Origin of the sequence: Actinocrinis puniceicyclus (assembly GCF_018283645.1) — a bacterium.
Taxonomy (GTDB): Bacteria; Actinomycetota; Actinomycetes; order Streptomycetales; family Catenulisporaceae; genus Actinocrinis; species Actinocrinis puniceicyclus.
On sequence record NZ_JAGSXH010000042.1, the window covers coordinates 1 to 47627 of the forward strand.

At 69.8% G+C, this 47627-nt stretch carries 40 protein-coding genes and 2 pseudogenes; 15 read left to right on the top strand and 27 right to left on the bottom strand.

Annotated features, from left to right (window positions below; genetic code table 11):
• Positions 1-850, bottom strand: an 850-nt coding sequence (locus KGA66_RS31000) for a carbohydrate binding domain-containing protein (protein ID WP_211468430.1), incomplete at its 3' end; no start/stop codon positions are given.
• A gap of 601 nt (positions 851-1451) precedes the next feature.
• Between KGA66_RS31000 and KGA66_RS13685 the strand changes: the two genes are divergently transcribed.
• The gene (locus KGA66_RS13685) at positions 1452-2177 is read left to right on the top strand and encodes a hypothetical protein (protein WP_211468432.1); all 726 of its coding nucleotides are present in this window, start codon (positions 1452-1454) and stop codon (positions 2175-2177) included.
• Positions 2178-2195: 18 nt separating this feature from the next.
• Here KGA66_RS13685 and KGA66_RS13690 read toward each other — a convergent pair whose 3' ends face one another.
• Positions 2196-4634 carry a hypothetical protein gene (locus KGA66_RS13690; protein WP_211468434.1) on the bottom strand — a complete coding sequence of 813 codons (2439 nt, stop codon included), beginning with the start codon at positions 4632-4634 and terminating at the stop codon, positions 2196-2198.
• A gap of 289 nt (positions 4635-4923) precedes the next feature.
• On the opposite strand from KGA66_RS13690, the gene KGA66_RS13695 reads away from it, so the two are divergent.
• Positions 4924-5589: an alpha/beta hydrolase family protein gene (locus KGA66_RS13695; protein ID WP_211468436.1), complete on the top strand. Its 666-nt coding sequence runs from the start codon at positions 4924-4926 to the stop codon at positions 5587-5589.
• A gap of 40 nt (positions 5590-5629) precedes the next feature.
• Here KGA66_RS13695 and KGA66_RS13700 read toward each other — a convergent pair whose 3' ends face one another.
• From KGA66_RS13700 to KGA66_RS13715, 4 genes are all read right to left on the bottom strand, one after another.
• Complete coding sequence (locus KGA66_RS13700) at positions 5630-6439, bottom strand: MerR family transcriptional regulator (protein ID WP_211468438.1); 810 nt, start codon at positions 6437-6439, stop codon at positions 5630-5632.
• Between the two features lie 79 nt (positions 6440-6518).
• The gene (locus tag KGA66_RS13705) at positions 6519-7322 is read right to left on the bottom strand and encodes an ABC transporter permease (RefSeq protein ID WP_211468440.1); all 804 of its coding nucleotides are present in this window, start codon (positions 7320-7322) and stop codon (positions 6519-6521) included.
• Positions 7319-8374, bottom strand: coding sequence for an ATP-binding cassette domain-containing protein (locus KGA66_RS13710; protein ID WP_211468442.1), 1056 nt, complete (start codon positions 8372-8374; stop codon positions 7319-7321). The genes KGA66_RS13705 and KGA66_RS13710 overlap by 4 nt, the downstream gene beginning before the upstream one ends.
• A 155-nt stretch (positions 8375-8529) precedes the next feature.
• Complete coding sequence (locus KGA66_RS13715) at positions 8530-9117, bottom strand: TetR/AcrR family transcriptional regulator (protein WP_211468444.1); 588 nt, start codon at positions 9115-9117, stop codon at positions 8530-8532.
• A gap of 205 nt (positions 9118-9322) precedes the next feature.
• Between KGA66_RS13715 and KGA66_RS13720 the strand changes: the two genes are divergently transcribed.
• Positions 9323-10750: an MFS transporter gene (locus KGA66_RS13720; protein ID WP_211468446.1), complete on the top strand. Its 1428-nt coding sequence runs from the start codon at positions 9323-9325 to the stop codon at positions 10748-10750.
• 356 nt (positions 10751-11106) lie between these two features.
• On the top strand, positions 11107-12999 hold the full coding sequence (locus KGA66_RS13725; protein ID WP_211468448.1) for a hypothetical protein: 1893 nt from the start codon (positions 11107-11109) through the stop codon (positions 12997-12999).
• Positions 13000-13129: 130 nt separating this feature from the next.
• Here the strand turns inward: KGA66_RS13725 and KGA66_RS13730 are convergent, their stop codons facing one another.
• Positions 13130-15091, bottom strand: coding sequence for a pectate lyase-like domain-containing protein (locus KGA66_RS13730; RefSeq protein ID WP_211468450.1), 1962 nt, complete (start codon positions 15089-15091; stop codon positions 13130-13132).
• A 261-nt stretch (positions 15092-15352) separates the two neighbouring features.
• Here KGA66_RS13730 and gad point away from each other — a divergent pair, with 261 nt between their 5' ends.
• On the top strand, positions 15353-16765 hold the full coding sequence (gad, locus tag KGA66_RS13735) for a glutamate decarboxylase (RefSeq protein ID WP_312886904.1): 1413 nt from the start codon (positions 15353-15355) through the stop codon (positions 16763-16765).
• Here the strand turns inward: gad and KGA66_RS13740 are convergent.
• From KGA66_RS13740 to lanKC, 4 genes are all read right to left on the bottom strand, one after another.
• Complete coding sequence (locus tag KGA66_RS13740) at positions 16759-18597, bottom strand: ATP-binding cassette domain-containing protein (protein WP_211468452.1); 1839 nt, start codon at positions 18595-18597, stop codon at positions 16759-16761. The genes gad and KGA66_RS13740 overlap by 7 nt on opposite strands.
• The gene (locus tag KGA66_RS13745; RefSeq protein ID WP_211468454.1) at positions 18594-20357 is read right to left on the bottom strand and encodes an ABC transporter transmembrane domain-containing protein; all 1764 of its coding nucleotides are present in this window, start codon (positions 20355-20357) and stop codon (positions 18594-18596) included. The genes KGA66_RS13740 and KGA66_RS13745 overlap by 4 nt, the downstream gene beginning before the upstream one ends.
• Before the next feature lie 188 nt (positions 20358-20545).
• On the bottom strand, positions 20546-20662 hold the full coding sequence (locus KGA66_RS13750) for a SapB/AmfS family lanthipeptide (RefSeq protein ID WP_211468456.1): 117 nt from the start codon (positions 20660-20662) through the stop codon (positions 20546-20548).
• A gap of 85 nt (positions 20663-20747) precedes the next feature.
• The gene (lanKC, locus tag KGA66_RS13755) at positions 20748-23420 is read right to left on the bottom strand and encodes a class III lanthionine synthetase LanKC (protein WP_211468458.1); all 2673 of its coding nucleotides are present in this window, start codon (positions 23418-23420) and stop codon (positions 20748-20750) included.
• 449 nt (positions 23421-23869) lie between these two features.
• Between lanKC and KGA66_RS13760 the strand changes: the two genes are divergently transcribed.
• Positions 23870-24202: a helix-turn-helix domain-containing protein gene (locus tag KGA66_RS13760; protein WP_211468460.1), complete on the top strand. Its 333-nt coding sequence runs from the start codon at positions 23870-23872 to the stop codon at positions 24200-24202.
• 315 nt (positions 24203-24517) lie between these two features.
• Here KGA66_RS13760 and KGA66_RS13765 read toward each other — a convergent pair whose 3' ends face one another.
• Complete coding sequence (locus tag KGA66_RS13765; protein ID WP_211468462.1) at positions 24518-25060, bottom strand: hypothetical protein; 543 nt, start codon at positions 25058-25060, stop codon at positions 24518-24520.
• A 46-nt stretch (positions 25061-25106) separates the two neighbouring features.
• Between KGA66_RS13765 and KGA66_RS13770 the strand changes: the two genes are divergently transcribed.
• Both KGA66_RS13770 and KGA66_RS13775 read left to right on the top strand, forming a co-directional pair.
• The gene (locus KGA66_RS13770) at positions 25107-25790 is read left to right on the top strand and encodes a response regulator transcription factor (protein WP_211468464.1); all 684 of its coding nucleotides are present in this window, start codon (positions 25107-25109) and stop codon (positions 25788-25790) included.
• 58 nt (positions 25791-25848) lie between these two features.
• Positions 25849-27195 carry a sensor histidine kinase gene (locus KGA66_RS13775; RefSeq protein WP_211468466.1) on the top strand — a complete coding sequence of 449 codons (1347 nt, stop codon included), beginning with the start codon at positions 25849-25851 and terminating at the stop codon, positions 27193-27195.
• Here KGA66_RS13775 and KGA66_RS13780 read toward each other — a convergent pair.
• Positions 27134-28327, bottom strand: coding sequence for a class I SAM-dependent methyltransferase (locus KGA66_RS13780; RefSeq protein ID WP_211468468.1), 1194 nt, complete (start codon positions 28325-28327; stop codon positions 27134-27136). The genes KGA66_RS13775 and KGA66_RS13780 overlap by 62 nt on opposite strands.
• Before the next feature lie 72 nt (positions 28328-28399).
• Between KGA66_RS13780 and KGA66_RS13785 the strand changes: the two genes are divergently transcribed.
• Positions 28400-30004 carry a DUF2079 domain-containing protein gene (locus KGA66_RS13785; RefSeq protein WP_211468470.1) on the top strand — a complete coding sequence of 535 codons (1605 nt, stop codon included), beginning with the start codon at positions 28400-28402 and terminating at the stop codon, positions 30002-30004.
• 119 nt (positions 30005-30123) lie between these two features.
• On the opposite strand, the pseudogene KGA66_RS13790 reads toward KGA66_RS13785, so the two are convergent.
• The 4 genes and pseudogenes from KGA66_RS13790 to KGA66_RS13805 all read right to left on the bottom strand — a co-directional run.
• Positions 30124-30379, bottom strand: a pseudogene (locus tag KGA66_RS13790) (IS982 family transposase); the annotation flags it as partial.
• Positions 30380-30817: 438 nt separating this feature from the next.
• Positions 30818-32320, bottom strand: coding sequence for a CHAP domain-containing protein (locus KGA66_RS13795; RefSeq protein WP_211468474.1), 1503 nt, complete (start codon positions 32318-32320; stop codon positions 30818-30820).
• 101 nt (positions 32321-32421) lie between these two features.
• The gene (locus KGA66_RS13800; protein ID WP_211468476.1) at positions 32422-33189 is read right to left on the bottom strand and encodes a hypothetical protein; all 768 of its coding nucleotides are present in this window, start codon (positions 33187-33189) and stop codon (positions 32422-32424) included.
• 296 nt (positions 33190-33485) lie between these two features.
• The gene (locus KGA66_RS13805) at positions 33486-33635 is read right to left on the bottom strand and encodes a hypothetical protein (protein ID WP_211468478.1); all 150 of its coding nucleotides are present in this window, start codon (positions 33633-33635) and stop codon (positions 33486-33488) included.
• A 330-nt stretch (positions 33636-33965) separates the two neighbouring features.
• Between KGA66_RS13805 and KGA66_RS13810 the strand changes: the two genes are divergently transcribed.
• The 4 genes and pseudogenes from KGA66_RS13810 (at position 33966) to KGA66_RS13820 (ending at position 37890) form a co-directional block, all read left to right on the top strand.
• A complete protein-coding gene (locus tag KGA66_RS13810) occupies positions 33966-34922 on the top strand; it encodes a helix-turn-helix domain-containing protein (RefSeq protein WP_211468480.1) in 957 nt (318 codons plus the stop codon).
• A 378-nt stretch (positions 34923-35300) separates the two neighbouring features.
• Positions 35301-37139, top strand: coding sequence for a hypothetical protein (locus KGA66_RS13815; protein WP_211468482.1), 1839 nt, complete (start codon positions 35301-35303; stop codon positions 37137-37139).
• An 89-nt stretch (positions 37140-37228) separates the two neighbouring features.
• Positions 37229-37363: pseudogene (locus KGA66_RS32470) on the top strand (IS982 family transposase); the annotation flags it as partial.
• A 101-nt stretch (positions 37364-37464) separates the two neighbouring features.
• Positions 37465-37890: an OsmC family protein gene (locus KGA66_RS13820; protein ID WP_211468485.1), complete on the top strand. Its 426-nt coding sequence runs from the start codon at positions 37465-37467 to the stop codon at positions 37888-37890.
• Between the two features lie 91 nt (positions 37891-37981).
• Here the strand turns inward: KGA66_RS13820 and KGA66_RS13825 are convergent, their stop codons facing one another.
• Positions 37982-38452, bottom strand: a complete 471-nt coding sequence (locus KGA66_RS13825) for a hypothetical protein (protein WP_211468487.1) — start codon at positions 38450-38452, stop codon at positions 37982-37984.
• A gap of 423 nt (positions 38453-38875) precedes the next feature.
• Between KGA66_RS13825 and KGA66_RS13830 the strand changes: the two genes are divergently transcribed.
• Entirely contained in the window at positions 38876-39286 is a 411-nt protein-coding gene (locus KGA66_RS13830) for an FMN-binding protein (RefSeq protein ID WP_211468489.1), read from the top strand.
• A gap of 79 nt (positions 39287-39365) precedes the next feature.
• Here KGA66_RS13830 and KGA66_RS13835 read toward each other — a convergent pair whose 3' ends face one another.
• The 4 genes from KGA66_RS13835 to tsaB are packed head-to-tail and all read right to left on the bottom strand — an operon-like array spanning position 39366 to position 41865.
• Positions 39366-39608 (bottom strand): hypothetical protein, encoded by a 243-nt coding sequence (locus KGA66_RS13835; RefSeq protein WP_211468491.1) that lies wholly within the window; start codon positions 39606-39608, stop codon positions 39366-39368.
• 15 nt (positions 39609-39623) lie between these two features.
• On the bottom strand, positions 39624-40679 hold the full coding sequence (gene tsaD, locus KGA66_RS13840) for a tRNA (adenosine(37)-N6)-threonylcarbamoyltransferase complex transferase subunit TsaD (RefSeq protein WP_211468493.1): 1056 nt from the start codon (positions 40677-40679) through the stop codon (positions 39624-39626).
• Positions 40680-40684: 5 nt separating this feature from the next.
• On the bottom strand, positions 40685-41197 hold the full coding sequence (rimI, locus tag KGA66_RS13845; protein ID WP_438822040.1) for a ribosomal protein S18-alanine N-acetyltransferase: 513 nt from the start codon (positions 41195-41197) through the stop codon (positions 40685-40687).
• A 5-nt stretch (positions 41198-41202) separates the two neighbouring features.
• Complete coding sequence (tsaB, locus tag KGA66_RS13850) at positions 41203-41865, bottom strand: tRNA (adenosine(37)-N6)-threonylcarbamoyltransferase complex dimerization subunit type 1 TsaB (RefSeq protein WP_211468495.1); 663 nt, start codon at positions 41863-41865, stop codon at positions 41203-41205.
• Positions 41866-41975: 110 nt separating this feature from the next.
• Between tsaB and KGA66_RS13855 the strand changes: the two genes are divergently transcribed.
• Complete coding sequence (locus KGA66_RS13855; protein WP_211468497.1) at positions 41976-42653, top strand: L,D-transpeptidase; 678 nt, start codon at positions 41976-41978, stop codon at positions 42651-42653.
• Between the two features lie 14 nt (positions 42654-42667).
• Here the strand turns inward: KGA66_RS13855 and tsaE are convergent, their stop codons facing one another.
• The 5 genes from tsaE to KGA66_RS13880 form a co-directional block, all read right to left on the bottom strand.
• Entirely contained in the window at positions 42668-43147 is a 480-nt protein-coding gene (gene tsaE / locus KGA66_RS13860; protein ID WP_438822041.1) for a tRNA (adenosine(37)-N6)-threonylcarbamoyltransferase complex ATPase subunit type 1 TsaE, read from the bottom strand.
• Between the two features lie 79 nt (positions 43148-43226).
• On the bottom strand, positions 43227-44420 hold the full coding sequence (locus KGA66_RS13865; RefSeq protein ID WP_312886906.1) for an alpha/beta fold hydrolase: 1194 nt from the start codon (positions 44418-44420) through the stop codon (positions 43227-43229).
• Between the two features lie 95 nt (positions 44421-44515).
• Entirely contained in the window at positions 44516-45670 is a 1155-nt protein-coding gene (gene alr, locus KGA66_RS13870) for an alanine racemase (RefSeq protein WP_211468501.1), read from the bottom strand.
• Positions 45670-47106, bottom strand: a complete 1437-nt coding sequence (locus KGA66_RS13875) for an NAD(P)H-hydrate dehydratase (protein WP_211468503.1) — start codon at positions 47104-47106, stop codon at positions 45670-45672. The genes alr and KGA66_RS13875 overlap by 1 nt, the downstream gene beginning before the upstream one ends.
• Positions 47107-47147: 41 nt before the next feature.
• Positions 47148-47498, bottom strand: coding sequence for a holo-ACP synthase (locus KGA66_RS13880; protein ID WP_211468505.1), 351 nt, complete (start codon positions 47496-47498; stop codon positions 47148-47150).
• Positions 47499-47627: the final 129 nt, after the last annotated feature.

Sequence of the window (47627 nt, forward strand, 5' to 3'; positions counted from 1 at the left end):
GGCTGGGGCTGGGCGAACGACTGATGCTCGGGCTGCTGGACGGCGAAGCGCTGGAGCCGCCGCCGCATGAGCCGTCGTCGGTCCACACGTTCTGTGCGTTGTTGCCGGGGATGTCGCCCTGGGTCCACCACTTGGCGGTCCAGGTGTGCCCGTTGTAGGACACGACGGCGCCGCCGTTGTACGCGGTCGTGGAAACCCAGGCCGCGGTCGTGCACGAGCCCGTGCCACCCGACCCGCCGGTGGGTGTGGCGCTCGGAGAGGGGGTCGGCGAGGACGTGGTGGGGCTGGTGCTCGGCGACGGGCTGCCGGAGCCGCCCGGGCCGCTGAGCGAGAAGTCGTCGGCCTCGTAGGCGGGTTGGCCGTACCAGCCGTGCACCCAGATCGTCACGCTGGTCGTGTTCGCACCGGTGTTGAAGCTGGTGGTCAGCTGCTGGTAGCCGCCGCCGCCCGGTGTCCACGTGCTGGTGTCGCTGGTGCCGGTGCCGGTGTCGCCGATGTAGACGTATGAGCCGTCCACCCATGCCGAGAGCGTGTACGCCGAGTTCGGCTGGACGCTCACCGTCTGCGAGCACTGAGCGTCGTCGCTGCCGCTCGGGGTGGCCTTGAGCGCATCAGAGCCCGAGTGCACGGGGCTGGTGGCGACGGAGCCGCTGTCGCTCGTGCAGGACCAGGGCGCGAGGGCGCCGGATTCGAAGCCGGGGTTCTGGATCAGGTTGACGGCGGCGGCTTGCGCGCCGGAGGTCACCGCGACGACGCCGACGGTGGCCAGTACGACGCTGAACGCCGCGCCGGCCGCGGCCAGCGCCCGTCGGCGCGGCTGCCGGAAGCTGGGACGGAGTATGCGTGCCATGACTGCCTTTCCGGTACGAGGCGGCACCGGCGGCGCGCGTGCACGCGACGCGGCGCAGCCGCGGAATGGGTTGAGCGGGCGTACCGGGCGCCGAACCGGTGCGCGCGCTGCGTAGCGGAAGAACGTGTGAAAGAAACGTGGAGCGAGTGCGGTGCTGGTGCGGTGCTGGTGGTGCTGACTGAGCAGTGCCGTACTGAACTGAGGCCGATACCGATACTGATACCGATACTGATACTGATTCTGATACTGATACTGATTCTGATACTGATACTGATGCCAGATTGGACTAGACCAGTCTGTCGGTCAATGGTCCAGACTGCCGCGCGCTCGGCGGGCGGCAGCCGGGCAGCGCACGCCCAGCCGACGCAGCCTACTAACGCAGCAGGTCAGCGCGGCAACACCGTCGTCAGCAGCCGGCATGGAGTTGAGCCGGGATTCAGGTTGCCTTAGGGTGCGCCGCGCCCGACGCCGAAGCTGCACGGACGGGCTCGGCCCGCCGCCCCTTCGGGCAAGCGGAGCGCTCACACGGCGTGTTCTGCGCGGTCGCGTCGTACCGTGCCGGAGTCAAGGCTCGGTCGGGCAGGACACGGAAAGGTGCACAGTGCGCACGGCGACTCGAAACACGGCAGCCCGGTTCACGACGTTCGCGACGTTCGCGGCGGTCCTCGGCGGCTGTCTCGCGGCGGCGGGCTGCGCGACCGGCAGTGGCACGCCCGTCGCCGCGACCAAGGTGTCGGTCACGGCGACACCGCCCGCGGCCGAAGCGGCGAGCGGCCCGGCCGGCGGGAATCAGCCTTCTACGTCCGCTTCCACCACCGCGGCCCCGTTCCCGGTCGCGTGCACCTCGGTCAGCTCGCAGGGCACCTTCGTCTCGCCGGGACCTGGGCAGGTGAGCCTCGGTCAGATCAGCAGGGCGGTCGGCTTCACGGTCGAGACCGCGATGCCGGACACGCAGTCGGCGCTCGGTTTCCACGGCTACGAGAACTGCCGTTACCAGTTCAGCACGCCAAGCGGCGGCGGCCAGCTCGACGTCTGGGTGGTGATCGGCACCGACCCGACGACGACGGCGAACGAGCCGGCGGCCCGGGAGTTCGCCGACACCAAGACGCAGGCGATGCCGCGCTCTCAGCGCGGTTGCACCGGAGACTGCGCGTGGACCGTGTCCCCGACGCCCGGTCTCGGCGACTCGGCGCTCACGCTGACCCAGTCGGGCGATTCCGTGGTGGTCGCGCTCAAGGGGAACGTGTACGTGGAGGTCGGGCCGGGTGACTTCAAGGTGGAACGGGAGCTGTCCCTCGCGAGAGTGCTACTCGCGAACCTGCATTAGGACAAGGGACGCTCAGCCTCAGGACGCCGGGCCGGCTCCCCAGGTGCCGGGATCGGTCCTCCGCCCGACCCTGTAAATGTCCTGCGAGAGCTTCCGGCTGACGTCCGACCATCGCCACGGCAATTCCGAATTGGGCATCTTCGCCCATTGCCTGTCGAGATAAAGCCGGAAGTACTCGCTTCGCGCGAGGCGATCGGCAAGAGTATGGGCGTCGGAAATTACCGTTCGGTATCCCTCGTCAATGATCGACGTATCGGTGACCACGGCGTCTACGTAGGCGAAATAGGACATCAGAATTCGAACCGTATAAGCACCCACCGTCGTAATACGGTAATAGGCACGGACCTGATCTCCAGAGTATCGGGGAGATACCTCGCAGAGCCGATGCTCGGATGCATGCCCAAGCGCGGTGGCAATCTGTTCTGCGTTAAAACCAAGCTGTTGAGCGAACGTGTAAAGCTCGCTAGTGGCAACGTACCCCTCCTCACTGCCGCGTTCGCCAAGCGCCTGAAGCTGGCTTAGCACCAGCGCAAGTAAGAAGTGTTCGCGTCCATCCGGCTGCGTGATCCGGAATACGTTCGCAATCGGAGATGAGTCGGGGTCATAGTAGACAGAATCACCGTAAAGTAACGCACGCAAGAACTCGTGAAGCGGAATCTTGTAGCTTCCGGATGTCTCCTGGATGGTGACGATCTTCCGCGTGTCAATGTGCCCGCTCCCAATGAAGTCCGCCACGAACTTCAGCGCCAGACGCATGTTCCCACCGGCAAGGTTCTCGATTAGCGCTAACAACTCCTGGTTTTCCCGGAAGTTACTCGCAAGGACGCCCAGGAACGCGACTAGACTTTCGCTGTCAACCGTAATTCCAGTCGGATAGGAGCCCAGGCGTTGCGTTTCATTCAACTGCTTGAGAGCGAAGTCGACGCGGCGTTGTAGCACAACATCCGCTCTCGGAGGTGAGATCGTAAAAACGCGCGCCTGATAGCCAGAAAGGGCTCCTTTACGGCTAGACTGATAGAAGGTCTCCGGCCGCAGCGTGACAAATACAGTCGCCGGCCATGTCTGAGCAAGTTCGTTGGCAATGAGGAAGACTTGCTCCTGATCCTCGCTACTCCGCTGATCGATGTTGTCCAAAAAGACAATCAGCTGCCTACGCTGATTCGAGCGCAAATGTTCCAGGCTCGCACGAAGGTGTTCCGCCCCGCTGTCCACCTTGTCTTGCAGAAAGCGGATTCGTGCCATTTCGTACGCGACGATATCGACGTTCTTCAGCTTACCGGCCACGGACTTCTCAAACCGATTTAACGCTCCGTGATAGACGGCTTCAACGAACGAGGCGTCCTCGATGTCAATATCGTACTGGGAATACAGCTGCCGCTTTGACTCGTCTATCACGAAGGCGGAAAGCTGACCGAGCGTAGTTGACGCTCCGAAGTCGATGTACAAACTCAGAGCATTTGCAAAGATGTCGGCGGCATCGACGTGAACGAGACGCTGAATAAACGTCGTCTTTCCGACACCGACATCACCCAACAGCACAATCGGTCGTCGTGATGCGGCGGCCGCGAGCATATCCTGAGTTAAGGCTGGACTGAGCCCCTTCTTCCCCACCAGCGTCGCCAGCTGCGGTCCATCCTCGGCGCCCAGAAGCGCATATCGCGTCTGCAGAATCTGCTTACTGATCTCTGCGTACTGCGACAGTGCTCCACTTGAAGCATAGCAATCGCGCAAAAAATCGTCGCGAAGTTCCTCCAACCTGGCGACATCCTCCAGGAAAAGCTCGCCGAGGATATCCAAACCCGCCTGCAGGTCATTCCTGCGTTTTACGCCGGGATAGTTGGTGAGGTGCCGTGCTAGCGGCTCGGGCGGAGGCGCCTCGGTCAGGCGTAGGGTTCGGTATATTGTGCGCTCATCGATTCCGACCGGAGAAGCATTATCCCAAAGCAGTCGATAATCTGACCGCATATCCGTGAGGCTGGGAAATACCAGCGCCTTCCCCTTCATCGGAGGTACTTGATCATTCCGAGCCCCGATGAACAGCACAAACTGATTGCCATTTGTCACGCCGACCGGCGCAACGCCCCGACGAAAGGCATATTCGGCTACTTGCTCCATCGCCTCCCGTAGGGGCTTTCCAGCGGATCCGCTGGTCAAACTCTCAATGGAATGTACACCCAGCTTTGTCCCGGCGGGGAGGTCGAAATAGACGCCTTCACGCTTGGCCTCAACGATGAACTGAATCGCCGGAGTGCCAATCGCATAATCAATGCGCCCGCTTCCGGCGGGTTCCTCGGCGGTAATGGCTGCCCTGGGCCATCTGAGCACCCGCGTCAGGAGCGCGTCAATCAAGTGCAGCCTAGTGGTCGCCTCGTTACGCGATTGCTCGGAAGCATTGGCCTCAGCCCATTCGATCAGGTCGTCGAGCGCAGCCAGACCTTGATCATAGTCATGGGGCACTGTCGCCCGACCTCCTGCCACGATCGCGAGTGCATGCTGTCAGCGTACCGAGCGTCCCGCCGCGTCTTGCAATCCAGAACGCACACGGTCCCACCACCCGATCAAGAACCTCTGCTGATGGCTGAACTGCTCCACACAAGCAAGATCGCCTGAGGCGGCTCAACCGTTTCGGCACGAAGTCACCGCGTGACGCGGGCCACGAGATCCGCGGAGAATTGTTGAGACCGAGCCAGCCTTGTCGACGCCCGGTTGAGCGGCCGAAGCCGCGGCGTACATTACGCTCGGGATCATGAAAGTACTGGTCTCCACGCCGGTCGGCGAGGCGCGCGTGACCCGGTTTCCCGCGGCGGGCCGCCGCCGCGCGCTGGTCATCCTCGGGCACGGCGCCGGCGGCGGTGTCGAAGCCGCCGATCTACAGGCGCTGGCCGGCGCGCTTCCCGCGCGGGGCGTCGAGGTTCTGCTGGTAGAGCAGCCGTGGCGAGTAGCGGGCAAGCGGATCGCACCCGCGCCCAAGACGCTCGACATCGCGTGGCGTGCGGTGCTCGAACACGTGAATGACGACGACGACCCCAGGGTCCCGCTCATCGTCGGCGGCCGCAGCGCGGGCGCACGTGTCGCCTGCCGAACCGGGTCGGACACCGGGGCGTGCGGGGTGATCGCGCTCGCCTTCCCGCTGCACCCGCCCGGAAAGCCGGAGAAGTCACGGGCCGGCGAACTGTCGGCCACCGGGCTGCCGACCCTGATCGTGCAGGGCGGGCGCGATCCCTTCGGCGCACCCGCGCAGTTCCCGGCGCTGCCCGCGACCCATCGGCTGGTCGGGCTGCCCGCGGGCAACCACGAGTTCGCCGTGCGCAGGAGCGAGCCGCCGGTGCTCGCCACGATCGTGGACATCGTCGCCGGATGGGTCGGCGACCTGGTCGGCACGCCCGGCGCGCCACACGACGACGCCTCCTGACCGACCCGAAGGCAGTCGCGCGCAGGCGGTTGCCGGAACGCTAAGCGGTGAAAGGCCAGGAGTGCGACGGCGTTTCGGTGATCCTCGCACGCAGCCTTTCCGCCCCGAGCCGGTTGAGCCGTCGCCAGGCCGGCGAAGCGTCGGTCATCTGCATCATGAGGTTCCCTTCGAGCGCCGCGGGATCGTTGAACGACTGCGCCACGGTGGCGTCCAGGCCCTCCAACTCCAGCTCGGCGCCGCGCTCGCGCTCCATGTAGTCCAGCAGCTCGTCGGCCAGTTGCTCCAGCCGCGGATCGTCCGGCTCCCAGTCGAAGGCCTCGTCGTAGGCGAGACACAGCCGGCGGAACTGCGGGTCCTCGACATATCCGCGTTTGTGCTCGATGAGCAGCGGCACCAGTTCGGGCATGCGCGCGGTGAGCATGATCCAGCCGTCCCGCTCCGTGCGCACGGTCCGCTCGCTGACGCCCATCGCGCGCAGCTCGTCCAGGAACGCCACGACGCCTCCAGGTAGGAACAGCCGTTCACCGCCGGCCAGTTCGGCGATGCGCCGCCGGTGCCGCTTGAGCTCGCGGACGCGTTCCGCCAAGGCCGCGTCGATCTGTGTCACGGCCTCGGCGAACTGCTCCGCTTCGGCGTCCAGCAGCTCCTGCACCCGCGCCAGCGGCACGCCGGCATCAGCCAAGGTCTTGATGCGGAACAAGTCGATGACAGCTTGCGCGTCGTAACTGCGGTAGCCGGAGGCGTCGCGTTCGGGCTCGGGCAGCAGCCCGCACCGGTGATAGTGGCGCACCGCGCGCACCGTCACCCCGACGTAGCCGGCGAGCTGGCTGATGGTGAGCGTTGAGGTCATCGTCATCCCCCGGCTTGCGTAGGGCCGTCTCGTCTTCGGTCTCGGTTTCTGTTCCGGTCCGGTTCAGGTTCCGGTTCGGTCAGCGTAGGCGGCCGCGTCGGAACACCGTGCGCGCCCACCAGTATCCGAGCGCGAGGATCCCCAGGCACCACGCGAGCGCGATCCACGCGTTGTCACCGATCGCCGTGCCGGTCAACAGGCCGCGCAACGTCTCGTTGACCGGAGTGAACGGCTGGTACTCGGCGAACCAGCGCACCCCGGCCGGCATCGACGCGGCGGGCACGAACGCGCTGCCGAGGAACGGCAGGAACTGGATCAGCATCGGGGTGTTGCTGGAGGACTCCGGGGTCTTGGACACCAGCCCGATCGCCACCGCCAGCCAGGTGAGCGCGAAGCTGAGGAGTTCCAGCAGGCCGATCGCGGCCAGCCAGGCGAGCGGGCCGCCGGTCGGCCGCCAGCCCATCGCCACCGCGACGCCGATCACAAGCGCCGTGGCGACGCTCGTCTGGATCACGCTGGCGAGGACATGCCCGGTGAGCAGCGCGGCGCGGGAGATCGCCATGGTGCGGAACCGATTGATGATGCCCTCGGTCAGGTCCACGCACACGGCCACCGAGGTCGCCATGCAGCCGGAGGAGACCGCCATCAGGATGATTCCCGGTGCGACGTAGTCGATATAGCCGCCGGTGTGCGTCGCGCCCGCGGCGTGCCCGTCGTTCAACCCCGCACCGAGCGTGCGGCCGAGGATTCCGACGAACAGCAGCAGGAGGATGACCGGCACACCGAGCGAAGCCGCGAGCATCGCGGGATAGCGCAGGACATGCCGCAGCGTGCGCCGCAGCATCGTCGCCGAGTCGGCCACGGCGTATGTCAAGCTGCTCATGATGTGGTCTTCCTCTCCGGCTGCGCGGTGCGGTTCTGTTCGTCCGGGGCCGATGCCTCGTGCCCGCGCCCGGTCAGCGCGAGGAACACGTCGTCGAGGTCCGGCAGGTGCACGGAGAGTTCTTCGGCCTCCACGCCGGCGGCGTCCAGGCGGTCCAGCACCTTCCGCAGGGCGCTTACGGCGCCGTCGCTGGGGACCTGAGCCGTGAACGACTCGTCGTCCCGGGCCGAGAACTCCAGGAAGCCGGCCGCGAGATCGAGCGACCGCGCGTCCGCGAAACGAAGCCTGATATGTCCGCCGGGCACCAGCCGCTTGAGCTCGGCCGGGCTGCCCTGCGCGACGATGCGGCCCCGGTCGAGCACCGCGACGTGGTCGGCGAGCCGGTCCGCCTCCTCCAGGTACTGCGTGGTCAGAAAGACGGTCACGCCGCCCGCCACCAGCCGGCGGATCAGCGCCCACAGCTCGCGGCGGCTGCGCGGGTCCAGCCCGGTCGTCGGCTCGTCGAGGAAGATCACCCGCGGCTCGCCGACCAGCGTCATCGCCAGATCCAGCCGCCGGCGCATCCCGCCCGAGTAGGCCATGACCCGCTGATCGGCCGCGTCGGCCAGCTCGAAGCGGCGCAGCAGTTGCTCGGCCCGGCGCCGGCCCTCGACCTTGCCGAGCCGGTGCAGGTCCGCCATCAGGATCAGGTTCTCCCGCCCGGTCAGCAGGTTGTCCACCGCGGAGAACTGGCCGGTCACCCCGATCGCCGCGCGCACCGCGTCCGGCTCGGCGGCCACGTCGTGGCCGGCGACCTGCGCTCGCCCGGCGTCCGCCGCGATCAGCGTGGAGAGGATGTGCACGGTCGTGGTCTTGCCGGCGCCGTTCGGGCCGAGCAGCGCGAAGACGGTCCCCGCGGCGACGGACAGGTCGATCCCGTCGAGGACCGGCTTCTCGCCGAAGGACTTGCGCAGTGCCCGGGTCACCAGCGCGGGGGCCGGCCCCGGCTCGACGATCCCGGCCTGCGGGGACGCGCTCTCGCGCGCCGGTTGTCGTGCGCTCTGATGTGCCATGCCCCCATCGTGGAAGGTTGACCCTACGTCAAGGTCAAGCCAGTGGCGCCCCACTGTGGCGCGAGCCGGCCGCCCGTTGCGTAACCCGGACGCGCGCCATATACGCACACGAATAGACCTGCTTCAGGCCACTGATGGGAACACGGGGCTCCCGGCTAACGCGCGCGCAGACCGTCCAACGCGACGCCGAGAACGCGGTCCATCTGGCGCTCGTCCGAGAACTTGACCATGGTGATCCCGCTGACCAAGCGCAGCACGTCCTCAAACCCGACGTCGGGGCGCACGGCGCCGGCCTCCTGCGCGCGGGCCAGCAGCGGCTCGCCCTCCGCGAACAGCGCCTGGCGGCAGTTGCCGAACACCGCGGTCGGCTGACCGATGGACGCGGTCAACTGCTCGGCGAGCGCGTGCTTCGTACCGACGTAACCGACGTACCGGTGCAGCCATTGCACAAGAGCGTCCCACGGTGACAGCGTCGCGGACAGCTCGCGCGCGCTGCGGCACAGCTCCTCGACCTGCCCGACGTAGATGGCCTCAAGCAGCGCCGGCCTGCTCGGGAAGTGCCGGTAGAGCGTGCCGATGCCCACGTCCGCGCGCCGGGCGATCGCCTCCAGGGTCACCGCGGAGTCCTCGGCGAATGCCTCCCCCGCGATCGCGAGCAGCTTCTCGTAATTGCGCCGCGCATCCGCGCGCTGCGGCCGGCGCCCGGCCACGCTCGTCACAGTCACGGCATCCGCGCTCGTCATGAACCCTTTCCCCTTTCCGGCTTGCTAAGTGGAGGCATCCTCCATATAGTTCTGGAGGGCGCCTCCACTTTATCACTCGTCGAGCTCCCGTCGAAAGGCTCGCCGCATCATGCCATCCTCCCTGTTAACCCGTGCGCCGGCCCGGCATTCCGCGGCCCAGGCGTCAAGCCGCCAGACCACGCGGACGACGCCGTCCCCGCTGGTCATGGCGATCATCCTGACCAGCCAGCTGATGATCGTGCTGGACGCGTCGGTCATCATCACCTCGCTTCCCAAGATCCACGACGCCTTCGGGTTCTCCCCGACCGGTCTGTCGTGGGTGCAGAACGCCTACACGCTCGCCTTCGGCGGATTGCTGCTGTTCGGCGCCCGCGTGGGCGACATCCTCGGACGGCGGCGTGTCTACCTCGCCGGCATCGCCCTGTTCACCCTCGCCTCGCTGCTCGGCGGCCTGGCTCCGAACGGCGCCTGGCTGCTGACCACGCGCGCGGTCCAGGGCATGGCGGCGGCGATCGCCGCGCCCTCCACCCTCGCGCTGCTGATGATGAGCTTCCGCGAGCCGCGCGAACGGCTGCGCGCGATCTCCCTCTACGCCGCCGCATCAAGCGGAGGCGCCAGCGTCGGCCTCGTGCTCGGCGGCCTGCTCACCGACCTGGCCTCATGGCGCTGGGGCCTGTTCATCAACGTCCCGATCGGGATCGCGCTGGTGCTGCTGGCGCCGCGCTACCTGCCGGAGACCGACCGCAACCCGGGCCGCTTCGACCTGGTCGGCGCCCTGAGCTCCACGCTCGGAATGACCGCGCTGGTCTACGGCTTCGTGCGGGCCGGCTCCGACGGCTGGTCCGACCGCGCCACCGTGGCCTCCTTCGCCGCGGCGGTGACGCTGCTGGCCGGGTTCGTCCTGTCCGAGGCGCGGGCCGAGCAGCCGATCATGCCGCTGCGGCTGTTCGCCAGCCGCGAGCGCTCCGGGGCGTATGTCGCCCGGCTGTTCACCGTCGGCGGGATGTTCGCCTACTTCTTCTTCCAGACCCAGTTCCTGCAGGAAGTGCTCGGTTTCAGCGCGCTGAAGGCCGGGTTCGCCTTCCTGCCGATGACCGCGGTGCTGTTCGCCACCTCACGGCTCGTGCCCCGCTTCGCCGGGAACGTCGGCAACGGCAGGCTGCTGGTCACCGGACTGCTGATCGCGCTGGCCGCCATGGCGTGGACCTGCCGGCTGTCCGCGGACACGCAGTACTTCCCGCGGATCGCGCTGCCGATGGTGCTGCTCGGCCTCGGCATGGGCATCGCGTTCATCCCGCTGACCTCCTCAGGCATCGCCGGGGTGGACCAGAAGGACAGCGGCGCGGCCTCCGGACTGGTCAACGCCTTCCACCAGGTCGGCGGCTCGCTCGGGCTCGCCGTGCTGGTCACGGTCTTCGGCACCGCCGCGCGCGACGCGGCACGGCACCCGGCCGCCGGCGTCCCGGCCGCGCTGGCCGCCAGGCAGAACCTGGCGCACGCGATCTCGGCCGCTCTGACCGGCTCGGTGGCCTTCCTAACGGTCGCCGTCCTGATCGTCCTGACCACGGCGCCCGGCGTGGTGCGCCGCAGGGTGCGCCGTACCGAAGCCGTCGCGCTGCCCAGCCTGGACTGATGCACCCGCCCGCGCTGAAGAACGGCACGACCCCCCGACCTCGCCGATTCCCCGATGCGCAAGATCCGCAAGATCCGCAAGAGTCGCCGAACGGCCGAGGACCGGGCAAAGGCTCGAACCCGGTCGAGCGCCCGACACCCGTGACACCGCCGCGACCGCGGCGGTGTCACGCTGTAGATCGGGACGCAACCACCGCATTCACGCCGCCTCGCCCATAACACGAGAAGGGGAAAACCGCCATAGCGCGCAACCGGCTGACCCGCTGCCCGCGTATCATCAGCGACGGCCGTTGACCGTCTGCTTAAGCCATCGCGACCGGCCCTTGTTCGGGAGGACCCTGCATGCTCATTCCACGCATGACGTCACGGCGTGCGGGGGTCCTGGAAGAGACGGGCGACGGGCCGCGACGCGGTGAGCAGACCGCCGGACCGGACCACGAGCAGGACGACGGTCAGGACCGCGGCGAGGACCGGGAACACGACCGGGGCGAGGGCCAGGCGCAGCCCGCGTACAGGCCTGCTGCGGACCCGGATGCGGCGACGAGCACCTCTCGTCCGCTGTGGCTCGACGTGCGCATACCGCACGCCGCGAAGATCATGCTCGCGCTGTGCGTAGCCGTCTTCGGCGCCCTCCTGTATGGGACGAGGCGACTGGACTTCTACTACGACGAGTGGTCGTTCCTCGATGCCGCGAACCGTTGGACCCTGCGCTCGTACTTCGTGCCGCACAACGAGCACTGGTCCACGGTGCCGATGCTCGTCTACAAGGTCCTGCTACTCGTCAACGGCGCGCACAGCTATGTGCCGTTCATGGGGGCGCTGCTGCTGTTCCACGCGTCCGCCGCCTTTCTGCTCTTCGCCCTCGTGCGCCGGCGCTGCGGCGACCTGCTCGGGCTGATGGCCGGGACGGTCCTGCTGTGCCTGGGCCGCGGCTACGACGACATCATCTGGGCGTTCCAGATCGGCTTCCTCGGCTCCATAGTGTTCGGACTGCTGGCGCTGAACCTCCTCGGTGCTCGCCCGGTCGCGGGCCGGCGGCGCGCGGCGGCCGGTTCCACCGCGCTGCTGCTGGCCCTGATGTCCTCCGGGATCGGCCTGTTCTTCCTCGCGGCGGCGGCGCTCGACCTGCTGCTGGACCGCAACCGCCGCAGGCTGCTGTGGACTTTGATCACCCCGTCGGTGGCGTACGTCTGGTGGTACCTCGCCTTCGGCCGGCAGGGCACCGCCGGGGATCACTCGATCTTCACCTTCAAGACGCTGGAGGGGCTGCTCGGCTACACCCCGGCCGGCATCGGTTCGGCGGCGGCCGGGGTCTTCGCGCTCTCCCCGCTGTGGGCGCCGATCGCGTTCGCCGCGCTGACCGCGACCACCGCACTGCTGGTGTATCGCAAACGGCTGAACTGCGGGCTGGCCATTCCCGCCGCCGCCGGCATAGTGCTTCAGTTCACCCTGACCGGCCTGGTGCGCGCCCAGTACGGCGACTCGCAGGCGACGGCGTCGCGGTATGTCTACATAGGCGCGGTGTTCGTGCTGCTCATTCTCACCGAGGCGCTGCGCGACGCGCTCTGGCGCGGCCTGTGGCGCACGGTCGCGCCGATCACGGCGGCAGCGGTCGTGCTCGCCGGGGCGTCGGTGCTGGTGCACCAGGAGCGCATCCGCGCCAAGATGCTCTCGAAGCAGAAGTACGAACTGGAGATCACCTGGCTGTTCCGCGCGGCTCCCGGCCTGAGCCCGAACGTGGTGCTGGACCGCGGTCTGCTGCCGGTGGTCACCCCGGCGCTCTACTACCAGACGCGCGCCCTGTACGGCAGCCCGCTGCCGGAACTGACCGTATCCAAGCTCGGCAGCCTGCCGCAGAACGTGGTCAACAGCGAAATGCGGCTGCTGATGCCGCTGACGGTGACGGTGACGCAGTTCGCGAATCCGCCGGCGGCTGCCGGCCGGGCCGCCGTGCCCGGCTGCACGACCACGATCGCGTCCGGCGGTTCCCTTGACGTGAGCGCGCTCGGCGGCTCGGACGCCGCGGTCCGGCCGATCGGACCGCATGCGTCCAGCCGTCTCACGCTCGGCACCTGGTACGTCGGCGACGCTCCGGACGGCGCTCTTCAACAATGGAACGCCTCCGCGGGCCACGGCCTGCTCATCCGGCTCCCGGACACCGGACTGCACCTGCGCTGGCATCTGAGGGTCGCCGTCGCCGCCGGAAGTCCGGTGATGTTCTGCCCCGGCGGCGCCACACCGGCCACCTGACCGAACCCGCCGCACCCGGCGACCCGGCCCCGAACCACCGCCGGGTCCCCCGACCGGCGCGCCCCCGGCTCACCGCGCGATGCGGCGGGCCGGGGGCGCTGTCCTGTCGGTCAACGACTCACGGTCACGGTCACGGGTAACCGACCACGTCGCTCGGGCCGCCGAAGGAGGAGTCGACCGCGGCGCCGGTACCGTTGATCACCGACTGGATGCCGCCCGAGCCGCTGAGGAACACGGTCAGGATGTCGTGGAACTGCACCCCGGGCGTATCAGGCGCCTGGAACGCCATCGCGTTCTCGATGTCGACGCCCTGGTCGAAGTACGAGTAGCTGCCCATCCCGTAGCCCTGGAAGCCGGTGACCCGGTTCGCGACGTGGAAGGCGGGGTAGCCCTTCTGCGTCGCGCTCGCCATCCAGGACGCCTGATCCGGCACCTCGTACGGGTTCTCGTTCTGGAAGAAGATCACGGTGCCGCGCTGGCCGTTCCACACCGTCTCGTCCTTCTGGAAGTGCTCGACCGCCAGGCCGTACGCCGTCACGCCGTCGCCGTTGACGACCAGCCCCGTGTCGCCCCGGTCACCGGTCCACGTACCGGCGCCCGCGCCGTGGTCCGCGCGCCAGATCCACACGTCGTCGATGATCGAGTCGTTGCTGTTGTCGATGAACGCGTCGGTCACCGATCCGGCGGTGGCGCCGCCGACCCGGAAGAAGACGTCGTCCACGGTCACCGGGTTCGCCGCGTGTCCGAGCGGGAAGCCCTTCCAGCCGATCGTCAGCAGCGCGCGGGACTTGACCGGTCCGGCGTCGAACAGGAGACCGGAGAGGTTGACTCCCCCGACGTCGGCCACGTCCATCGCGACCTGGCCGCGGGTCGGCACCAGGGTCGGGAATCCGAGCCCGATGATCTTCGTGTTCGGCCGCAGCACGTGGATGGTCCGCGGGAACTGATAAACGCCCGGGGTGAACAGCAGGTTGTCGCCGAGCGCGAGCGCGGTGTTGATCTGCGCGACCGTGCTCTTCCCGTCGACGACGTAGAAGGAGTTCAGCGGCAGCGAAGTGCCGGCGGTCTGGGACGCGGCGGACCACGTCGGGCCGCTGGAATTCTGCTGCGGCGCGGGCACGAACACGCGATAACGACCAGATGAGTCAAGGTACAGATATGGCGCCTCCTGGGTGACCGGACAGGTGGCCAGCGTCGTGTAGGGCGCGGGGCCGCCGGACAGGCCGGAGTTCGACGCGAAGCTCTGCGCGGGCGCGCCGGGATCGCCGCAGAACACCTGGTTCCACACCCCGTTGGTCCAGCCGTCCAGCGCGGTGTCGCGGGCGATGTACTGCTGCTGCGATCCGTTGATCACGGTGCCGCCGGTGAACTGCGAGTCCGCGATGAAGCCGCCGCTGGCGTAGTCCGGCGAGCCGTCGCAGTAGTCCATCAGGCTCACGTTGCCGTTGACGCGCACCCGGCGCAGCGGCGCGGCCTGGGAGACCGCCCAGAACTCGGTGTTGCCCTTGCAGCCGGACTGTCCGGCCACGTTGATGGTCAGGTTCGAGACCGAGCGCCAGAAGTTGTCCAGGGCGACGCAGTTGTTCGGCGCGAAACACTGGTTGTAGACGTCGACCGAGCCGTTGATCACGGTGTCGCCCGGGTTCAGGCCGAGCCCCGCGACGGCGGTGTAGAAGCCGACCTGGAAGACCAGCGGATCGGCCGCCGAGCCGTAACTGCCGGGAGCGAACAGGACCGCGTAGCGCTCGCTGCCGAACTGATTGGGCACCTGCTGGTTGGCCAGGCCGTCCAGGGTGGTCTGGATCCGGCTCTGCGGCATGTCGGGGGTGAACACGACCACGTTCGGACCGAGGCTGCCGCCGGTCTTCGGCAGACCGGGGAACCCGGCTGGCCGCGGCGCCGCCTGCTGCGCGGATAGGGACTGCGTGGATAGGGACTGCGTGGATATGGACAGCGTGCCGGTGGCCGGGGCCGCGGCGCTGGCGCTGGTCGCGCCGCTCGCGGCGAGGCCCAGCGCGGCCACGGCCACGGCCAGCGCGCGGGCGGGCCGGCCCGGCCGCACCGGGCCCGCCTGCCTTCGAGGTCTGATCATTCAACAGCTCCGTAAACGATTCCGGTGACGAGCGTACGGACGGTACCGCGGTCAGATGTGTGCTTGGACCCCCCGAAGTCCCGGAGATGGCGCCGGGCGGCGGGGGCCGCCGGAGAGCGCTCTCCATCGCGACAGTGAACACTTGCGTTACAGCCGTGTCAAGGGATGTGCCTGCCCGCGGGCGCGTAGCGGCCGCACTGGCGTGGGTGGCGTGGCGTGGCGCGGCTCGCGGCAACACCGAGCCGGTGGGATGGTGGAGCGGTGGGATTGCATGAGGGACACCGAAGCGACCGCCGCCTGGCCGTCAATCCACTGCTGACCGACGCCGATCCGCTCGGCGCGCTCGAGACCGCGCCGCCCGTGCACCGACTGCCCGACGGCCCGATGCCGCCGCCGATGGCATACCGGTTGGTGCACGATGAGCTGTTGCTCGACGGAAACGCCCGGCTCAACCTGGCCACCTTCGTGACGACCTGGATGGAGCCGCAGGCCACTGCGCTGATGGCCGAGTGCGCCGAGAAGAACATGATCGACAAGGACGAGTATCCACAGACCGCGGAACTGGAGCGCCGCTGCGTCGCCATCCTGGCGGACCTGTGGAACGCCCCCGACCCGCGGACCGCGGTCGGCTGCTCGACCACGGGGTCGAGCGAGGCGTGCATGCTCGGCGGGCTCGCGCTCAAGCGGCGCTGGATGCGCGAGCCCCGCAACGCCGGCCGGTACGCCGCCGGGGCGCGGCCGAACCTGGTCATGGGCATCAACGTGCAGGTCTGCTGGGAGAAGTTCTGCAACTTCTGGGAGATCGAGCCGCGCATGGTGCCGATGGAGGGCGAGCGCTACCACCTCGACGGCGAGCGCGCGGCCGCGCTGTGCGACGAGAACACCATCGGCGTGGTCGCGATCCTCGGCTCGACCATGGACGGCAGCTACGAGCCGGTACCGGAGATCTGCGCGGCGCTCGACGCGCTGCAGGAACGTACCGGCCTTGACATCCCGGTGCACGTGGACGGCGCCTCCGGCGCGATGGTCGCACCCTTCCTCGATCCGGATCTGCGCTGGGACTTCCGGCAGCCGCGGGTCGCCTCGATCAACACCTCCGGGCACAAGTACGGCCTCGTATACCCCGGCGTCGGCTGGGCGCTGTGGCGGGACAAGGACGCGCTGCCCGAGGAGCTGGTGTTCAAGGTGAACTACCTCGGCGGGCAGATGCCGACCTTCGCGCTGAACTTCTCCCGCCCCGGCGCCGAGGTCGTGGCGCAGTACTACAACTTTCTGCGGCTGGGCCACGACGGCTACCGCGCGGTGCAGCAGGCGGCCCGCCACGTGGCCGGGCACCTGGCCGACCGGATCGAGGCGACCGGCTCGTTCCGGTTGCTGACCCGCGGCGACGAACTGCCGGTGTTCGCGTTCACGACCCGCGACGAGGTGAAGAACTTCGACGTCTTCGACGTCTCGCGCCGGCTGCGTGAACGCGGCTGGCAGCTGCCCGCGTACACGTTCCCGGCGAACCGCGAGGACCTGGCGGTGCTGCGGGTGGTCTGCCGCAACGGATTCTCGATGGATCTGGCAGACCTGTTACTCAACGACCTGGACCGGTTGCTGGTCGAGTTGCGCCGGCAGCCCGGTCCGATGGGCGAGCACGGTGTGGAGAACCGCAGCGCCTTCCATCACTGAGCCGGGGCCGAGGCGACGACGGCCGGGGTCGGCGCGCGGACCCCGGCACCGTGCCAGAGCCCGACCATCTCGGCGTATTGCGCCGAGCGTGCGGCCAGGTCCTCGTGCGTGCCGAGATCGGTGCGCTCGCCGTCGAGCAGCAGTACCCGGTCCGCGCGCCGCGCCGAGCCGATGCGATGCACGACCAGGACCAGCGCGCCCGGACGCTCGCGGAACGCGGCCTCAGCGCGGAGTTCCGCGCCTTGGTCCAGGTGGCAGGTGGCCTCGTCGAGCAGGAGGAGCGGCGCGCGGGAGAGGTATCCGCGCACGAGCGCGATCAGTTGCCGCCCCCCGGGGGACAGCCGCGCGGGTACGAGGTGCGCGTCCAGGCCGCCGAGCGAGTCGAGCAGCGGCGCCGCGCCGATCCGCTCGGCCGCGGCGCCGATCTGAGCGTCAGTCGCATCAGGACGCAGATAGACGAGGTTCTCGCGCACCGTGCCCGCGAAGACGTATGCCTCCTGCGGAAGCAGGGTTCGAAGGCTTGGCAGCCGCGGTGCGGGGATCGCGGCCAGCGGTTCACCGAGCACGGTGACGTGGCCGGCGTCCGGACTGAGCAACCCGGCCAGCAGGTTGACCAGCGTCGACTTGCCGGCGCCGCTCGGCCCGACGATGGCGAGGCGTTCCCCGGCGGCGATGCTCAGGTCCAGCTCGGCGACAACCGGATCGGCCTGCGGTCCGTAGCGGAACCAGAGCCCTGATGCAGCGAGCACGGGCCGCCGCGACGTCGCGATGCGCGGTGCGGTGGTGCCGTTACCGTCCCCGGCGTCCACGTCCGGCTGCACCGGGCCGTCCTGCGCGAGTCCGCCCTCCGCGAGCCGGCGGACCGCTACGGACAAGCGCAGCGCGGAAGCACCGACACCCTGGACCAGAGTGCGCAGCGCGGGCTCCAGGTTCACCGTCACGTATGTCAGCGCCCCGACCAGCGCCCCAACGGTCAGACCGCGCCGCAGCAACGACTGCGCGGCCAGCAGGATCAGCAGCAGCGGCACGTTTCCGCCGAACACGACGATCGCACGCCGCGCGGCGCCGAACCCGGCCAGGGCGCGGCTGAGCCGGTACTGCTCGTCCACGGCCGCACCAACGCTCGCCGCGACGCGCGGCTCGGCGCCCGCCGCCGTGATATCCCGCAGCGCCTCGACGCAGGCTCCGGTCAGCTGCGCGGCCCGCTCCTCGGCCAGGAACGCAGCACGCTGACGCCCGATCATCGGCTTGAGCAGCACGGCGAACCCCAGCAGCGCCAACAGCAGCGGCCCCAGGACCACAGCGGCGAGCGCCGGTGCGAGCGAGGCCACGCCCAGGCACACCGCGACCGCGGTCGCCGCGAACTGCCGCACCACCAGCAGTTGGCCGGCGACCACGTCCCGAACGGTCTCCACCTGCCGGGTCAACCGGGCCACCGGCGCCGCGCCGCGCGGGCCGCTGTCCGCAGTCCCGTCGCAGGCACGCGTTAAAGCCGCGCGCACCAGCGCGGTCACCAGCGCGTCGCGCAGCGGCTCGACCACGTCGCCGAGCCGCGGATACACCGCCCGCGTGCCCAACGCGCCCAGGGCGGTCGCGCCGCCGAGCGCCAGCAGCCAGAGCAGGCCCACCGCCGAGCGTCCGCGCAGGAACCCCTCGTCCAGCGCGGCGGCGACGAAGCGGCCGGACACCAGTGCGGGCGCCGACTCCAGCACCGACCAGGCCAGCAGCGCCGCCAGCGCCCGGCGTCTGCGCAGGACCTCGGCCGCGACGAACCGGGCGCCGCGGGTCGCGCCCGGCCCCGCCGGTGCGCTCGGCGCGGGATCGCGCTTCACGCGCGGACCTGCGTCTGCGCGTCCTCGTCCGCGCCGAGCAGCGCGCGGTATTCGGGCTCTGACCAGAGCTCCCGGTGCGGGCCGAGCGCCCGCAGCCTGCCGCCCTCCATCCAGGCCACCAGGTCGGCGCGGGCCGCGGCGGCGGCCCGATGCGCGACCACGATCCGCGTGCGGCCCGCCGTCGCGCAGCCCATGGCCGCGCTGACCCGCGACTCGGTGACGGTGTCCAGCGCCGCGGTCGCATCATCGAGCACGATCACACGCAGCGTCTCGCCCGTGCTCGCCAGCGCCCGCGCCAGACCCAGCCGCTGGATCTCCCCGCCCGAGAACGGCGCCTGTTCCAGCGGCGTCTCGTACCCCTCCGGCAGTTTCCTGATGAACCCGTCCGCGCACGCCGCCCGCGCCGCGGCTTCAACCCGCTGCGGATGCCCGCCGAGGGCGATGCTGTCGCGCACGCTCTCGCCGACCGGCGCCGGCCGCTCGAAGGCGTACGTGACCGCGCCGCGCAGCGCCGCGCGGGAGAACTGCGGCAGCGGCACGCCGTCGAGCAGCACGGTGCCCGCGTCCGGGTCGAGCAGCCGGCCGGCGAGCGCGGCCAGCACGCTCTTTCCCGACCCGGCCGCGCCGACCACCGCCAACTCGGTCCCGCCGCGCACGACCAGATCAAGCCCCTCAATCACCGGTCCGTGTTCGCCGTGCACGGCCACCTGCCGGAACACCAGCTCCCCCGGCCCTTGCGGCGGCAGGTCACGGCTGCCGTAGCCCGGCCGCGGCAGCTCGTCCGCCTCGGCCAGGCGCAGCGCCGCGCCCCGGGCTCGCGAGAGGGCCAGCGCCGCCTGCGTCGAGGAGAAGAAGCCGAGACCGAGCGCCGCGTAACTCGCCGCCGCGAGCACCTGTCCCGCGGCGAGCCGCCCCTGCACCAGGCCCAACCCGGCGACGGCCAGCACCGAGCTCTGCGTTATCGCGAAAAGCAGCATGCTGCGCCAGCCCGCGACCCGCTGGCTGCGCCAGAGGCGGTGGCCGACCTCGGACAGCCGCGGGACCGGCGCGAGCACCCGCGCCGCTTCGATCTCGCGGGTGCCCGATGCCCGGATGGTGCGGATCCCGGACAGGGCGTCGAGCAGGCGGGCCGCGATCTCGCTCTGCGTGTGCTGATACGCCGCGGCCAGATCAGCGGTCTGCCGTACGAAGGCCCGCAGAATCAGGACCCCGACGGGAACGGTCACGGCGAAGGCCGGCACGAGCCGCCAGTCGATCAGGCCGAGCGCGACGATGCCGCCGGCCGACATCACCAGGTCGGCGGCGGCGGTCACCAGGGCGGTCGGCGCGTTGGCGGCGTCCGGGGCGGAACCGACCAGTCGGCCGACCAGGTCGCCGGGGGCGAAGCGGCGGGTGGCCGCGGGCCCGGCCGCCAGGATCCGGTCCAGCAGGCGGTGGCGCAGCGAGGCCGTCGCCGCCGCGGCGCAGTACGGCCGGCCGAACTCGGCGAGCAGGTCCGCCGCCAGCAGCGCCGCGAGCAGGACGGCGAAGCGCGCGATCGGACCCGTGGCGCCGGCCGAGGACCCGGCCACCGGGCCGGCGGCCGTCGTGACGGCGTCGATCGCGCGCGCAAGAGCGGTGGGTAGCAACACCACCAGGACCGATCCGGCCAGCGTGCCGGCCGCGGTGATCAGGGTCCAGACACGGTGGCTTCGCGCGACCTCCAGCAACAACCGGTCGGCACGCCGCCGATCCGCCGCGGTAGCCGCGTTCGCCTCCATATCCGCCCCTCGGCTGCTTTCGTCCTTCGGCTGCTTTCGTCCTTCGCCCGGGCCGGGCCGTCCGCCGCTCGGGAATGCGTCCCGGCGTTCCCCGCGCTCGTGGCGCGGGGAACGCCGGAGTTCTCTCTGCTATGCCCGGTGGCTACGCTTCGAGCCGGGCCGGGCCGAGCCCGCTAGCTCGCGGACCGTCAGACGCAGAGGATCACGCTGGTGGTGCTGATGCAGCTGAGCAGGCTCACCGTGGACGCACCGCCGTGGTTCTCGGTCACCGGAGCCTCCATGCCCTGCAGGTCGAGGATCGCCATGATCTTCCGCCTTTCTGGTTGGGTTGTGCTTGCGTCCCACGGCCTGCCGGCCGCGAGTCTTCGTGGGCACCGCAGCCCGGGGCGCTCAACGCGCCGCCGCGGTCTGCGGTGCCTTCCCCGTGGGTGTTGTCGCCGTCGAGCCGCCGCGCCCGAAGAACGGCAGGGCGTCGCCGGCCGCGAGCGCGGCGTTGAGGGCGAGCAGGATTCCGGCGCCTCCGGATGCCAGATCCATCGAGAGGCGCAGCAGTTGGTCGCCGGGGAACGCCAGGTGTCCCCGGTAGGACATCGCGTGCCATGTCAGACGCCGGATGTGCCGCTCGATCACCGCGTCGAGATCGAGCCCGCCCGCGTCCGCCGCGGCGTCGCGCAGCCGGGTCAGATACGTGATCATGCCCGCGCGGCCGTTGAACAGGCCGGACTGGATCACGAACTCCACGTCGCAGGCCCTTGCGATACCGGGTTCGAACGCGGCGAGCGGCGAATCCGGGCGGTGGGCCAGGTATTCGCGCAGCACCAGGCCGATGCCGGCGCTGCCGACCGCCACGTACGGCAGGACTCTGGTTCCATCGGCCAGCTGGACGGTGCCGTCCGCCATGTTCCGGCAGGCGTCCAGGTCTCGGCGCAGCGCGTCTTCCGCCAGGTCGAGCAGCCCGGTGTCGCCGGTCTCCTCGTACAGCCGCACCGCGAGCAACGCCGCGCCGGACGCGCCGTGGACCAGTCCCTCGCGCGCCTCGCCCAGGCGCTCGGCGCGCCTCTCCCCGGCCGCCGCGAGATGCGCGGCCAACCGGTCCGCGGCGAGCAGCGCCGAGTCCCGCCAGGCGCTGTGCCCGGTCACCCTCGCGAAGTGCAGGTCGACCAGGCCGATCCCGGCCAGCCCCTCGGTCAGGTCCGCCACCGCGTCGCCGATCCCGGACGCGGTCATCTTGGCCTCGGCGAGCCGGTCCAGCAGGTTCAGCGCCGCGTCGCGCCGGCCGAGCACGTCCAACGCGTAGGCGGTGCCGTGCGTTCCGGTCAGCGCACCGGGGGTGACCGGGTCGCGCCGGCTCGCCTCGACAAGCCAGTCCACGTGCGCGGGATCCACCTGAGCGCCGCCGGCGTGCAGCGCGTAGAGCACGCCGGCCGCGCCGTAGGCAAGGCCATGGCCGTGTCCGCCGCGGGCGAACTGCTCGATGTCGCCGGGGAAGAGCCGATCGGTCCGCTCTGGCGTGGCGGCGGCCGCGATCGCCGCGCTGAGCGAGGAACGCAGCGACGGCCAGTCGTGCGGCCCGTCCGGGTCGAGCAGCGTCGCGACGTGAGGATCGGCCGTCACGGTCGGCGGGCCCGACCGGTCCGGCCCGGCCTCCGGCACCGCCGCGTGCAGGTAGCCGGTGTCGAAATAGCCGTCGGGCAGCGGGAAGTAGCGTTGGATCGAGGCCATGAGCTGCCCGGCCTTCTGCCGGTCCAGGTGCAGCATCGCGACCACGGGCAGCAGCATCCACAGGCGCAGGCTGGCCAGCGCGTAGCGGTCCACGTCGAACCCGCGCAGGCTGCGCGGCGCCGCGAACCCGCCGGCGCCCAGGCGGGGCGGCGTGTAGTCGTCGACCGGGGAGGCCAGTTCGAAGTCGAGGAAGACCACGCCGCCGTCGGGACGGAGCATCACATTGTTCGGATGCAGGTCGCCGAACACGACGCCGCGCTCGTGGACCTCTGCCAGCGCCCGCGCGACCCGGTCCGCGGTGCGCACCGCCCAGGCCGCGTAATCGGCCAGCTTTTCAGGGCTCTGCCCAGGATGTACGAGCGGGAAGTCGCGCACGAAGGCCGAGTTGAGCGTCTCGCCCTCGACGAAGGTCTCGACGAGGAAATGGTGCTCCCACGCGGTCGCGTATTCCACCACCCGCGGCACACAGCCGAGCCCGCGCAGCCGGTCGAGGATCTCGCGCTCGTGGCCCAGCCTCGCGATCGCGTCCACGCCACCCTGATCAAGACCCGAATACGGGCGTCCCTCCTTGAGCACGACCTTCCCGCCGCCGGCCACCGCCGCGTCGTTCGGCCGGGCCAGGTAGATCCCGCCGCCGTTGGAGAAGTGCAGCACCCGCTCGATCTGGTACGGCAGCTCGAAACGCTGCGCGTCGCGCGCGGCCAGCTGCGGTTCCAGGAATGCGGGCAGTTTCACCCATTCCGGCAGCGAGAAGACCGGTCCGCGCCGATCGGTCACCAGGCCGCCGTCCGGGCGCCGCAGCGCCAGTTCCCGCGCCCCGCCCTCGCCGACATGGTAGAACTCTGCGAACGCGCCGTAACGCGTGTAGAGCGGGCCGGCGTTCCAGCGCAGATCGCTCAGGACATAGGGACCGGGTTCGCCGCCGACCAGCGCGTCGAGTTCGCTCAGCGTGCGCTCGAGTTCGGTCTCGTCCACCGGGTAGAGCGTCAGCAGTTTCCCGCTGGCGCCACGCGGCGCGTACTTGCTGTTCTGCATCAGCAGCGCCGCGGGGCCGCGCAGGAATTTGAACGCCACCCGCCGACCGATGCAGTACTCGTATACCGTGTCCACGATCCGCTCGGCGTTGTCCGGCGTGGCGGAGACATGGATCTTCCAGCCCTGCACCGGCAGGCGGGCACCGTCGGGCTGACAGACGCACCACAGCCCGTGCCACGCCCGGGTCCAGCCGGCCGGCACCGCGGCGGCGGTGGCCGGGAAGTCGGCGACCGCGCGCTGCCAGCGTTCCGGTGTGTCGTAGAACACCGGATCCGCGAAACAGAACGGCTCGTAGCGTACGTCCATTGCGAGGCGAACCTCCACGGTCCTCGTCCCCACCCGGGTCCTCGTCCCCGACCCGATGCGCGCCGAGCGGCCCGCACAGGCTTCAGTCCAGCACGCCGCTCTCGCGATCGCCGCGCTCCCGACCAAACGCCGTCCAACCTCCGACCGGACGCCGACCAACGGCGCCCCGCGGCCGCCCCGGCGGCGCCACATAAAGAAACTCAACACGACCGGGCCACCCATACGAGTGAATTTGCAGCGCCGGTGTCACCCGATCGCACTACCGCGCGTCGGCTGCTTCGGCGCAGATTAACGGCGCATTACGCAGCGCATCGGCGTGACGCTCAGTGATCGAAGTTCGCAATGCGCACCGACCGCGCTCTTCAACTAACAATCAGAGTTCTTTTACATTCGAAGGCGTGACTCGTGACGCCAGTACGGACTGTCTTCGTCGTGAGGAGGTGCCGGCAGTGAGTTCGTCAGCCGACGACTCGGGCAGCCGGGAGGGGGCCGCGGCGCATCGGCTCGGGGCGGCGCTGCGCCTGCGCAGGCTGGAGATGGGCCTTTCCCAGCGGCAACTGGCCCGCTTGATCGGCCTGTCAGCGCACAGCAATCTGGGTGACTACGAACGCGGTCAACGCATTCCGCCCGGAGACATCGTTGTCGCCTGCGAACAATTGCTGTCGGTCGAACCCGACTACCTGCAAGCGCTGCGCCGCGAGGCGCTCAGCGAGCGGGCCCGGCGGCTGTGCAGTATTTATGACACCGCGGCGCGGCCCGCGATCCGGCGTAGTCCCGACTGACGAAAGAGCCACCGTTGCCGGAATGCGCGGCGCCCGGCCTCAAAAGGCGCGCATGGCCCATCCGAACGCGCCGGCCGCCCGAACCACCGAGGAGCGGGTCGCACCGGCGTAGGCCGCCACCCCCGGTGGGCACCGGCTGACAGCCCTCGATCATTAACCTCGCCCTAAGACGGATTCAGGGCGGCGGCGCGCATCCGCGGAAGGGTACGGACGAGCGGCGTGCGGTGGTGAGATGGGCCGCGGCGCGAAGGCCGCGCAGCCGCCGACGCACCACTGCGGCATTGCCGCGGCGTCATCCGGCTTCTCGAACGCGGCTCAGCTCGGACTCGGGCTCGGGCCGACGATCTGGACCTGGGGGGTGTATCCGTTCCACGTGGCGAAGACCGAATACGTCGTCGAACCCTGGCTGAAGTCGACGCGCAGCCAGCCGGCCGCCGACCAGTTCTGCACCGAGTATCCGGCGGCCGGGGTCGCCGAGACCAGCGTGACGTGGTGGGCCGAGATCGCGAGCACCACGGCGCCCCCGGCCGTCTCGTACCGGGACAGCGAACTGCTCGGCGACGGCGTCGGCGAGGACGCCGTGGGCGAGAGGGCCGGCGCGCTCCCGTGCGCGCGCGAAGGCGCGGCGCCCACCGCCGCCCGCGCCGAACCCGTGGCGGGCCCGGCGTCCGGGGACGGCAGCGGCGACGGGCCGGTGCGGCCCTGCGCTCCGGCCGCGAGCACCGCCGGCGGGGTCTCTGCCGCGGGTAGCAGCACCGAGTCCACGCCGAGCCAGGCCACCGCGGACGCGATCGCGGTCGCCCCGGCCCAGGCCGCCACCGCGAGCGGTGCCCGCCGCGCGGCGGCCGCCCTGTTCACGCCCACTGGTTCCCTCTCACCCGGCCATGGAATACGGTGCCACGCTATGGCGAACGTGCTCCTGGTCGAAGACGATCCAGACGTCCGGTCCGCGGTCATCCGCCAGCTCACCGCGTTCGGGCACGCGGTGCGCAGCGCCGGGACCGCGCTCGCCGCGCTGCGCGAGGCCAGCCGAGACCCGGGCGACATCATCGTGCTCGATCTCGGGCTGCCGGACCTGGACGGCTCCGAGACGCTGAAGATGCTACGCGCCGTCACCCGGGTTCCGGTGATCATCGCCACCGCCCGCGACGACGAGGCCGAGATCATCAGGCTGCTGAACGCCGGCGCGGACGACTATCTGGTAAAACCGTTCTCCGGCGGCCACCTCGCCGCCCGCATCGCCGCTCTGCTGCGCCGCTCCGGTGCCGGGCAGGCCCCGGCCGCGCTGCGGGTCGGCGGGCTCGAGGTCGACCCGCGCCGGCGCGAGGCCCGGCTCGACGGCCGCGCGCTGGACCTCGCCCGCCGCGAGTTCGACCTGCTCGCCTATCTCGCGGCCCGGCCCGGCGAGGTGGTGACCCGCCGCGAACTGCTCACCGAGGTCTGGCAGCTGCCCTACGGCGACGATCAGACCATTGACGTTCACCTTTCCTGGCTGCGGCGCAAGCTCGGCGAGCGGGCCAGCGCGCCACGGTACCTGCACACGGTGCGCGGCGTGGGCGTCCGGCTGACCGAACCGCCGGACCGATGAGGCGCGCTCTGACGTGCGGCCCGAGGTGCGGCCCGAGGAGCGGCCCGAGGAGCGGCCGATGAGATGGGCCCTGGCGCGGGTGGCCCTCGCCGTCACGAGCATGGTCGCGCTGGCCTTCCTGATCCCGCTGGGTTTCGCGATCGACCACATCGCCGCGCAGCGCGCCCTCGCCGACGCGCAGGCGCGGATCGCGGCGATCGAACCGGTTCTCGCCGTGACCACGGACCGCACACAGCTGGAAGGCGCGTTGGCGACGATGTCCGGCGCGCAGGACATCGCGCTCCAGCTGCCCGGCGAAGCCGCGCTCGGCACCAGCCACGCCAGCGCCGCACAACTGGCCGCGGTCGCGGCGCAGGGCCGCGCGCAGACCCTCGCGGTCCCGGGCGGTTCGGTGCTGGTGCAACCGGAGCTGGTCGACGGCGGGCGGCTGACGCTGATCGAGGTCTTCATCGACGCCGGCCGCACGCGTCAGGGCGTGGCGCGCGGCTGGCTGATCCTCAGCGCCGTCGCGCTGGTGCTCGTCGCGGGTTCCACTCTGGTCGCGGACCGGCTGGCCACCCGGGTCGTGGGCGCGGCGCGCCATCTCGCCGAGGCGTCGCGCAAACTCGGCGACGGCGACACCGCGGTGCGCGTTACCACCGGCGGCCCGAACGAGCTGCGGGAGGCCGGCGACGCGTTCAATGCGATGGCCGACCGGGTGGTTCAGCTGCTCGCGGCGGAACGGGAACTGGTCGCGGACCTCTCCCACCGGCTGCGCACGCCGCTGACCGCGCTGCGGCTCAACGCCCAGGCGCTCGGTGACGGACCGAGCGCGGCTTCCACCCGCGAGGCGGTGGCGAAGCTGGAGCAGGAGGTGGACCAGATCATCCGCGCCGCCCGCGGCGGGACCGCGGCGTCAGGATCCTGCGACGTGGCCGCGGTGGTGGCCGAGCGGATGGCGTTCTGGTCGGCGCTGGCCGAGGACCAGGAGCGGCCCTGGCAGCTGGTCGGCGCCGCCGGACCGGCCCACGTGCCGGTGACCGCCGCCGAGTTGGCCGCGGCCCTGGACGCGGTGCTGGGCAACGTGTTCCGGCACACCCCCGAGGGCACCGCGTTTCAGGTCACGGTGCACCGCGGCAACGGCTCGGTGGCGGTCCTGGTGGACGACGCGGGACCGGGACTGGCCGACGCGGCGCGCGCGGTGCGCCGCGGCGAGGGCTCGGGCCGGACGGGTTCCACCGGACTCGGCCTGGACATCGTGCGCAAGCTGGCCGAGCGCACCGGCGGCTCGCTGACCATCGACCGCTCGCCGCTGGGCGGTGCGCAGGTGCACTTCTCCTTCCTCGCCCCGTCCTCGAACGCGGTCACTGCCCCGGGGTCGCCGGCTGGGCGAACAAGGCGGTATGCGCGCCGAGCACGCGCGTGACGATCAGCACCGCCGAGTTCGGGCCGGACGGTTTCAGCTGTCTGCGCAGCACCGCCGGGTCCACGTCCGCGCCGCGCTTCTTGACCGTCAGCACCCCGATTCCGCGCCGCGCCACCTCGGCGCGCAACCGCTTCACGTGGAACGGCAGCACGTCAGTGATCCGATACGCGGTCGCGAACGGTGTCAGGACGAGTCGATCAGAGGTCAGGTACGCGATCGTCGCGTCGATCGTCGTCGCGTCCAGCTGCCCGGCCAGCTCGCCGATCACGTGCGCGCAGATCACCGCCCCGTCCGGTTCGTACAGGTACCGTCCCACCTGCGCCGGCTCAGGGTCCACCACGCCGGCGGACACGAGGCTGTGCGGGCCCGGCAGCACCGTCGCGCGCCGATGGGCGCCGGCCAGCGGTCCGAAGTAGATCCCGGCCTCCTTCACCTCGCCCGCCTCGGAGACCCATTCGGCCTCGGCCCCGGCCGGAATCAGCTCCCGCGGCAGCCCCGGGGCGACCTTGAAACCGGCCGCCCCCACCCGCCGCGCCAACTCCAGCGCGAAGCTCCACGGCGGCGTGTAGGCGGCCGGGTCGAACACCCTGCGGTGCTCGGCGCGCCGCGCCGGATCGAGGAAGACCGCGTCGAAGCCTTCGAGTGCAACTTTCGTGGCGTCCGCGCACCGCACCTCGATCCGGTCGGCCAGCGCGGCGGCCCGCGCGTTGGCGGCGGCCACCGCGCTGGTGACCGGGTCACGATCCACCGCCAGCACCTCGATCCCGGCCGCCGCGAAGGCCAGGGCGTCGCCGCCGATGCCGCAGCCCAGGTCCGCGACGCGCCGCACCCCGGCCGCCCGGTACCGCCGCGCCCGAAGCTCGGCGACGGACCGCCGCGTCGCCTGCTCCAGGCCGACCGGGGTGAAGTACATGGTCGCGGCGGCATCGCCGAACTTCGCCCGGGCCCGCTCGCGCAGGCGCGCCTGCGTCAACGCGGTCGCCACCAGCGACGCCGGGTAGCGTTCGCGCAGTTTGGAGGCGAGCGGCAGCGCGGCCGCCTGCGTGTAATGGCCGCCGCCGAGTTCGGCCAGCAGCGCCTGCCCGGGCGGGTCGAAAAGAGCCTCGAAGTCCGCGATCTCCATACGGCTCATTCTCGATCCTCGGCGGCCGCGCCGCGTGCCGGCTCTTGGCCGGGGCACGAATCGGTCGATACCCTACGCCCCATGGCCTATACCAATGCGGATGAAGTGCCCGAGAATCCGGAAACCGCCGCATTGGCCGCCGCGGCGGGGACGAGTTCTTCGACGCTGACCGAGGCGCGGCCGGACGCAGCGGCGACCTGCGACGTGCCGGACGGGTCCGCGGCCTCCCGCTTCCGTGTGCTGCCGCGCTGGTCGCCGCGGACCTACGGCCCCTGGCTGCTGGTGGCCGGCCTCATGACGGTCTACCTGCTCATCTCGCTCGCGCGTTACTACCGTTTCGCCCCGACCAGCTGGGACCTCGGGCTGTTCACGGAGGAGGTGAAGCAGTACGCGCACTTCCACGCGCCGATCGACGACGCGCGCTCGCCCGGCTACGAGATCCTCGGCGAGCACTTCAGCCCGATCACCGCGCTGCTCGGCCCGGTCTTCCTGCTCTTCCCCACCGCGGTGACGCTGCTGGTCGCACAGGCGTTCCTGTTCGCGCTGGGCGCGGTGCCGCTGGTGCGTCTCGGCGCCGACCGGATCGGGACCGGCGCCGGGTACGCGCTCGGCGCGGCCTACGGGCTCTCCTTCGGCCTGGCCGAGGCCGTCGACGCGGACTTCCACGAGGTCGCGTTCGCCGTCCCGCTGATCGCCTTCTCGCTGTGCGCCATCGTGCGCGGGAAGTACACGCACGCGGCGCTGTGGGCGCTGCCGCTGCTGTTGTGCAAGGAGGACCTGGGGATCACGGTCGTACTGCCGATCGGCATCGCGCTGATCCTCTACGGCCGCACTCTGCTCGGCTCCCTGCTCTCCGCGGCCGGCACGGCGGGCTCTCTACTCACGATCTACTGGATCATCCCCACCCTCAACCCCACGCACCAGTACGAGTACTGGAACAAGGGGGGCTGCGCGGACCCGACCCAGCCCGGCGGCGCGAAACCGATCACCTGCCTGGTCGGTCAGGGCCTGCAGAACCCGGGCGGCAAGCTGGAGCTGGTGTTCCTGCTGCTGGCGATCACCGCGTTCGTCGCGCTGCGCTCGCCGCTGGCGCTGCTGGCGCTGCCGAACCTCGGCTCGCGGTTCATCACGACCAATGCGACGTTCTGGGGAACCGCCTGGCACTACAACGCGGTGCTGATGCCGATCCTGTTCGTCGCCGCCGCGCACGGGATCGCGCGGGCCCGCGCCGCCGAGCCGCTGCCGGACATCTCCAGGCCGCCACGCCGCTGGGCGAGAGGGGTGAGCAGGGCCATGGCCGCCCACGGCCCGGTCGCGATGCTGGCCGTCTCGTTCGCGCTGGTCCCGCAGTTCTCCTACAACCAGCTGTTCGACCCGAACACCTTCACCTTCGACGCGCGCACCGAGGCGCTCAGCCACGCCATCTCGCTGGTTCCAGACGGGGTGACGGTCGAGACCACGATCAACATGCTCGCGCCGCTCTCCGCGCGCGACGACACCTTCTGGGTCGGCAACACGCCCGCGTCGGTCGCGCCGCAGTACGTCGTCTTCGACCAGGTGGTCTCCGGGTTCAGCCCGCCGATCAGCGACGTGCCCGGCTTCGAGCAGCAGCGGCACCCCGGCTCGAAGTACAAGGTCGTCTACCAGGACGGTTTCGGCATCTACGTGCTGCGCAACACCTCCTGACAGCGAGGCGCGGCGTTGCCTACCGCGCCCTGCCACAGCCCTGCGCCTAGACGGGGTGTTCCGATCGCCGGTCAGTAGTCAGCGATCAGTGGTCGTGGGTCATCAGTGGTCGTAGGTGATTAGTGGTCGTAGGTGATCAGTGACCGGGTGACGCTGGCCGGTCTTGTTGTCGTGCCAGATCGCGGCGGCCATCGCCGGGACGCGCTGCGCGACGCGGATCGCGACGCCCTCGATGCTCTGACCCCCGTGCTCTTCCGGGTCGAGTCGGCCCTTGACGGTGTCGTTGGCCGATTCGATCAGCCGGCGGACCTTCTTGAGCATCGGCTCTCCATGACGTTGACGTTCCCGCTTGCGTGCGGGGCGCGGCAACTCGATTCTGAGGCGTAACCGAGCAGCGCCTGGGCCGCGGCCACACACCAGCTCGCTGTCAGTCAGCTGCGGCGGCCGCCCGCCCGCCGGATCCCGGCGAGGTCGTCGTCGATTTTCACGTACAGTGCGGTGATGAGGGTGTCCAGGTCTGTCGTCACAAACAGTGCATGGACACCCTCACCCCGTTCCCGCAGGCGATCGGAATACCTCGTCTAGCCTAATCATCTGGTCGCGCACACCCGGCAGTTAGGGACGTGCGTGATCGGTCGCCCCCGATCGGTCGGATTCAAGGCCCTGCGACGACTGTTGCTCAAGGGCGAACTGCGCCCTACGAGGCGGAAGTCAAGCGGGCAAGGTCAAGTTCGCCTCGCCCCCTGACTGAGCCGGGGCGAGGCGAACTGGTGTGACGGGCGCTGGTTCAATCCAGATCAGGGGCTATTAGCGTTATGCGATACTCGGGCTGGTGCCGCTGAGCATGCCTTGCGTGGTGTTTGCGTTGCCGCTGGAACCCCAGACGATGAGGCTTCCGGTATTGGCCTCGAACGCCTCTTCGGATCCGCCGTTGGGCTGCGCGGTGATGGCGGGACTCGTGCCGGCCATCATGCCCTGCCCAGTATCGGCGTTGCCGCTGGAACCCCAGAGAATCAGATTCCCTGAGTTTGCTTGGAACGCCTCTTCGTAACCTCCCGAAGTCAACGCGGCGATGGCGGGGCTGGTGCCGGCCTTCATACCCTGCGTAGTGGTCACGGTGTTGGTCGACGGAGACCACGTGTACAGATCACCGGCGTTGGTCTGGAACGCGACCTGATACCCCCCGCTGGAGGAAGCGGCGATGCTCGGACTGGTCCCGATCATCATCGCGTCCTGAGTATTCACCAGACTCGACGGCGACCAAGTGAACAGGTTACCGGTGTTAGCCTGGAAGGCCACCTCATACCCGCCACCGGCCAGCGCGGCGATACCCGGGCTGCTGCCCTTCATCATGCCCTCGCTGGTGTTGACCACGCTCGACGGCGTCCAGGTGAACAGGTTGCCGGTGTTGGCCTGGAAAGCGACCTCATACCCGCCATTGGGGGATGCCGCGATTGCCGGGCTGGTGCCGGCCATCATGCCTTCCTGCGTGTTGATCAAGCCGCTGGGTCCGGTCACATACAAGTCCCCATTGTTGGCCTGGAAGGCAATCTCATGCCCACCACCGGCCAGCGCGGCGATACTCGGGCTCGTGCCCTTCATCATGCCCTCGCCAGTGTCGGCCGGCCCGGATGACGATGAGTAGGTGAACAGATCGGTGTTGTTAGCTTGGAAGGCCGATTCGAAGCCCGAACTCGACGTCAGCCCGACTGGCGTCACATAAGCGCTGATGGTCATGCCGATGTACGTCGGCGTAGATCCGACGGTTCGCTCAGAGGCGGAGATGTTCACGGCCTCTACCCGCGACGTGTCAGCCCAGTAGGCCTCGGAGCCGCCGCTAGCGCCACCAAAGTCGCCGTTTGCGGTCTGGATGGACCCATCGGGATTGACGGCGGCAACCAGTCCGACGTGGTCGGCAACTCCTCCACCCGTGTAGTTGAAGACGATGGCGTCGCCGACCCGCGGTACATACGAGGTTGACGTGTGCAGAGTGCCGTTGTTGGAGCCGTAGGTGTAGAAGCTGCCCGAACCTGCGGTCAGACCGCTGATGTTGATGGTGCCGCCGGACGCGTTCTGCCAAACCCACTTCGCGAAGTCGGAGCACCAGTACTCGCCGTATCCGGACCCGTTGACGGTCGTGTAAGTGCAGCTGCCTCCGAACGCGTTACCACCAAGGCTGTTGTTGGAACTGTTGACAGTGGAGCACCAGCCGGCTCCCTTGCCGATGTTGGCCAAAGCTAGGCTGGCTATGTCATTCGTGGTGGTCGCCGAGGCGGGGGCTGCGGTGATGTACGCAGCAGCGGGCGCGAGGATCAAGGCGGCCAGGGTAGTGACCGCTGTACGGCGGACGGCGCGAGACATGAGCACTCCGTAATGTGTCAGTAGGTGAATATGGGTTACGCGCAGGGCGCGGCGGATTAGCCGGCAGTGAGCCGGCTGGGGAGGCTGGTGCGGGCGAGTTGCGTGCCGCCAGGCAGTTCGACGGCGTAAAGCGTGGCGGCGAGGGATTTGGCCGGGTTACTCGCGGAGAGGGCCAGCCGATAGCGGATCGTGGTGCTCGCGCCGGGTTGAAGGTCGATACCGCCAATGGCAGTGGCCAGGAAGCCAGGGTTGCCGTCGCCTTCGGGCATCGGAGCGTTCTGCCAGGCGCCGGTTGCGGTGTTGAAGCGCTGGAGGGTTCCCTGGGCGCAGTTGCAGGGTCCGCCAACGATCTGGAAAAGCGGCGCTACGTCGGATGCGTCAATGGTGCTGTGATTGGTGAAGGTGGCGGTGAATTCGACCGCAGGGCCGCCAGCGGTAATCGTGGCGGGAATGCCGGTGAGTTGGGCGCTGATCGCTCCTGCGGGCAGGGTCGATGTGGTGTGGGTCGCAGGACTCATTGACGGGGCACTCGTTGGTATGCCGGCAGACAACTTGACAGATCCGCTGGCTGGGCCCGTGGTCGTCGGCGTCCCGGTCGGAGTGTTCGTCGTGATGGGCGGGTTAACGGAAGGGGTCAGGCCCGCGGGGCTTGCGGTGACGCCGACAGTTGTCCTAAGTGCGTGCGGCGCTCCGGCCGAGGCGGTGGTGTGGGCCGTAATGGCCAGCGCGGTGGTGGCTACGGCCGCGGTGACGACGGGAACGGCCACCACAAGCGCTACTATCGAATATTTTGCTTTTACCGGCAGCCGAAAGGTCGTTTTCATCTCTTCATCCTTAGCCGAGCGACGAATGGCTCAGAGTAATTCACGGAAATCGAGGACGAGGCCTGGTATGCCCTCTCGAGAAGGCGGGTAGCACGTTCCCACGAGTCAATTTCTGAGCGTTCCCCGAAGAACATGATGAGGTCAATACGACCTGGACCGGCGCGGGCTCGGATATGTTCTAAGCCGTCTTCTTCAACGGTGTGCGCCCAGAGGATGTCGAGGAGTTCCGCCGCGTCACCAGGGCTGCTAGCTGCAGGGCCCTTCGTGGTCAGAACGACGTGGATGGCGTGCACGGGTCATCCCCATGTCAGGTCGGCGGGCCGCACCACGGCCGAGGAAACGCTCGCCGCAGATCCGGATTCGACCGTCGATATGGCGTTGGAAACACCTGCGAAACCGATTACAAATAGAATCGAAGCAGTGATCGTGCGGATCGAGGAAGACATGGGGGTACCCTTTCCCGTGCATGGTTTGATTAGCGATAAATTCCCGGAACCGGGTCTTGGTCGTTGCATCACCCTGTTTCTCGGGCGACCGCTTCCAATGACTACTTTCCGGGAAAGGCAGTGGTTGCGGAAGCGGTTCCACCAGTCACCAATCGGCCTGGCACCAAGGCGCCAGACCGAGTGCATCCGCGGTTGCCGCTCGGATGCCAGGACCCTGTCTTGAACACGGCTACGCGAGCTGAGATTATGAGCTTGCTGCCATCGCTCAACTGTGCGATGCCGACTCAGTCGAGGGGTGACGGGGTGTTGGAACCGTTAGGTCTCACCGCGATGGCGCAGTCCGTCTATCACCTGATGCTCGAGCGACCTGAGTTCGGAGTCGCACAGTTAGCTGACGCGACAGGGTTCACGGAGGCCAGCGTGCGCGCTGCCCTCGACGATCTCGCAGACCTGATGCTGGTGCGGGTCTCGCGCGAGGACCCAAACCGGCTGCGGGCAGTGAGCCCCGAAGTGGGTCTCGCGGACCTGATGCGTCGCCACGAGGCTGACCTCGCCGCCCGTCAGGCTAAGGTCGCCGCAGCTCGGGCGGCTGTCACCCGGCTGGTCGCCGAACGGGCCGACGCCTTCAACCCCGGGTCCGCGAACGGCGAGCGACTGGTCGGCCTTGACGCGATCCAGCACCGTTTGGAGAGCTTGGGCCACGCCGCGACCAAAGAGTGCGTAGGTGTACACCCTGGCGCAGCGCAACGCGCGGAGGACCTAGCGGAGGGCCGCTTGCTGGACGCCGAGGCCCTGAGCCGCGGAGTGGCGTTTCGGACTCTGTACCAGGACAGCGTGCGCAACGACCCCGCCACCATCAACCACGCGCATTGGCTCATGGACCGCGGGGGTGAGGTGCGCACAGCTCCAATCGTGCCGCAACGGCTGGTCATCGTTGACCGCACCCACGCGCTGGTACCCCTGGACCCAGCTGACACTCGAAAGGGTGCCTTGTACGTGACCGAACCCGGCATCGTCGCGGCACTGGTAGACCTCTTCGAACAGGCATGGGCCACCGCGGTCCCCCTCGGCGCGACCCGCACCCGCGACCCAGACACCGGCCTGAGCGACACGGAACGCGAACTGCTCAGCCTGCTCAGTTCCGGCATGACAGACGAGGCCGCCGGCCACCGTCTCGGACTGTCTCTGCGGACCATACGCCGCATGATGGCCTCCATCATGGAACGGCTTGCTGCGACCAGCCGTTTCGAGGCCGGGCTCAAGGCCGCGAAACGCGGCTGGCTCTGAATCCGTCGCGTCGCCGTCGGCCCGGCGCCGGAAACCCAGTACTGATGACCGGGCGCGGGCGGCCGAGAAGGTTCGGGAACCGGCCGGAAAGCCAGCTGCCACTCCTCCGAACCGCCGCGTTCAGCGGCATCCACGTTGAAGGGCCAGCCTCTCTGCGGGGGCGTCAGCTTCACGGCGCGCTGGCCGCCACCCGGGTTGGCCAGTGACCGGCGAGATCTGCTGCTGGGCGGCTGAAACCGATCGCGCCGCGAGGCTGCTCGTAAGAAGGGCAGTCGGGTCGTCAGCGCGCCGGGTGACGGTACCGGCGGGTGTGCGACAATCCTCTAGCTCTGGCACCCACGAGCTAGAGGAATGGGTTAGGTGCTGTAAGGGGTCGTAGTGGACGCAGTCAGGCTCGGTTACGAGTACGTAGTCGCTCTCGTGATGCTGCTACTTCCGGCGGCCGCATGTGTGCTCATTGCACGCCGTTACGGCGTGCGTAATCCCGTTCTGCTGTTGGCCTGTGGCTTCGTGGGTAGCGGGCTGTTGGGTTTCGCGGTCTTCTGGCTTTATCTGTTCGCCGCCAGAGTCGGGCATGGGGCCGCGCTTGCCGTGGACCTCGGAGCCGCGGTCGTCATGGGAAATGCCTGTCGGCGCCGCTTTGCCCTATGGCGGCAACTGCGGTCCCTCGCACCGGTGACGGCTGTGTTCGCGACTTCTGGCTTGTTCAATCTCGCGCTGGGTTACCTGCACGGCGGCCTGTCCGCGAAAGCGGATATCGCTCCCAACCGTTACCTGGCAGGACTGCCAGGTGACAACGCGTTGCCCTTTCTGTTCGCGCGGCAGTTGGAGAGCCATGTTCGTCCGCTTCCACACTTTCTGGCGTGGGGGTATCAATCCAGTGACCGCCCGCCACTTCAGACCGGATATTACCTGCTGGAGCAGGCGGTCGTTCGCAACAGCGGATTCGACGTCTACCAGGTGTTCTCGACTCTGGTCGAGAGCACATGGGTATTCGGACTCTGGGCGCTGCTGTATGCAGCGCGACGGCCTCGATGGACGATCCCCCTGAGTCTCGCGGCCGGCCTGTTCTCCAGCTTCACCATCATCAACACCTTCTTCACGTGGCCGAAGTTCGTCTCCGCAACAGGTGCGTTGTTGTGCTGTGCCGTGGTGCTGTCCCCGGAGATGCGCGGTCTGAACCGCAGCAAGCTCGCCGGCGCCTTAGCGGGTGGGTCGCTCGGCGTCAGTCTGCTCGGCCATCCCAGCGGAGTATTCGCCGTTCCGGCGATCGCGCTCGTGCTTTTCATCCTCTGGGTCTTCGCTGCTGTTCGGCCGCGAGATTGGGCGCTGCCCACGTGGCCGGTGCTTCTGAGCGCAACTGCCGCGATATTTATCGCGTACATTCCGTGGATGCTGTATCAAAGGCTGTACCAGCCGCCCGCGAATGCCTTGCTGGAGTTGCAACTGGCCAACCAGAGCAACCCGGTGCGCGGCAAGTCCACAATGCACGTCATCGCGAGCGCTTACGAAAAGCTCAGTGCGCATCAGCTGGTATCGTATAAGATCTCGAACCTGACCACGCCGTTCAGCCATACGTTCGATAGTCTGACGCAGACGGGGAGTGTGGCTTTTCACTCGCTTCTCGGGCAGAACACTGCCGCGGCGGCGGCGGCGAGCCGGCTCATCAACATACAGTTCTTCTTCATCGGTCCAATCCTCGGGATCGTGGGCTGGGGGATCGTGCTGCTCCTACTGCGCGGCATCGTGACCGGTATCCGGCGTCGACCGCAGCCCGATGGTGCTTCCTGGGAACTGCTCTGGCTGCTGGTACTCGCTCTCACGGTATTCGGGTGGGCAATGGTCCTCTTTGGCCCGGGAGCGACGGTGGCACACCAGGGTACTTATATCGTCGAGCCCGTATGCTTCGCTCTCGGTGTTCTGGGATGGTGGTCGGTTTCGCCAAAAGCCGCCGTCGCCGTGGTCGCGGCCTCCTCGGCGCTGACGCTGTGGACGTTCATCCGATTCACGCCGAACGCCGCGGTGAAGACTCCCGGCATGACCGCCCACACCAGCGTGTCGGTTGGGCTGCTGTTGGCGGCGTCCGTGCTCGCTTGTCTGGCATCCTTGTGGTGGCTGGGCATCAGCACCCGAACGGAACCGGTGGCCACGGACCGCCTCGTGGTACGACCGCGCACTGCGCACATGTCCCAGACAGAGCCTGCCGCTGGCCAGTAATGGCGCTCAACGCGGCGAAGTCCGCTTGTGTCGACGCATGCGCCCGTGGCGCTCGCTCCATCCTTGATCCTCGCCGGGCGCGCTGAAACCGGCACGGCGGTCAGAGCATCGAGGGCGTCGCGATCCGCGTCGCGCAGCGCGTCCCGGCGATGGCCGCCGCGACCCGGCACGACAACAAGACCGGCCGGCCGATCACCCGGTCACTGATCACTTACGGCCACTGATCACTGACCGGCGATCGGAACACCTCGTCTAGGATGTCTCGCAGTCATCCAAAGTCATCTGACGGTCACCCAGATCGTTCGAACGGATCGGAGTGGGAACTGTGGCAACGACTCGCAAGGCCGCGGCGCACTGGGAAGGCAGCTTGATGGAGGGGAAGGGCGAGGTCACGTTGAACTCGTCCAGCCTCGGCACCTACCCCGTGACCTGGGCGGCGCGCTCGGCGGAGCCCAACGGCGTCACCTCGCCGGAGGAACTGATCGCGGCGGCCCACTCCACCTGTTTCTCGATGGCTCTCTCGCACGCGCTGGCCCAGGCGGGTAACCCGCCGGCCACCGTGGACACGGCCGCCGAGGTGGACTTCCAGCCTGGCACCGGCATCACCGCGATCCGTCTGAGCGTGCGCGCCTCGGTCCCGGGCATCACCGCCGAGCAGTTCGCCGACTTCGCCGCAAAGGCGAAGGAAGGCTGCCCGGTCTCCCAGGCGCTCAAGGCCGTGCCGATCAGCCTTGAGGCCGAACTCGTCTGACCCGCGCACGACGGCCGGGGCGCATGCGGCGGCTTCCGAGTCCGCTGGAAACGACGCCTAGCATGCGCCCCGGCCGCCGAGTGGCCGCTCCTCAGGAGACGGTCAGCGTTCCGTAGGCGAACGTGTCGTCGGTGGTGTACGTGACTCGCGCGTAAACGGTGAAGTTGTCGGTTCCGCCGGCGATGGCGGTCAGCTTCACGGTGATGGTCATGCTGGCCCCCGGAGCCAGCAGGTTGTTGCCGCAGTAGATGAGCCTGCGCAGGTTGCGCGGCGTACAGGCGTGCCCGCTCACCGCGGTGATCTGCTCCGCGGCGTACTGGGGGTTCTCGATCCCCAGCGACGCGGCCACGGTCGAGGAGGTGTTGTTGGTGGCCGTCGCCACGACCACCACCTGACCGCCCACGACCGTCGTGCTCGGGGTGATGGTGAGGGTGCCGGTAACCGGGGCTGCGCCGCCGGCGTCGGTGGCCGCCTGAGCGGTGGCCGGTCCGGCGATGGCGAGAGCGGCCGCGGCCAGCACGCCTGCGGCCACCCGGGCGGCGGCCCGCTTGACGAGAATCACGGTTCTTCCTTCCCGCCCGCTCGTACCGGCAGAACCCGTCGTCACCTCGGTTGGAGCGGGGCGACATATGCAACGGCAAACGTGGGCGACGCAGTACACAGTGACAACGGTGACGAGACGGCGGCAAATTTATCAGTGCACGAAGGCGCTTTCACGTCCCAGTGCTCTGATCCAGGACGTTTCCGCCCGCCGGAGAGGAACTTGCATCGGGAACCGCCGCTGCGGGCCACTCGGGCTACCGGCCGCTAGACTCGTCAAGAGACTTGACAAGATCGCGCGTTCGGCAAAGACCCGGCCAAGAAATCGCACGCCACGCCGGGTACACCAGGGGCCGCGACCCTGCCGGAGCCGCCGGGACTTGCCCCGGCGGCCGGTGACCGGGCATCATCTGCCCCGGCAGGAGCCGGAAGGAGGAACGCTGCGATGAGTCTGCGCCGCACGGCCGCTGTGGTCATCGCCACGATGCTGGCCATGCTCGCGCTGTTCGCGGCCAAGGCCGGCAGCCGTGCGCAGAACGCCGCGATGTCGGTCACCATCGTGTCCCAGGGCCCGGTCCACGTCGCGACCGGACCTCAGATCGTCCTGGCGCACGGCATCGTCCAGGTCAAGGTGACCGTCACGGACGGCCGGATCATCGATGTGACGGCACTTCAGCTGCCGCACGACAATCCGCACTCGTGGGACGACTCGACCGAGGCCGCGGCCAAACTGCGCACCGAGGTACTTGCTGCGCAGAGCGCTGACGTGAACGTCGTCTCCGGCGCGACGTACACCTCGCGCGGGTACGCCCGCTCGCTTCAGGCCGCCCTCGACGCCCTCGGGATGAAGTCCTGATCCCCCGCGTGCAACCGGACCGCGCTGATCCCCTGGCGCTGATCCCCGGCGCCGATACACCACTGTTGATCTGCCGCCGCTAATCCACCGTCTCGAACGGCCACGAGTGCGGCGGCCGCGCGCACAGCCGCTGCGGCGGCTCGGGCAGCGCGGGCCGTTCGGACCCGGTGTCATCCGGCAGCCGGATCAGAGCCACGAGACGGTCCGCGGACCGGAACAGCTCGGCGCCCGCCCCTTCGGGCAGCTGCGGCTCGACGCTCTCTCGCCACCACGCGACCAGCCCGCCCGCGTCACCCTTCGCCTCCCACATCAGAACTCGCACTCGCCGGCCTCCGCCCTACACCAGCACGTCGGTGATCAGCATCGAGGAATCCGCGGGCAGATCGAGCGCGGAGGGCCGCGCACCGCGCGCCACCAGCTGCGCGCCGAGCGCCGCGACCATCGCCCCGTTGTCGGTGCACAGCTTCGGGCGCGGCACCCGCACCCGGATGCCCTGGTCCGCGGCCCGCTGCTCGGCCAGCGCCCGCAGCCGCGAGTTCGCCGCGACGCCGCCGCCGATCAGCAGATGATCCACGCCGTTCTCCTTGCAGGCCCGGACCGCCTTGCGGGTGAGCACGTCGACGACCGCCTCCTGGAACGAGGCCGCCACGTCCGCGACCGGAACCGGCTGCCCGGACCGCTCGCGCGCCTCGACCCAACGCGCCACCGCGGTCTTCAGGCCGGAGAACGAGAAGTCGAAGGGCGCGTCGCGCGGGCCGGTCAGCCCGCGCGGAAAGGCGATCGCCGCGCCGTCGCCCTCGCGCGCCGCCCGGTCGATCAGCGGCCCGCCCGGGAACCCCAGCCCGAGCACCCGCGCCACCTTGTCGAACGCCTCACCCGCCGCGTCGTCCACGGTGCTGCCCAGCGGCCGGATGTCCGAGGTGACGTCGGGCACGAGCAGCAGGGAGGAGTGGCCGCCGGAAACCAGCAGCGCCATGCACGGCTCGGGTAGCGGCCCGTGCTCCAACTGGTCCACGCACACGTGCGCGGCCAGGTGGTTCACCCCGTACAGCGGCTTGTCCAGCGCCAGCGCGTAGCCCTTGGCCGCGGCGACTCCCACCAGCAGCGCCCCGGCCAGGCCGGGTCCGGCGGTCACCGCGATCGCGTCCACGTCCGCCAGCTTCAACCCGGCTGTCTCCAGGGCCCGGTGCACGGTCGGGACCATCGCTTCGAGATGCGCGCGCGAGGCGACCTCCGGCACCACTCCGCCGAAGCGGGCGTGCTCGTCCACGCTGGTCGCCACCGCGTCCGCGAGCAGTTCGTTGCCGCGCACGATGCCGACGCCGGTCTCGTCGCACGAGGTCTCGAAGCCGAGCACGATCGGCAGGTCCACGCTCCCAGAGCCGAGGGTCACGGTACTCAGTCTTCCTCTCCGAATCGTTCGATGACGCCCGACGCGCGCATCACCAGCGCGTCCACGTTCGCCGGCTGGTAGTAGCCCCGGCGCAGGCCGACCTGCACGAACCCGAACTCGCGGTACAACTGCTGCGCCGGCGGGTTGTCCACGCGCACTTCGAGCACCACGTCGTCGCACTGCCGGCGGGCCGCCTCCCGCAGCAGTTCGGTCAGCAGCGCCCGGCCGAGCCCGCGGCCCCGGCGGCCCGGGTCGACCGCGATCGTCTGCACCTCCGCCTCGCCGATGCCGGCCAGCAGGCCCGCGTAGCCGACCAGGCGCGGACCGTCGCGGTCCGGGTGCGCCGCGTCGGCGCCGAACTCCTCCGCGACCAGGTAGTAGCGGGTGGCCACCTCGGCCAGCTCCGACCAGAACATCCCGACCGACCAGGCGTCCTCGGGAAACACCGTATATTCGAGCACTGTCACCGCGGGCAGGTCCCACCACCGCATCGGCCGCAGCACCGTCCGCAGCGGCAGGCCGTTCACCGCAGCGCCGGCTGGCTCACCGGCTTACGGGCACCCGGTTCCACAGCGTCGGGACGGCGCAGATAGAGCGGCTGCGGCGGCAACAGAGCAGCGCCGGAAGCCAGCCGGCGGACCGTCAGTTCGGCGAGGTCCGCGGCCGCGGGATACACCGGCTCGATCGCCTTCGCGAACGCGTCAGGGTATTTCACCGCTCCCTCGCCGGCCACCGGCAGCCCGGCCAGCCGCGGGGCGACCTGCTGCGGCCAGTCCACCGCCGGATCACCATCCCGCTGCTGCGGGCCCGTGTAGCGCGCCCAGTAGATCTCGCGTCGCCGCGCGTCCGTGGCGACGGCGAACGGACCGTCACACTCGACGGCGAAGGCGAGGACATCCAGCGTGCACACACCGTGCACCGGAATGCCGAGCGCGTCACCGAGCACCCTCGCGGTCACCAGCCCGACCCTCAGGCCGGTGAACGGACCGGGCCCGACACCCACCGCGACGTCGGTGAGATCCAACCGGTCCCGCCCGGCCTGCGAGAGCACGGCGCGGATGCCGGGAGCGAGCAGTTCCCCGTGCCGGCGCGCATCGACCTCGGTGTATTCGGCCAGTACCCGGACCCCGTCGTGCAGCGCGACAGTCACGGCCGGTGTCGCTGTGTCAAAAGCCAGGAGGAGCACGGGAGCCATTATCGCCCCACCGGCGGGCCTCTCCCGCACGCGCGCCGGTTGCGGCATGATGGATCCCCGGCGCATCGACGAAGGCGCGCCGGACCGGAGGAATACTCGCCATGGGCAGACGCGGTGTCGGTGCACACGGCACACCTGCGCGCGATTGCGCGCCGGATCAGGCGTCCGCCCAGGCTCCGCGCCAACGCGCGAAGAAGAACGGTCGCGGCGCGACGTACTCGGTCGTCGTAATGACCGTGGGCTCGCTGTTCGCCGTCGCGGTGCTGGCGGCGCAGGCCGCGGCGACCGCACCGCGCGTGTCCAACAACCCGACCGTCAACGCGGGCAAAGCCTCGGTTCAGCCGTCGGCGAACGCCTCCGGCGCCCCGAGCACCTCCGGCGGCGCGAACGCGCTGCCCGCGGGCTCAGGTTCGGGTGCGCGCATCGTCTACGGCGAGGCCGCCAAGCGCGTCTGGCTCGTGTCCGCCGCCAACGCGGTCGTGCGCACGTTCCCGGTGGTGCCCGGCACGGTGACCGCGCCGACCGGGAACTTCGCCGTGACCAACCGGCTGGCCGCGGTCACCGGCACGGACGGCACCCCGGTCCAGTACGTCGTACTGTTCGACAAGGCGAAAGTCGGCGGCTCGGCGACGGCCTTCGGCTTCGACGCGGTGGCCAACGTGACCGGGATGCCCCCCGCACCGGCCTCGCGTACCGGTGGCATCCGGATGCAGCAGACTGACGCCCAGGCGCTGTGGACGTTCTCCAGCATCGGCACGCCCGTCGTCGTAATGCCCTGACCCTCCCGGCCGGCTCAGCCGAACCGCTCGGCCAGCCCCGCTCCGTACGCGCGGACCTCGACGACCCTGACGTCGTCAGCTCCCTGCGCCGCCGCGGCGTCGAGGGCCGCCGTCCGCTCGATGCGCACCTCCAGCCGCTCGCCGGAGAGCACCTCGGCCTTGCCCTCGCCCCACTCGACGACCGTCACCGAGTCCTCGACCGAGGCGTCCAGGTCGAGGTCGTCCAGCTCGGCGAGCGAGCCGAGCCGGTAGGCGTCCACGTGCACCAGCGGGGTGCCGCCGGAGAGCGAGGGGTGCACCCGCGCGATCACGAACGTGGGCGAGGTGATCGGCCCGCGCACGCCCAGGCTCTCGGCCAGGCCCTGGGTGAACGTGGTCTTCCCGGCCCCAAGTTCACCCGAAAGGATGACAAGGTCGCCCGCGCGCAGCCGGCTACCGAGCCGCAGCCCGGCCTCCCGCGTGTCCCGCGCCTGAGCGGCTTCGACCCGCTCCACCACCGTCACCGCACCGATGTCCGTCACTGCGTCGCCCACCGCGCTCCGCCTGCCTCTGCGCCCGAACCGGATGATCCGTCTACGAGGCGTTCGACGACTTGCCCTGACGCCCCTCGACCCGGTCCAACAGCCTACGCAGTGCGGCGTTCACCTCATGCGGATGCTCAAGAATCACGACGTGTCCGGCGTCCGGCACGCACACGAAGTCCGCGGAAGGGATCGCGTCGGCCAGCGCGCGACTGTGCCTGAGCGGCAGCAACAGATCCTTGTCGGCCGCCAGGACCAGCGTCGGTACCCGGTCGAACAACGGGATCGCGTTCGCCTTGTCGTGGTCCCGCAGCACGGTGAAGAAGCGGGCGATGACGTCGATCGGCGTCGACTGGATCAGTTCCAGCACGAAACGCACGGCGGACTCCGGGGCCTCCGCGCCGAAGGCATACCGCCGCGCCAGCACCAAGCCCAGGTCTCCGCCGACCCGGCGGCCGCGCTCGACCAGACCGCGCTGCCTGTTCAGCAGTTCGAACACGCCGGGAGCGGTCGAGTGGAACACCCTGGCCGCGGCCCTGGGCAGGCCGAACTCCAGGTCCGCGAACTGCCCGCCGGACGTGGCCAGCAGGCCGGCGCCCACCACCCGGTCCCCGAACAGCTCCGGGTGCGACTCGGCCAGCGCCATCATCGTCATCGCGCCCATCGAGTGCCCGATCAGGACGATCGGACCGGTCGGACAGGTCGCCTCGATCACCGCGTACAAGTCCTCGCCGGTGACGTCGATGGACAGGTCCCTGCCCGGCTTCAGCGAATCGGAGCGGCCGTGCCCGCGCTGGTCCCAGAACACCATGCGGTATTCGCCGGAGAACTCGGAACGCTGATAGTGCCAGCTGTCCTGGTGCAGGCAGAACCCGTGCGTGAAGATCAGGGTCGGACGTTCGTCCTCCGCGTGCGCGCGCGACGGCTGCCGGGAAGAGGAACGGCCGCTGCGGTTCCAGTTCACGCTGCGCGGCCAGCCGAACGGGTCGTCGACCTCGACATAAAGCTCCGTGCCGTCCGCCGCCATCACCGTCTGTGGAAGGCCGCGCAGCGTGCCGTAAGCCTCGCCCGGATCGTGGATCTGCGCCATCCGCCGCACGGCCCGGCCTATCGTGTACCGCTCGAGCGCGATCCCGACGGCCGTGCCCGCCGCGACGACACCCAGCGCCGCGCCCACGATGCTCGCGCCGCGCGGAAAACCGCGCTGGATCGCGTTCTGCGCGACGCCTGACGCACTTTCACCCACGAGAAACTACCTCTCCGCTGTAGCGACCCCAGCCTCCACTTGAGGTGTTACCCGCTAGTATCGTCAGCAGACGTGTAAAGGTGGACACCGGGCGGCTACGGGTTTCCGCCGGCGTGGAGGTAGACACGAGCTACCCGCGGACCGATCCGCGTAACGATCTCGTACGCGATCGTTCCGACGAGTTCGGCCCAGTCCTGCGCCGTCGGCTCGCCGCGCTCGCCCGGCCCGAAGAGCACGACCTCGTCGCCGACTCCCGCTTCCTGATCGCCCAGGTCGACCACGAACTGGTCCATCGCGACCCGGCCGGCGATCGTGTGGCGCACCCCGTCGATCCACACCGGCGCACGGTTCGACGCGGCGCGCGGGATGCCGTCGGCGTAGCCGGCCGGGACCAGACCCAGGCGTGTGCGCCGCGCGGTGTGGTACGTGTGCCCGTACGAGATGCCGCTGCCGGCCTCGACCTGCTTGACCAGCGCGAGCCGGCCGACCAGCGTCATGGCCGGATGCAGGCCGAAGTCGGCCGCGCTGCCCTCGTCCGGGGCCGGCGAGACGCCGTAGGTCGCCAGGCCGCTGCGCACCAGGTCGAAGTGCGAATCCAGGACCAGCAAGGTGGCCGGGGAGTTCGCGATGTGCCGCACCTCGGGGCGCAGGCCCGCGCGCTCGGCGATGTCCAGCGCCACGTGGAACGCACTCAACTGCGCGGCGACGGACGGATGGCGCGGCTCGTCGGCACAGGCGAAGTGGGACCACAGGCCCGTCACCGTCACCAGGCCGTCCTCCTGCGCCTTGACCGCCTCCTCGACCAGCAACGGCCAGTCATGCGGCGGCGCGCCGTTGCGGCCCAGCCCGGTGTCCGCCTTCAGCTGGATGCGGGCGGGCCGGCCGCCGAGTGCCCGCACCGCCTCGGTCACCTCGCGCAGCGCCCAGAGTCCCGAGACCGAGACGTCGACGCCCGCCGCGATCAGGTCGGCGAACGGATCGCCCGGGACGTGCAGCCAGGTCAGGATCGGCACCGTGAGCCCCGCGGCGCGCAACGCCAGCGCCTCCTCCGGCAGCGCGGTACCCAGCCATGTCGCCCCCGCCTCGACCGCCGCCCGCGCGCACTGGACCATTCCGTGCCCGTAAGCGTCGGCCTTGACCACGGCCATCACCTGCGCTGAGCCGGCTACCTCCCGCATCCGGCGCACATTGGAGCGGACCGCGGCGAGATCGATCCTGGCCTCCAAACGCGCCTGCTCACCGGTGCTCATCACTGAAGATTGTGCCAGGCCCGCGGAAGGGAGGCGAGCAGGTCACCGGCCGCGATCGGGCCCTCGCGGCGCGCGAGCCTCCCCGCGAGACCGTGCATGTAAGCGCCGACGCTCGCTGCGTCCAGCGGCCGCAGGCCGGCCGCGAGCAGCGCGCCGATCAGGCCGGCGAGCACGTCGCCGCTGCCCGCCGTCGCCAGCGCCGCGGTCCCGGTCGGGTTGGCGCGCACCGCGCCGCCGCCCGGCTCGGCGATCAGCGTGGTAGAGCCTTTGAGCAGGACCGTGGCGCCGAGTTCCGCCGCGAGCCCGCGCACGAAGTCGAGCCGGTTCGCCTCCACCTGCGCGCGCTCCACCCCCAGCAATCGGGCCGCTTCACCGGCGTGCGGGGTGAGCACGATGTGTTCGCCGAGGTCGAGATCGTCGAGATACGTCAACGCGCCCGCGTCGAGCACGGCCGGAAGCGCGCTGTCCACGACCTGCTTGGTCCGCTGTGCCGCGTACTCGTCGTCGGCCGGAAGACCGCTCCCGCACACCCATGCCTGCACGCGGCCCGCCGCGCTCGGCAGTTCCGCCTCGACCAGAACCTCCGGCCAACGGCGCAGGATCTCTTCGCCGACCTGACGCGGGCCCGAGTACCGCACCGCCCCCACGCCCCCGCGCAGCGCACCACCTACCGCCAGCATCCCGGCCCCCGGATAATCCACCGACCCGCAGGCGACACCGACCACCCCGCGCAGGTACTTGTCCGTAGCGTGGGACGGTCGCGGCAGCAGACCGGCGACATCAGCGGCCTGGAGCGCCTCCACAGCCGCGTGCTCGGGCAGCGCGCTCAAGCCGATGTCGACCAACTCGACCACGCCCGCGTGCTCAGCGGCCGGATCGATCAACAGCCCCGGCTTGTACGCCCCGAAGGTGACGGTCGCGTCGGCCCGGACGCACGTCCCGGCGACCTGCCCGCTGTCCGCGTCGATCCCGCTCGGCAGATCGACCGCGAGCACCGCGGCCGCGGCGTCCGCGGCGGCCCGGGCCAGCTGCGCGGCGCGTCCGCGCAGGCCGCCGTGCCCGCCGATGCCCAGCATCCCGTCGATGATCAGCTCGGCGTCGTCCAGTGCCGTTTCGTCGGCGGTGCGGCCCCCGGCCTCGACCAGAGCGGCCAGACCCCCGGCGTGCACGCGTGTCTCGTCCAGCAGAACCGCGCGCACCCTCGCCCCGCGGCGCGCGAGTCCCGCCCCCGCGTACAACGCGTCGCCGCCGTTGTCACCCACGCCGACCAAAAGTGCGACGCGCGCACCGTACACGCCGCCCGAGTCCCGCAGGATGCGCGCGGCCACGGCCGCCAGTCCCGCCGCGGCCCGCTGCATCAGGGCCCCGTCGGGCAGACGGGCCATCAGATCGGCTTCGGCCCGGCGGATCTCGTCAACGTGATAGGCACGGCGCATGTCCCGACTCTATGCCGAAGCCCACCGGGAAACGGGTCAGTTCAACCCTCGGCGATGACAACCGCTGAGGCGATCCCGGCATCGTGGCTGAGCGACAGATGCAGGTTCACCACGCCCAGTTCGGCGGCGCGCGCCGCGACGCTGCCGCGTACCACCAGCCGGGGCCGGCCCGAGGTCTCGCTGACCACCTCGGCGTCGTGCCAGTGCAGCGTCCCGGGCGCGCCGAGCGCCTTCGCGACCGCCTCCTTCGCGGCGAACCGGGCCGCGAGCGAAGCGATCTTCACGCGCCGCTCGCCCTCGGTGAAAAGCCGCTCGGCCATGCCGGGGGTTCGTTCCAGCGTCGCCTGGAAACGCGCGACGTCGACCACGTCGATGCCCACTCCGACGATCATCGCCGCTCACCTCCTGGGCCGCCGGACGTAGCGGCGCCACCTACTCGGCCAGGTCGCCGCCGCCACCGACTCACCGCGCACTGTCAGCCGGCGAATGCGGTGCGTGCCAGCCACCCTACCGGGGCCCGC

Bases quoted from the DNA above. Each gene is read 5' to 3' on its own strand.
- KGA66_RS13775 (WP_211468466.1), top strand. From the start codon at position 25,849: ATGAGATGGGCCCTGGCGCGGGTGGCCCTCGCCGTCACGAGCATGGTC.
- KGA66_RS13805 (WP_211468478.1), bottom strand. From the start codon at position 33,635: ATGTCTTCCTCGATCCGCACGATCACTGCTTCGATTCTATTTGTAATC.
- KGA66_RS13770 (WP_211468464.1), top strand. From the start codon at position 25,107: ATGGCGAACGTGCTCCTGGTCGAAGACGATCCAGACGTCCGGTCCGCG.
- KGA66_RS13720 (WP_211468446.1), top strand. From the start codon at position 9,323: ATGGCGATCATCCTGACCAGCCAGCTGATGATCGTGCTGGACGCGTCG.
- KGA66_RS13715 (WP_211468444.1), bottom strand. From the start codon at position 9,117: ATGACGAGCGCGGATGCCGTGACTGTGACGAGCGTGGCCGGGCGCCGG.
- lanKC (WP_211468458.1), bottom strand. From the start codon at position 23,420: ATGGACGTACGCTACGAGCCGTTCTGTTTCGCGGATCCGGTGTTCTAC.
- KGA66_RS13810 (WP_211468480.1), top strand. From the start codon at position 33,966: ATGGCGCAGTCCGTCTATCACCTGATGCTCGAGCGACCTGAGTTCGGA.
- KGA66_RS13710 (WP_211468442.1), bottom strand. From the start codon at position 8,374: ATGGCACATCAGAGCGCACGACAACCGGCGCGCGAGAGCGCGTCCCCG.
- KGA66_RS13725 (WP_211468448.1), top strand. From the start codon at position 11,107: ATGACGTCACGGCGTGCGGGGGTCCTGGAAGAGACGGGCGACGGGCCG.
- alr (WP_211468501.1), bottom strand. From the start codon at position 45,670: ATGAGCACCGGTGAGCAGGCGCGTTTGGAGGCCAGGATCGATCTCGCC.
- KGA66_RS13785 (WP_211468470.1), top strand. From the start codon at position 28,400: ATGGCCTATACCAATGCGGATGAAGTGCCCGAGAATCCGGAAACCGCC.
- KGA66_RS13750 (WP_211468456.1), bottom strand. From the start codon at position 20,662: ATGGCGATCCTCGACCTGCAGGGCATGGAGGCTCCGGTGACCGAGAAC.
- KGA66_RS13780 (WP_211468468.1), bottom strand. From the start codon at position 28,327: ATGAGCCGTATGGAGATCGCGGACTTCGAGGCTCTTTTCGACCCGCCC.
- KGA66_RS13730 (WP_211468450.1), bottom strand. From the start codon at position 15,091: ATGATCAGACCTCGAAGGCAGGCGGGCCCGGTGCGGCCGGGCCGGCCC.
- KGA66_RS13700 (WP_211468438.1), bottom strand. From the start codon at position 6,439: ATGACCTCAACGCTCACCATCAGCCAGCTCGCCGGCTACGTCGGGGTG.
- KGA66_RS13800 (WP_211468476.1), bottom strand. From the start codon at position 33,189: ATGAAAACGACCTTTCGGCTGCCGGTAAAAGCAAAATATTCGATAGTA.
- KGA66_RS13695 (WP_211468436.1), top strand. From the start codon at position 4,924: ATGAAAGTACTGGTCTCCACGCCGGTCGGCGAGGCGCGCGTGACCCGG.
- KGA66_RS13705 (WP_211468440.1), bottom strand. From the start codon at position 7,322: ATGAGCAGCTTGACATACGCCGTGGCCGACTCGGCGACGATGCTGCGG.
- KGA66_RS13880 (WP_211468505.1), bottom strand. From the start codon at position 47,498: ATGATCGTCGGAGTGGGCATCGACGTGGTCGACGTCGCGCGTTTCCAG.
- KGA66_RS13855 (WP_211468497.1), top strand. From the start codon at position 41,976: ATGGGCAGACGCGGTGTCGGTGCACACGGCACACCTGCGCGCGATTGC.
- KGA66_RS13830 (WP_211468489.1), top strand. From the start codon at position 38,876: ATGAGTCTGCGCCGCACGGCCGCTGTGGTCATCGCCACGATGCTGGCC.
- KGA66_RS13875 (WP_211468503.1), bottom strand. From the start codon at position 47,106: ATGCGCCGTGCCTATCACGTTGACGAGATCCGCCGGGCCGAAGCCGAT.
- KGA66_RS13745 (WP_211468454.1), bottom strand. From the start codon at position 20,357: ATGGAGGCGAACGCGGCTACCGCGGCGGATCGGCGGCGTGCCGACCGG.